The 57,671-nt window shown below is 62.1% G+C and carries 50 protein-coding genes (2 of these 50 running past the window's edge); 7 read left to right on the top strand and 43 right to left on the bottom strand.

All coding sequences use genetic code 11. The features are described 5' to 3' along the window. From ACE103_RS07670 to ACE103_RS07575, 20 genes are all read right to left on the bottom strand, one after another. Positions 1–147, bottom strand: the beginning of a protein-coding gene (locus tag ACE103_RS07670; RefSeq protein ID WP_375778935.1) for an MFS transporter. The gene continues 1,041 nt to the left of window position 1, outside the view; only the first 147 of its 1,188 coding nucleotides appear in the window; it begins with the start codon at positions 145–147; the stop codon falls past the left edge of the window. Positions 148–1,027: 880 nt separating this feature from the next. Continuing rightward, the gene (locus ACE103_RS07665; protein ID WP_375778934.1) at positions 1,028–1,270 is read right to left on the bottom strand and encodes a DUF2274 domain-containing protein; all 243 of its coding nucleotides are present in this window, start codon (positions 1,268–1,270) and stop codon (positions 1,028–1,030) included. Between the two features lie 4 nt (positions 1,271–1,274). After that, positions 1,275–2,480: a TrbI/VirB10 family protein gene (locus ACE103_RS07660; RefSeq protein WP_375778933.1), complete on the bottom strand. Its 1,206-nt coding sequence runs from the start codon at positions 2,478–2,480 to the stop codon at positions 1,275–1,277. Further along, on the bottom strand, positions 2,477–3,451 hold the full coding sequence (gene trbG, locus ACE103_RS07655) for a P-type conjugative transfer protein TrbG (RefSeq protein WP_375778932.1): 975 nt from the start codon (positions 3,449–3,451) through the stop codon (positions 2,477–2,479). The genes ACE103_RS07660 and trbG overlap by 4 nt, the downstream gene beginning before the upstream one ends. 2 nt (positions 3,452–3,453) lie before the next feature. Then, positions 3,454–4,134 (bottom strand): conjugal transfer protein TrbF, encoded by a 681-nt coding sequence (trbF, locus tag ACE103_RS07650; protein WP_375778931.1) that lies wholly within the window; start codon positions 4,132–4,134, stop codon positions 3,454–3,456. Positions 4,135–4,182: 48 nt separating this feature from the next. After that, complete coding sequence (trbL, locus tag ACE103_RS07645; RefSeq protein ID WP_375778930.1) at positions 4,183–5,418, bottom strand: P-type conjugative transfer protein TrbL; 1,236 nt, start codon at positions 5,416–5,418, stop codon at positions 4,183–4,185. Positions 5,419–5,421: 3 nt separating this feature from the next. Beyond that, positions 5,422–5,793 carry a putative entry exclusion protein TrbK-alt gene (trbK-alt, locus tag ACE103_RS07640; protein WP_375778929.1) on the bottom strand — a complete coding sequence of 124 codons (372 nt, stop codon included), beginning with the start codon at positions 5,791–5,793 and terminating at the stop codon, positions 5,422–5,424. After that, positions 5,793–6,524, bottom strand: coding sequence for a P-type conjugative transfer protein TrbJ (trbJ, locus tag ACE103_RS07635; RefSeq protein ID WP_375781037.1), 732 nt, complete (start codon positions 6,522–6,524; stop codon positions 5,793–5,795). The genes trbK-alt and trbJ overlap by 1 nt, the downstream gene beginning before the upstream one ends. After that, complete coding sequence (gene trbE / locus ACE103_RS07630; RefSeq protein WP_375778928.1) at positions 6,521–8,962, bottom strand: conjugal transfer protein TrbE; 2,442 nt, start codon at positions 8,960–8,962, stop codon at positions 6,521–6,523. The genes trbJ and trbE overlap by 4 nt, the downstream gene beginning before the upstream one ends. 9 nt (positions 8,963–8,971) lie before the next feature. After that, positions 8,972–9,235: a VirB3 family type IV secretion system protein gene (locus tag ACE103_RS07625; protein WP_342724129.1), complete on the bottom strand. Its 264-nt coding sequence runs from the start codon at positions 9,233–9,235 to the stop codon at positions 8,972–8,974. Next, positions 9,235–9,558, bottom strand: a complete 324-nt coding sequence (locus tag ACE103_RS07620) for a TrbC/VirB2 family protein (RefSeq protein ID WP_375781036.1) — start codon at positions 9,556–9,558, stop codon at positions 9,235–9,237. Before ACE103_RS07620 ends, ACE103_RS07625 begins: the two co-directional genes overlap by 1 nt. Beyond that, positions 9,558–10,526 carry a P-type conjugative transfer ATPase TrbB gene (trbB, locus tag ACE103_RS07615; protein WP_375778927.1) on the bottom strand — a complete coding sequence of 323 codons (969 nt, stop codon included), beginning with the start codon at positions 10,524–10,526 and terminating at the stop codon, positions 9,558–9,560. The genes ACE103_RS07620 and trbB overlap by 1 nt, the downstream gene beginning before the upstream one ends. Before the next feature lie 200 nt (positions 10,527–10,726). Beyond that, on the bottom strand, positions 10,727–12,043 hold the full coding sequence (locus tag ACE103_RS07610; protein ID WP_375778926.1) for a nitrate/nitrite transporter: 1,317 nt from the start codon (positions 12,041–12,043) through the stop codon (positions 10,727–10,729). 82 nt (positions 12,044–12,125) lie between these two features. After that, positions 12,126–12,662 (bottom strand): hypothetical protein, encoded by a 537-nt coding sequence (locus tag ACE103_RS07605; protein ID WP_375778925.1) that lies wholly within the window; start codon positions 12,660–12,662, stop codon positions 12,126–12,128. A 472-nt stretch (positions 12,663–13,134) separates the two neighbouring features. Then, a complete protein-coding gene (locus tag ACE103_RS07600) occupies positions 13,135–13,557 on the bottom strand; it encodes a CopG family transcriptional regulator (RefSeq protein WP_375778924.1) in 423 nt (140 codons plus the stop codon). Positions 13,558–13,566: 9 nt separating this feature from the next. Next, on the bottom strand, positions 13,567–15,543 hold the full coding sequence (locus ACE103_RS07595; RefSeq protein WP_375778923.1) for a conjugal transfer protein TraG: 1,977 nt from the start codon (positions 15,541–15,543) through the stop codon (positions 13,567–13,569). A gap of 1,553 nt (positions 15,544–17,096) precedes the next feature. After that, positions 17,097–18,824 (bottom strand): relaxase/mobilization nuclease domain-containing protein, encoded by a 1,728-nt coding sequence (locus tag ACE103_RS07590; protein ID WP_375778922.1) that lies wholly within the window; start codon positions 18,822–18,824, stop codon positions 17,097–17,099. Positions 18,825–19,066: 242 nt separating this feature from the next. Then, the gene (locus ACE103_RS07585; RefSeq protein WP_375778921.1) at positions 19,067–19,963 is read right to left on the bottom strand and encodes a lytic transglycosylase domain-containing protein; all 897 of its coding nucleotides are present in this window, start codon (positions 19,961–19,963) and stop codon (positions 19,067–19,069) included. 2 nt (positions 19,964–19,965) lie between these two features. Beyond that, positions 19,966–20,472: a S26 family signal peptidase gene (locus tag ACE103_RS07580; protein ID WP_375778920.1), complete on the bottom strand. Its 507-nt coding sequence runs from the start codon at positions 20,470–20,472 to the stop codon at positions 19,966–19,968. Continuing rightward, positions 20,472–20,936, bottom strand: a complete 465-nt coding sequence (locus ACE103_RS07575) for a DUF2840 domain-containing protein (RefSeq protein ID WP_375778919.1) — start codon at positions 20,934–20,936, stop codon at positions 20,472–20,474. Before ACE103_RS07575 ends, ACE103_RS07580 begins: the two co-directional genes overlap by 1 nt. Before the next feature lie 319 nt (positions 20,937–21,255). Between ACE103_RS07575 and ACE103_RS07570 the strand changes: the two genes are divergently transcribed. Then, positions 21,256–22,305, top strand: coding sequence for an IS110 family transposase (locus ACE103_RS07570; RefSeq protein WP_375778918.1), 1,050 nt, complete (start codon positions 21,256–21,258; stop codon positions 22,303–22,305). Positions 22,306–22,892: 587 nt separating this feature from the next. On the opposite strand, the gene ACE103_RS07565 is transcribed toward ACE103_RS07570, so the two are convergent. From ACE103_RS07565 to ACE103_RS07550, 4 genes are all read right to left on the bottom strand, one after another. Continuing rightward, the gene (locus ACE103_RS07565; RefSeq protein ID WP_375778917.1) at positions 22,893–23,795 is read right to left on the bottom strand and encodes a replication initiator protein A; all 903 of its coding nucleotides are present in this window, start codon (positions 23,793–23,795) and stop codon (positions 22,893–22,895) included. A 2-nt stretch (positions 23,796–23,797) separates the two neighbouring features. Then, positions 23,798–24,076: a helix-turn-helix transcriptional regulator gene (locus ACE103_RS07560; RefSeq protein ID WP_375778916.1), complete on the bottom strand. Its 279-nt coding sequence runs from the start codon at positions 24,074–24,076 to the stop codon at positions 23,798–23,800. 356 nt (positions 24,077–24,432) lie between these two features. Beyond that, positions 24,433–24,717 (bottom strand): hypothetical protein, encoded by a 285-nt coding sequence (locus ACE103_RS07555; RefSeq protein WP_375778915.1) that lies wholly within the window; start codon positions 24,715–24,717, stop codon positions 24,433–24,435. Continuing rightward, positions 24,714–24,848 carry a hypothetical protein gene (locus ACE103_RS07550; RefSeq protein ID WP_375778914.1) on the bottom strand — a complete coding sequence of 45 codons (135 nt, stop codon included), beginning with the start codon at positions 24,846–24,848 and terminating at the stop codon, positions 24,714–24,716. Before ACE103_RS07550 ends, ACE103_RS07555 begins: the two co-directional genes overlap by 4 nt. Positions 24,849–25,127: 279 nt before the next feature. Here ACE103_RS07550 and ACE103_RS07545 point away from each other — a divergent pair, with 279 nt between their 5' ends. Together ACE103_RS07545 and ACE103_RS07540 are read left to right on the top strand one after the other, a co-directional pair. Then, positions 25,128–25,454, top strand: a complete 327-nt coding sequence (locus ACE103_RS07545; protein WP_375778913.1) for a helix-turn-helix domain-containing protein — start codon at positions 25,128–25,130, stop codon at positions 25,452–25,454. Between the two features lies 1 nt (position 25,455). Continuing rightward, entirely contained in the window at positions 25,456–26,703 is a 1,248-nt protein-coding gene (locus tag ACE103_RS07540; RefSeq protein ID WP_375778912.1) for a type II toxin-antitoxin system HipA family toxin, read from the top strand. A 511-nt stretch (positions 26,704–27,214) separates the two neighbouring features. Here ACE103_RS07540 and ACE103_RS07535 read toward each other — a convergent pair. The 16 genes from ACE103_RS07535 to ACE103_RS07460 form a co-directional block, all read right to left on the bottom strand. Then, a complete protein-coding gene (locus tag ACE103_RS07535; RefSeq protein WP_342709596.1) occupies positions 27,215–27,535 on the bottom strand; it encodes a DUF736 domain-containing protein in 321 nt (106 codons plus the stop codon). A 515-nt stretch (positions 27,536–28,050) separates the two neighbouring features. After that, on the bottom strand, positions 28,051–28,569 hold the full coding sequence (locus ACE103_RS07530; RefSeq protein ID WP_375778911.1) for a hypothetical protein: 519 nt from the start codon (positions 28,567–28,569) through the stop codon (positions 28,051–28,053). A gap of 139 nt (positions 28,570–28,708) precedes the next feature. After that, entirely contained in the window at positions 28,709–29,632 is a 924-nt protein-coding gene (locus ACE103_RS07525; protein WP_375778910.1) for a DUF2493 domain-containing protein, read from the bottom strand. Between the two features lie 324 nt (positions 29,633–29,956). Next, on the bottom strand, positions 29,957–31,018 hold the full coding sequence (locus ACE103_RS07520) for a toprim domain-containing protein (protein WP_375778909.1): 1,062 nt from the start codon (positions 31,016–31,018) through the stop codon (positions 29,957–29,959). Next, the gene (locus ACE103_RS07515) at positions 31,018–35,340 is read right to left on the bottom strand and encodes a strawberry notch-like NTP hydrolase domain-containing protein (RefSeq protein ID WP_375778908.1); all 4,323 of its coding nucleotides are present in this window, start codon (positions 35,338–35,340) and stop codon (positions 31,018–31,020) included. The genes ACE103_RS07520 and ACE103_RS07515 overlap by 1 nt, the downstream gene beginning before the upstream one ends. 184 nt (positions 35,341–35,524) lie before the next feature. Continuing rightward, on the bottom strand, positions 35,525–37,636 hold the full coding sequence (locus tag ACE103_RS07510; protein ID WP_375778907.1) for a ParB/RepB/Spo0J family partition protein: 2,112 nt from the start codon (positions 37,634–37,636) through the stop codon (positions 35,525–35,527). A 107-nt stretch (positions 37,637–37,743) separates the two neighbouring features. Then, positions 37,744–38,700, bottom strand: a complete 957-nt coding sequence (locus ACE103_RS07505; protein ID WP_375778906.1) for an ArdC family protein — start codon at positions 38,698–38,700, stop codon at positions 37,744–37,746. A gap of 506 nt (positions 38,701–39,206) precedes the next feature. Continuing rightward, positions 39,207–39,389: a hypothetical protein gene (locus tag ACE103_RS07500; protein WP_375778905.1), complete on the bottom strand. Its 183-nt coding sequence runs from the start codon at positions 39,387–39,389 to the stop codon at positions 39,207–39,209. 355 nt (positions 39,390–39,744) lie between these two features. Beyond that, positions 39,745–40,938: an acyl-CoA dehydrogenase family protein gene (locus ACE103_RS07495; RefSeq protein ID WP_375778904.1), complete on the bottom strand. Its 1,194-nt coding sequence runs from the start codon at positions 40,936–40,938 to the stop codon at positions 39,745–39,747. A 22-nt stretch (positions 40,939–40,960) separates the two neighbouring features. After that, the gene (locus ACE103_RS07490) at positions 40,961–41,749 is read right to left on the bottom strand and encodes an ABC transporter ATP-binding protein (protein ID WP_375778903.1); all 789 of its coding nucleotides are present in this window, start codon (positions 41,747–41,749) and stop codon (positions 40,961–40,963) included. Between the two features lie 60 nt (positions 41,750–41,809). Then, positions 41,810–43,141, bottom strand: coding sequence for an ABC transporter substrate-binding protein (locus ACE103_RS07485; protein ID WP_375778902.1), 1,332 nt, complete (start codon positions 43,139–43,141; stop codon positions 41,810–41,812). A 25-nt stretch (positions 43,142–43,166) separates the two neighbouring features. After that, complete coding sequence (locus tag ACE103_RS07480) at positions 43,167–44,207, bottom strand: branched-chain amino acid ABC transporter permease (protein WP_375778901.1); 1,041 nt, start codon at positions 44,205–44,207, stop codon at positions 43,167–43,169. A gap of 3 nt (positions 44,208–44,210) precedes the next feature. Next, the gene (locus tag ACE103_RS07475; protein WP_375778900.1) at positions 44,211–45,101 is read right to left on the bottom strand and encodes a branched-chain amino acid ABC transporter permease; all 891 of its coding nucleotides are present in this window, start codon (positions 45,099–45,101) and stop codon (positions 44,211–44,213) included. Continuing rightward, positions 45,101–46,018, bottom strand: a complete 918-nt coding sequence (locus ACE103_RS07470; RefSeq protein ID WP_375778899.1) for an ABC transporter ATP-binding protein — start codon at positions 46,016–46,018, stop codon at positions 45,101–45,103. The genes ACE103_RS07475 and ACE103_RS07470 overlap by 1 nt, the downstream gene beginning before the upstream one ends. Positions 46,019–46,034: 16 nt before the next feature. Further along, entirely contained in the window at positions 46,035–47,135 is a 1,101-nt protein-coding gene (gene sfnG, locus ACE103_RS07465; RefSeq protein ID WP_375778898.1) for a dimethylsulfone monooxygenase SfnG, read from the bottom strand. A 239-nt stretch (positions 47,136–47,374) separates the two neighbouring features. Next, entirely contained in the window at positions 47,375–47,659 is a 285-nt protein-coding gene (locus ACE103_RS07460; protein WP_375778897.1) for a hypothetical protein, read from the bottom strand. A 1,534-nt stretch (positions 47,660–49,193) separates the two neighbouring features. Here ACE103_RS07460 and ACE103_RS07455 point away from each other — a divergent pair. From ACE103_RS07455 to ACE103_RS07440, 4 genes are all read left to right on the top strand, one after another. After that, positions 49,194–49,520, top strand: coding sequence for a hypothetical protein (locus ACE103_RS07455; protein ID WP_375778896.1), 327 nt, complete (start codon positions 49,194–49,196; stop codon positions 49,518–49,520). 309 nt (positions 49,521–49,829) lie between these two features. Continuing rightward, complete coding sequence (locus ACE103_RS07450) at positions 49,830–51,113, top strand: AAA family ATPase (protein WP_375778895.1); 1,284 nt, start codon at positions 49,830–49,832, stop codon at positions 51,111–51,113. A 29-nt stretch (positions 51,114–51,142) separates the two neighbouring features. Further along, the gene (locus ACE103_RS07445) at positions 51,143–51,292 is read left to right on the top strand and encodes a hypothetical protein (protein ID WP_375778894.1); all 150 of its coding nucleotides are present in this window, start codon (positions 51,143–51,145) and stop codon (positions 51,290–51,292) included. Between the two features lie 398 nt (positions 51,293–51,690). Continuing rightward, on the top strand, positions 51,691–52,527 hold the full coding sequence (locus ACE103_RS07440; protein ID WP_375778893.1) for a hypothetical protein: 837 nt from the start codon (positions 51,691–51,693) through the stop codon (positions 52,525–52,527). Positions 52,528–54,557: 2,030 nt separating this feature from the next. Here the strand turns inward: ACE103_RS07440 and ACE103_RS07435 are convergent. The 3 genes from ACE103_RS07435 to ACE103_RS07425 form a co-directional block, all read right to left on the bottom strand. Next, a complete protein-coding gene (locus ACE103_RS07435) occupies positions 54,558–55,004 on the bottom strand; it encodes a hypothetical protein (RefSeq protein WP_375778892.1) in 447 nt (148 codons plus the stop codon). 14 nt (positions 55,005–55,018) lie between these two features. After that, on the bottom strand, positions 55,019–56,104 hold the full coding sequence (locus ACE103_RS07430) for a hypothetical protein (protein ID WP_375778891.1): 1,086 nt from the start codon (positions 56,102–56,104) through the stop codon (positions 55,019–55,021). A gap of 311 nt (positions 56,105–56,415) precedes the next feature. Next, positions 56,416–57,671, bottom strand: the 3' portion of a protein-coding gene (locus ACE103_RS07425) for a hypothetical protein (RefSeq protein ID WP_375778890.1). It continues 151 nt past the right edge of the window; the window shows 1,256 of its 1,407 coding nt (coding positions 152–1,407); its start codon lies off the right edge, out of view; it ends in the stop codon at positions 56,416–56,418.

The following is a 57,671-nucleotide window of genomic DNA, read 5'->3' as shown; positions in this document are numbered from 1 at the left end:
GAGCGGCACCAGCGGCGCCCAGGCCGCGAGGCCGAATCCGGCGACAAAAAATGCGATCCGAGTCGCGAGCAAGCTAGCTGACCCGTCAGAAGATGGTATCACAGGGTACTCCTGAGAGAACGAGCTCGTGAGTGGGGCACCCGTCATCTGGGTGCGCTCGCCTACACCCGGTGCGCAGCTCCCCGATAAGGTTCTCGAGCTGATATTCGTTCGTTGCAAGTGCGATGCCATTGCCAAAGGTCGCGCAATCCTACGGGCGCACGTCACGATAGGAGCGAGCGGCGAACGCCTTTCCCTTACGTGTTCCGGCTGCTTCTTTCGGATGAGCTAGCCCTACGGCGGCCGTTACCTTGGAAATTGGCGCATAGAGACCGGAGGCACATCCGATCAAGACAGCTTTGTCGCAAACCGGACAAAGCCGACCGTGCAGCTCCTGCAGGTACGTCGAGGAGACCTAGCAGAGTACGTTATTCGAAGCTCCTCCATGACGTCCAGCTACAGGTGACGACGATGCAAAAGCATCTTTCGTAAGGCGAGGTGGATGGAATTTACTCTGGATTCAATCCTGACGTCCTTGCTGTGACCGGTCGACGCCACTCAATCATATCGACGAAGCCAGCCGTTCAATCCCCTAACCGCGCCAACGTCAACGTAAGCTCTGCGCTGGTAAGCCGAGCGCGTTCTGGTCGCCTTGCCGCGTGATCATGCCCTCACTGCGCGTGACTTTCTTCTCCGGACTGACCTGCCGGGTGAGACAGTGCTATTGAACCACTAATGCCGGAAAAGAGGTCGGAGATCTTCTATTTTCCAAGCTAATTTCGCCTGAGAATCGAAAAACAATCGAGCATCACGGCGTCAGCCGCGGAGAGCCTGATAAGCGTGAACGCTGGAATCGTTTGCAAGCCTCGTTTACCGTCGCGAACTGCGCGATTGGCATCGACGCCAGCCGGTTCGACCTTTCGGCAATAGTGGCGAGCGGACAACGAAAACCCCACGCTGGCCGCGTTCTGAACTTGCTCTCTGAGCGCTACTCCTTGGCTCCGCTCGGACGTTGACGCGCCCGTCGGGCCTTCCGAAAGCTCCTATCCGCCGCCATGAACCGCGCAAGCATGGGTGCGATCAGCTTGGCTGGATCCTGTACGGGTTGTCCCGTTTCCTGGGCCAGGATTTCGGCGTAGGCAGCGAGGTCCCGGTGAACGTTTGCCGGCAGTTCGTGCGTCACTTTGATCGGCTTGTCATCTTCGATCGCTCCAAGCTTGAGCTTTGCCATCGTCTTATCCCCTGTAGGGTTCGAGCACGAGGTCGCGGTTGACGATCACTCTCACCGGGAAGCCCTGGCGGATCGTCAACGTTGGCTGGATGTTGAGATTGCGGCGAACCAGCTGCTGGCCTGTCTGATTTGCGGAATCCCCCGCCCCGCGCCGGAGCGCCGCAACGAGGTCGCTGTTGGTGCTGCCTGTGTCCGCGCCCGAATTGACCTCCGTGCCGACGGCAAGCAGCGTCGAAAGCGCAGCTGCGCCCAAGAGCTCCTTCCAGTGATTGTCGACCTGGTCCTCGAGGCCGGAGTATCCAGCCGCATCTGCGCCAGGTTGCCGTTCCAGGACGATCGAACGCCCGTTCGGCATTATCAACCGAGTCCAGACCAGCAGCACGCGCGACTGGCCAAAAGCGACCTGGCTGTCGTACGTGCCGATCAGCCTTGCCCCCTGCGGAATAAGGCGGGCTCGCCCGGTTGGACTGTCATAGACAGCTTCCGTCACTTGCGCGGTGATTTGTCCCGGCAGATCGGACCGAATGCCCGTGATGAGAGCAGCCGGAATGACTGTGCCGGCCTGCACCACAAACGGCGACGCTGGCCTCACGAGGCGATCAGGACTGGTCGTCCGGCGATCGACGGATGCGCCAACGAAGCTAAGCTTCCGGTCCTGGCCATTCTGGGCGAACGCTTCATCAGATGATGTCGTGGCATTCGATGGTGCTTCGCTGGCCGACGTCACGGCGGCCGAGGGACGGATATTCGTGCTGGCAAACACCTTGCTGGTGCGCGCCGCCTCGCTCTCCTGGGTGACGCGCTGCTGTTCGGCATCCACCCCGAGCGGACTTGAGGTCGTCGAGCCTTGGGCGGCGACGATCGGCCGGCCGAGATCGCCTGGCAAGGGCGGCCCGAGACGAGGCACACCTTTCGGAACCTCGGTGTAATCTTTCGGCAGGGTTGTAAGCTGATCGGCAACATTGTGATGGTCGGTCGCGTAAAGCTCCTCCACGGCCGGCGTGCCTGAGCGCTTCTCCTGCAGAGCCCAGAACACCGCACCAGAGATGAGCACGAGCACAAGGGCGCTGCCGCCGGCAAGGACTTTGCGAGACAGGCGTACCACTTGCGGCCGCCCTGGCCTGAGCCGCAATGTTTCGGCAATCTCTTCCGGTGGCTTAATCCGGCGCGCATCGTTGGGCGTATCGTTTGACTGGCCTGTATCGGTCACAGCGACCTCCCGTCAGTTCGTACGATCCTGACCTTCTGCTGGTGCTCCTCCCCTAACCGGAGTTCCGCGGCCGCAAACAAGCGGTCCACGATCAGGACGTTGCCGTAGGCGCGGTAGTTGACAAGCTCGGTGTTCCCGTCAGGCCCGATCACGAACAATGGTGGCATCTCACCCTGGCCAATGCCGGGCGAGAACTCGATATAGACCTTGCGACCGTCGTCATAGGCATTGACCGGACGCCAAGGCGGGCTGTCGCCCTCGATAGCGTAACGGTAGCGGCGCGCGGGAATATCCGGAAGGAAGGGTGTCGGCGGCAGCGCCCGATAACGTGCGCCCTTATCTTCCGGATAGAACCAGGCAACCGAAGGCATGTAGGGCTTGTCGCGGGAGCGCAGTTCGACCAGGTAGGTGCGCCGGTCGGTGTTGACGATAAGATTGGTCTCGATCGAGGGCCGCGTCGGCTTAACCATGATGTGGACACGGCGCGTGTCGCCGCTACCGCTTTCGGTGTCGCCGACCACCCAGCGCACGGTATCGCCGGCGGCAACGGGTCCCGATCCGATCAGCTGCTCACCAGGCTCGAGTGCAATGTCGGTAATCTGCCCTGGTGCGGCGTAAATCTGATAGAGGGCGCCTGGACTGTAGGAAAACACCTGCACGGCATTGTAGTAGCCGGCTTTGCGCGGCTCGACGCGTGCGGCGTCATTTGCGGTCTCAATGCGCTCCGCCGGTTCCTTGGCTTCCGCGCTCTTGCCGCCGCGGGCCGCCTTCCAGGCCGGCGGCACATGCAGCGGCTTCGGGCGATCGTCGGAAAGCGCTGACAAATCCGGTGTAGGTGGAATGTCGTTGTCATAGCTGATTTGCGGCGGCTTGAACGTGGTGCAGCCGCCAAGGGTGGAAACACAAACCAGAAGAGCCAAAGGCAATCGCGGCCGCACTTTACGCGACGCATGAACAAGATGTAACGGCATGGTTAGCCCAGCTCCTTCGACCAGTTGATTGCGTTGACATAGATGCCCAGTGGATTCTTCCGCAGCCGATCCAGATCACGTGGCATCTCCACGATGACGGTGATGATCGCGCTCCATCGCTCGGTCGCGGCAAGCTGGCCGTTGTCGTAACGGCGCTCGATCCAGGCCAGACGAAAGCTCTCTGGCGACGCCCGAATGACGCTCGAGACCTCGATTGCAATTTGCGTCTTGCCAAGTTTGGCGAAGGGGTCGTTGTTGCGGGCGTAGTCATTGAGTGTGGCCGCGCCCCGGTCCGTCGTGAAGTCGTAGGCGCGCAGCCAGTTTTCACGCAGCACGATGGCGTCCATCGGCAGGCCCCGCACGTGCTCGATGAAGCGCGCCAGGTGAAACGCGATCTGAGGGTCGGTCGGCTGATAGCCGGCATTCGCAGGCGCGAGGGCCTTTGATTCGCCCAATTGATCGACCTCGACCACCCAGGGCGTGATCGTGCCGTGCGCTGACTGCCAGACCAGGGCGCCGGCAAATCCTGCGGAGAGAAACAGGCAACCAAAAGCCATCAGGCGCCAGTTCTTGGCCTGGACGCGTGCCGCGCCGATGCGGTCATCCCAGACCTGGGCTGCGCGTTGATAAGGAGTGACTGCTTCCGGTGTGCGGCCATAGTGAACGGCTGATCGTTTGAACATCGTTTGCCCCCGAGGTATGACTGAGAACAGGATTAAGGGAGAGAAACGTCAGCGATCGTCTTCCGAGAGGTCGACTGACCCGCCGGCGCCGCCGTGATCTCCCGATCGGATCGCGTGCGTTGCAGCTGATGCCCCATGCTGGATGGTCTGCGCCCGCTTCATCCGATGAACCCATGCGGGCGCGCTGCCGGAAGCAATCGTAGAACTCCCTTCCCGCTCACCGACATCGCTCGCTCTTGCACCGAGACCAGCTGCGATCGAGCGCAAGGGGCTTGCAGTAGCCGAACCGCTCGGCTCGGAGCCGGCCTGGCTCGCCGACCGAAACACGCTCGCCGTGCCACTCGCAATGACGGTTCCTCCCCGCGCCGCGCCCGCGATGGCGCCGCTGGCAAGACCGGCGGCGCCGGCTGCAAGGCCAGCGCCGGCCACAACCACTCCGCCGGCGGCGAGGCCTGTGCCCACGGCACTACCCGCGCCAAGCTGCGGGCCGCCAGAAACGATGCCATTGGCGATGCCGGGTCCGAAAATGCCAAGGCCGAGCAAAGAGAGAGCACCGAGCACCAGCGCCATGGCGTTCTCGATCGTGGGCTGGTTGCCACCGAAGCCTGACGTGAATTGCGAGAACAAAGTCGATCCAATACCGACAATGACGGCGAGAACCAAAACCTTCACACCTGACGAGATCACATTGCCGAGGACCCGTTCGGCCGCAAAAGCGGTCTTCCCAAAGAGGCCGAAGGGGATCAGGACGAAGCCGGCTAGCGTCGTCAGTTTGAACTCGATTAGCGTGACGAAGAGCTGGATCGCGAGAATGAAGAAGGCCAGCAGCACCGTCATCCAGGCGAACAGGAGGACAGCGATCTGGACGAAATTCTCGAAGAAGCTGACATAGCCCATCAGCCCGGAAACAGAGTCAAGGATCGGACGGCCAGCATCGAGCCCGACTTGCGCAATTCGGCCCGGCCGCAGGAAATCTGCCGATGAGAGGCCGGTCCCTGAGGCTTTCAGTCCAAGACCGGCAAAGCTCTCGAAGACAATCCGGGCAAGGCTATTCCAATTGCCGATCAGGTAGGCAAACACGCCGACAAACAGAGTCTTCTTGATGAGCCGGGCAATGATCTCCTCGTCGCTCCCAAAGGACCAGAACAGGCCGCCGAGCGTGAGGTCGATCGCAGCCAATGTGGTCGCGAGATAACCGACTTCGCCCCCGACGAGGCCAAATCCGGAATCGATGTAGCGAGTGAAGGTTTCCAGGAATTGGTCGATGACGCCTGTGCCGCCCATGGCTCACTCGCTTTGGCTTGGAACGGGGGGATAACCGGGCGAGAGACGGCTTTCGTCCTTACGCGGCACAGGAGATGGCGAAGGTCCGACGCCCGCCCGGCTATCCGAACCGTTCGAAGATCGCCTTCCCCCCAAAAACCGGCTGCGCTGGTCGGCCCAAATGTTCTGGCATTCGAGGAGAGCGTCCTTCTGCTCGTAGGTAACGGTGCGGCATTGGTTGAGCTTTGCGGCGGCCGCATCACCCTTGGGAGCGAGCGTGGAAGATTCGGGTGGACTCTCGTCGCTCCGCAGGCGAATGGCGCAAGCCGCGATGGCGAGAACCATAAGCGCCGCTGCCATCGCCATGGGCAACCGTTCAAATGTGATCTTCATCATCAGTGGAACATCTGCACGGTTGCTGGTTGATAGCCCTGGCCTTGGGCGAGGAAGCGCCGCAGCTGCTCTCTGCCCTGATCCTGAGCTGCTGCGCGCTGCGCAGCGTCAAGCGTTTGCGCCCTGCCTTGCGCGACCACGCTTGCCGTAAGATCCGATAGCTGCTGCGCTTGGAGCGCAAGCAGCTGATTGCCTGCCTGGCTTGCCTGAAGGGCGCCCGACGCGCCCTGGCTCGCTGTAACCAGACCCGACATTTGGGTCCGGTTGGTATCGAGATTCCCGACGACGGTTGCTTGCACCCGCATCGCGTCCTGCAGGCTGGCGACCGAGTTCTGCCAACGTGCTTGCGCGTTGGCGACCATGCCCCCATCAGACATGCTCGATGATGCCGGCGCGTAGGTCGTGGAGAAGGCGCGATCGATCTGCTGCACGTCGTAGGCGATGCGTTGAGCTTGGCCAAGCAGTTGCTGGGTACGCTGGATCGATTGCTCGAGCTGCTGCAACGACGAATATGGCAGGCTCGCCAGGTTCCTCGCCTGGTTGATCAGCATCTGTGCTTGGTTCTGCAACGATGTGATCTGGTTGTTGATCTGCTGCAGCTCGCGCGCAGCCGTGAGCACGTTCTGCACGTAATTGTTCGGATCGAACACGATCAACGCCTCGCCGTCCCGGGGGACATGAACGAGGGCGATAGCGATCAAGCTCGCTGCCGACAGCCGACGGAGACGATTCATGGCAAATTTCCTTCCTTCGCAAGCTGCGGAATGAGATTGCAGGCCCAACCGAGATCACGTGTCTTCAGCCAGGCCTCGACAAAATCGTCCTGGCTGTGCTCCTTAAGGACCTGCTCGATGAGAGCCTGGTCGGCCTTGGAAGACGCGGCCGCGAAGGCAAGCGCGATTTCGCCGAGGCCGAGCTCGAACAGTCGGTTGCCCCGGCGCGACTGGCAGTAGTAGTCCCGCTTCGGCGTCGCTCGCGCCAAGATCTCGATTTGCCGATCGTTCAACCCAAAGCGGCGGTAGGTCGCCATGATTTGCGGCTCGATGGCGCGGTCATTCGGCAGCAGGATCCGGGTCGGGCAACTCTCGATGATTGCGGGCGCAATTGCGGATCCGTCAATATCGGCAAGAGATTGGGTGGCAAACACGACGGAAGCGTTCTTCTTGCGCAGCGTCTTTAGCCATTCGCGGAGCTTGCCGGCGAAATCGGCATCGTCCAGTGCAAGCCACCCCTCGTCGATGATGAGCAGCGTGGGACGGCCATCAAACCGGTCTTCGATCCGGTGAAACAGATAGGACAGAACCGCCGGGGCGATACCGGTGCCGATCAATCCGTCGGTCTCGAACACCTGAACGGAGGCCTCTCCCAGCCGCTCACCTTCCGCATCCAAGAGCCGCTCAAAGGGACCACCGAGGCAGTAGGGCTGCAGCGCTCGCTTCAAGGCATTGGATTGGAGAAGGACGGAGAGCCCGGTCAACGTGCGCTCCCCAACTGGCGCCGAGGCGAGCGAGGTCAAAGCCGACCAGATATGTTCCTTCGTCTCGGGGGTGACCTCGATGCGCTCGCGGCTCAAGATGGATGTTATCCAATCGGCCGCCCAGCCGCGTTCCCCAACGTCCTCGATTCGCGCAAGCGGCTGGAGCGCCACAAACTCGGAGGATCCTCCACTGACCGCACCGCCAAGATCGTGCCAGTCGCCCCCCATGGCGATCGCAGCTGCGCGGATCGAACCGCCGAAGTCGAAGGCAAAGATCTGGCCCAACGGATATCGCCGGAACTGCAGAGCCATCAGCGCGAGCAGCACCGACTTGCCAGCGCCGGTCGGTCCGATCACCAGGGTATGTCCGACATCGCCGACATGAAGAGAAAACCGGAATGGCGTCGATCCTTCGGTCTTGCCGAAGAACAGTGGAGGGGCCTTGAAATGATGGTCCCTCGCCTCTCCCGCCCAGATGGCAGACAGCGGAATCATGTGGGCCAGATTCAAGGTCGAGACCGGCGGCTGGCGGACGTTGGCGTAAGTTTGGCCCGGCAGGCTGCCGAGCCAGGCTTCGATCGCGTTCACCGTCTCGGTCATGCAGGTGAAGTCGCGGCCCTGGATCACCTTTTCGACGAGGCGGAGCTTTTCGTCGGCCGCGCGGGGATCCCTGTCCCAGACCGTGACGGTTGCAGTCACAAAGGCCTCTCCGATCCGATCGGAACCCAGCTCCTGGAGCGCGCTGTCGGCATCCATCGCCTTGTTGTGGGCATCGGTATCAAGAAGCGTGGAGGCCTCGTTCGTCATCACCTCTTTGAGGATCGCGGCGATCGACTTCCGCTTGGCAAACCACTGCCTCCGGATCTTGGTCAGGAGCTTTGTGGCATCTGTTTTGTCGAGCATGATGGCACGGGTCGACCAGCGATACGGGAACGCCAGGCGGTTGAGATCATCGAGAATTCCGGGTGTGGTCGCGCTCGGAAATCCCACGACCGTAAGGATGCGCAGATGTGCGTCGCCCAGCATCGGTTCCAGCCCGCTGGTCAACGGCTGGTCGGCGAGCAGCGCGTCGAGATACATCGGGACTTCCGGCACGCGCACCCGGTGCCGCTTGGTCGATACTGTCGAGTGAAGGTAGGTCAGCGTTTGCTCGTCATCGAGCCAGCCGCAATCCGGCATGAAGCCCTCAACGAGCTGCAGCACGCGGTTGGTCCGATCGACGAAGCCCCTGAGCAGCTCGCGCGCGTCCGCTCCTGCGCTGCGATGGCTGCCCTCATAGAGGAGACGCTCCGCAGCCGCTGCACTCTCTGCCGGGGGCAGATAGAGCAATGTGAGATAGTAGCTCGATTCATAGTGTCTGCCGGCTTCCTCGAATTGTGCTTTCCGCTCCGCATCCACGAGGGCCGATGCGACATCCGGGAACATGTCCGGCGGGTAGCGTCCCGCCGAATGCCGCTGCGCTTCAACAAAGACAGCCCACCCGGAGCCGAGACGACGGAGCGCGTTGTTCAGTCGGCCGGCCACCGCAACGAGCTCGGCCGGCACGGCACTGTCGAGGTCAGGCCCTCTGAACCGTGCCGACCGCTGAAACGAGCCATCCTTGTTCAAGACAATTCCCTCATCGACTAGGGCGGCCCAGGGCAGGAAGTCGGCAAGGCGCGTATTCGAACGGCGATATTCGGCAAGATTCATCATGGGACAACTTCATGCGCTGAGATGACCGGGGACGCGAACGTGGCGGCGCACAACCTCCACGAACTCTGGATCGCGCTTGGCAGCCCAGACCGAAGCCATGTGGCCGATGAACGCCAGAAGAAGGCCGGCCAGCCACAAGCGCAGGCCAAGGCCGAGTGCGGCAGCCAATGTTCCGTTGAGGATCGCGACTGCACGCGGCGCACCACCCATCAGGATCGGTTCGGTGAGCGCGCGATGGACGGGGGCGACAAAGCCTGCGACTGGCTCATCCATCAGATCACCACCCCGCCGCCGAAGGAAAAGAACGACAGGAAGAAGCTGGAAGCGGCAAATGCGATCGACAGACCGAACACGATTTGGATCAGCCGCCGGAAACCGCCTGAGGTGTCGCCGAAGGCAAGCGAAAGCCCTGTCACGATGATGATGATGACTGCGATGATCTTGGCGACCGGACCTTCGACCGATTGCAGGATCTGGTTGAGCGGTTGCTCCCAGGGCATGTTCGAGCCGGCAGCAAAGGCCGGCGCGCTCGCCAGGTACAGGCAAGCGAACGCTGTAGCCGAAAGGAAGGCCCGCCCGAGATGTGATCGCGTCATCATGACTGTTCTCCAATTTTCGAAAGGCTGTAGTCGCCCGATGGTCCAAGGTCGGTGACAGAAGCGAGCTCGCTGAGTCGCCGTTGGGCACCACGGCCGGAAAGCACGGCGATAACGTTGATGGTCTCCGCTATCAGCGCACGCGGAACAGTGACCACGGCCTCCTGGATGAGCTGCTCAAGCCGCCGCAGCGCCCCCAACGCCGTGCCGGCGTGGATCGTGCCGATGCCGCCGGGATGGCCCGTTCCCCAGGCTTTGAGCAGATCGAGCGCCTCGGCTCCGCGGACCTCCCCGATCGGAATACGATCGGGGCGCAAGCGAAGCGAAGAGCGAACCAGGTCAGAGAGGGAGATCACGCCGTCCTTGGTCCGCAACGCTACCAGGTTGGGCGCCCTGCACTGAAGCTCGCGCGTATCTTCGATGAGGACAACGCGATCCGATCCCTTGGCGACCTCGGCGAGAAGCGCATTCGTCAGCGTCGTTTTGCCGGTCGACGTGCCGCCCGCGACCAGGATGTTCTTGCGCGCAGCAACGGCATGACGAAGCACGTTCGCCTGCTCCGCGTTCATGATGCCGGCAGCGATATAGTCGTCCAGGCCGAACACGGCGATCGCGGGTTTACGGATCGCGAACGCCGGTGCGGCGACGACCGGCGGCAACAGGCCTTCGAAACGTTCGCCGGTTTCCGGCAGCTCAGCCGAAATGCGGGGCGAGCCGGGGTGAACCTCGGCACCCACATAATGTGCCACCAGCCGGACAATTCGTTCGCCGTCTGCTGCGGACAGGCTCTCGCCCGTATCGGCAAGCCCGCTCGATAGCCGGTCGATCCACAGTCGTCCATCGGGGTTAAGCATCACCTCGACCACGGACGGATCTTCCAAAAAGCCCGCGATCGCAGGTCCAAGCGCGGTGCGGAGCATGCGTGCGCCACGCAATTCGGCTTCCGAATGGAACGAATGGATTGCCACAACTGCCCCCAAGGCTCATCGAGGCAGCCAAGGATCAGCGGCCTCTCATGGGGACAACTAGAAAAGGCAGAACCAGCGGCATCGCAACAATGGGAGAATGCGGATCGCAGCCTGGCGTAGAAGAAGAAAGATCCGGAAAGAATGCTTCCGACGCGCCACAGAGTGAAGGTCCAGGAGATCAGCCCGTCAACAGGCAGGCCTCACCACTCAGCATGTTCATCACCCTCCAGCAGGACGAGATCGGCCGCTGGAACAACGACCTCAACCGAGCTCCGGCCGCCCGCTGCCAGGCTTATGGCAGGAGCCTCGGCCTTCCGTTTCCGGCCACCAAGCGGCGGGACGGAAAACCAGACGAGCGCTGCAAGCTGCAGCAACATGTTCACTCCGAACGCGACCTGGTAGGCAATCAAGGGATAATGCCCAGCCTCAAGAGGCCAATGCTCCAGAATCAGTCCCGTCCCGTACTGCACAACGAATGCCCAGCCAAATTGCAGAACGTTCAGGGCGCCATTCGCGCGTGCAACGAGGCGGGTCGGGAAATAATCTCCTATGATGGCGTAGGTCAGAGCCGTAGCCGATCCAGCGACCGACACCACGAACCATGGCAGCAGCGACGGCCAGGGTGGATGCAGGATCAGCACAAGCTCGGCTCCAATCAACATCACTGCCACGGCAGCAAGGACGGCTTCCGTCTTCTTACCGCGATGGCGCACCCAGTTTGCAAGCACGCCCAGGCCTAATGCACTGAAGCTCAGAGCGACCGCCATCAGGAACAATTTATTAACGAGACTCACTCGATTCAGCCGTTCCACATCGCAAAGCCAGGGTGCCGCCCACAAGGACTGCAGTGCCCAGGCCGATCCGATGCAAGTCGCCGATAACGGCGCAATTCGCCAGAACCGGGCATCCGAATAGACGGTTCTCAGGCTGACGGGCTTGCTGCTGGGCTGTGGCCTTGTGGGTCGTTCAGGAACCACGACATGAATTAAAACTGCGGCAAGCGCAGTCACGGCTGCGAGCGCTCCGAACAGCCCCCTCCAGCCGACCCGGTCCAGAACCACCTCGGCAGGAGCTGTCGCTGTGACCGCCCCGAACGATCCCAGCATGATCATAAAGCCATTGATCACGGCCATCCGTTCTTTTGGAAACCAGAGGACGATGATTTTGAGGCCAGACATCAGGGACGCGGCGCTCCCAAGTCCGATCATCGCGCGAGCGATGAGAAGCGATAAGAATCCCGTCGATAGTGCAAAGAGCGCGGCCCCCGCTGCGGCGACGGCCAAGAGCGCGCCCTGCACCCGTCGCGGTCCGAAGCGGTCGAGACACATACCGATCGGAATCTGCGCTGCCATAACCACCAGGAAATAGACTGACGTGAGCAAGCCCATCTCGGCAGCGCCAAGCCCAAGATCGAAAGCGAGGCGGCCAGCAATCAGCGTGTTGATCGTTCGGAACAGGTACGCAAGGTAGTATCCGGCCGCAAAAGGAAGAAAAGCACACGCTATGAGCCTCCACATTGGAAGCGGCCCAAATATGTTTTCGGGCAATACCGGCGTCGGACTGTGCCCCAGCGCGCGGGTGACAGCCGGCCCAGCTGGCTCAGCAAAACGAGTTGGGCAGGTTCCGAAAGCTCGCCGTGCTGCCGCCCTCCCCGGCGGCAGCATTTGGCTCGGATATCTCCCCAGCGGCGGTCGTGGACAGACCTTTCGAATCCGGTTGTTCTTGCGCCCCAATCTTTGACGTGCCGCTGGGAGCCTCATGGGCAGCTCGACCGGCCCTGCCGAGCCGATCGATCGTCTCCTGTATCAATGGTTGTCGGAGCCGTACCCGCCGCTCGACCTGCTCGACCAGAATCTTGAAGCGCCGCTCGCCAAGCAGGCAAGCCTCGCCCTGATGGGATTGCAGCATGGGCGGCGTCACGGTGAGCTGATAGCGCGCGTGCAGGGCGACAGTTTCGGCAATGATTGCGATCGCGTGTTCAAGCCTGGTCATCTGACCAATCATCCGGTCCAGCGCCTCCTCGACCAGCCTTTCGGCGGGTGGCGCAGGATTAACGAAGCGCTCCAGCGCTGTCTCGACGACCATGCTTTTACCGAGCCCCGGGCGGTTGGTCGCAGCGTCCAGTCGCTCGAACATGCTCTCTGAGAGCTGAACGGTTATCTTTCTAGTCCGCGGCGCTTCGCTCAGATTCGGCAGAGCATCTGACCCATCACCGTTCAGGCCCGAGCTGGTCTGCGTTTCGAGGTCTCCATTGCCTTGCATATTCCGCTTTCTTGCATTGCAGCCGTACCAGGCCACGCCACGGCGCTTCGGCCGCGACGTAGATCCGATCGAAGCCGCTGAATCGCTCCCAGCGACGGCTGGAGGAAGAAGAAGCAGGTCGGACGTCACTTCAACGGGACTGAACCGCCTTTCGTGGCCTGGCGTAGCGAAGGAAAGAAATGGCGCCCTGATTGAAGGGGGGTGCGAGAGCGGTCTATTAGTCGGCCGAGATCATGACGCTTGGGCGAGCTGCCGAGTTTGCACAGCCCGTCGTTCCCTTGCGCGATTGCAGGTCAGTCATTTCAATGAGCGGCGCCGCAACATCGCCCGTCCGTCGGGACACGCTCTACTCGGCTTTCTCAGAGGCGTGCAAATCGACGCTCACCTCTTTCAGGAGGGTCGAGCCGCTTGAAAGACGCCTTCCCAGGGCCTCAACGAAACGATCATAGCGCTCGGCCCCTTTGGCGCGTGCGGCCGGGCCCGAATGCTCTGGAAGCGCCGGCGTCGAGGTCAGCCAGAATCGGATGAAGAGCGCAACCGTCTCAAGCGTGATGCCATCATTGCGTTCCAGTCGCTCAAGGACCCGCGTGACCCGGTCCAGGCGTTTTGCGATCACCGCCTCTCGCCGGTCAGAATCATCAGGACCAAGGAACGAAGCGATGGCGGCTTCCGCAACCAGCGACTTGGGCTGCCCACGATGCTTTGCGAACGCATCGAGAGTTTTGAACGTCTCTGGGTCGAGGTAGATGCTGAGCTGGATCTTTTTCATTTGGTGCGCTCAGAGGTCAATCCCATCATCCGGGTCGAGACTGGCGGTCCTTGCCACGCGCTGCATCGGCTCGGTCATGGCGCGGGCATGGACGTCATCAGCAACGGCCTCGTCGAGGTCGGCATCGAACTCGTGGTCGGCGACAGGTGCCTTGACCTCGATCTCCTCATGCTGAGGCGGTTCCGGTTCGCGGCGAAGACCTCCATTCGGGTCGTCGCCCCCGTGCTTGCGCCTCGACAGGAGATGGGTTGAAGGCGCAATTGGGCTGCGGGCTGACCAATCATCCGCCCGTGCAGGAATGCTACTCAGTTGAGCTCGCGGCGGCTGCAACAGGCGCCGCTGAAACTGCGGATCCTCATAGTAACGGACCTTGGTGGCGCGTACAGGATGCAAGCCGGAGACCATCACAATCGCTTCTTTAGGTGACAGCTGCATGACCTCGCCCGGCGTCAGCAACTGGCGAGAGGTCTCCTGACGGCTCACCATCAGATGTCCAAGCCACGGACTCAATCTGTGCCCCGCATAGTTTTTCATCGCCCTGAGCTCGGTCGCCGTCCCGAGCGCATCCGACACGCGTTTGGCGGTGCGCTCATCATTGGTCGAGAAGGCGATCCTAACGTGGCAATTGTCGAGGATCGCGTGATTTTGACCATAGGCGCGTTCCAGCTGATTGAGGCTCTGGGTGATGAGGAAGCCACGGATGCCATACCCGGCCATGAAGGCCAGCTGGCTCTCAAAGAAGTCGAGCCGGCCGAGCGCGGCGAACTCATCCAACATCAGCAGAAGCTTTTGTCCGCGTCGCTCGCCATCCAGGCTCTCGGTCAATCTTCGGCCGATTTGATTGAGGATGAGCCGCATCAACGGTTTGGTCCGAACAATGTCGGAGGGGGGCACGACGAGGTAGAGTGAGATGGGCTGCACACCGTCCACCAGATCGCGGATTCGCCAGTCACTACGCGCGGTGATTTTCGCGACCACGGGATCTCGGTAGAGGCCGAGGAAACTCATGGCGGTTGAGAGTACGCCCGAGCGCTCGTTCTCGCTCTTATTGAGAAGCTCGCGCGCGGCTGAGGCAACGACGGGATGAACGCTGGTTTTAAGATGCGGTGTCGCCAGCATTGCGTTGAGAGTGACGTCGATCGAACGGGATGGATCCGAAAGGAAATTGGCGACACCGGCGAGGGTCTTGTCGGCCTCCGCGTAGAGGACATGCAGGATCGCACCGACAAGGAGAGAGTGGCTGGTCTTTTCCCAATGATTCCGGCGTTCGAGTGCCCCTTCCGGATCGACAAGAATATCCGCGATATTCTGAGCGTCTCGCACTTCGCAGTCGCCACGGCGAATTTCGAGAAGGGGGTTGTATGCGGCACTGGCTGGATCGGTCGGATCGAATAACAGCACCGGCCCGATGCGCGAGCGCCAGCCAGAGGTCAACTGGTAGTTTTCACCCTTGATGTCGTGGACAATTGTGGAGGCGGGCCATGTTAAAAGTGTCGGTATGACAAGGCCAACGCCCTTGCCGGAGCGTGTGGGGGCAAAGCAGAGCACGTGCTCGGGCCCGTCATGCCGCAGATAATTGTCCTCGAAGCGGCCGAGTACCACGCCATCAGGGCCCAAAAGTCCGGCCCGCCTCACCTCGCGTGCATCCGCCCAGCATGCCGAGCCGTACGTGGTGACGTTTCTCGCCTCGTGCGCGCGCAGAACGGAGAGCATCATCGCGAGTGCGATTGCCGCAAGGCCACCACTGGCGGCGATGGCGCCGCCCTCAAGGAATATTATTGGCGCGTAAGCATCGAATTTGAACCACCAAGGGAAGAAGGCGGTCGGCTGGTAGATCGGCCAATGCCCAAGGTTGAACCAGGCAGGTCCAAGCTGTGGCTGAAAGGCAAGTCGCCACGCTGTCCATTCGGTTGCCGCCCAGAGGAACGCGAGCACGACGAGACAGACCAGGATGACTTGATGCCAAATGATCTTGGTTGCGGACATGGAGCGGAGATGTGGATAGCATCCTTGGCCTGCGCACAACTAAGCCCGCCCGCGCATCGCACTCGCGCGCGTCCTGGCGCGTGAATCGGCGGGTCCGCGCACGTATCGCCTGCGGTTCCCGAGGCTCGCCATGCGGTGGGACGATGATGCGTTGTAGAGCGCGATCGAATTGATCCCAAGCCTCGATGATCTCGCGTCGTGTTGCGCCGGCACGATACTCAAGCGCGCACGGCAGCTCTAAATGGCGCAAGCACCCATCACGCCGAAGCTAAAGCGCTAGGTCATTTTGCAGATCTGTGCGTGGCCGGCATTGATCGCTGGAAGGCAGAACTGATAGATTGCAAATCCAGTTGGGGCGGCTAAAACCAGCCGCCATGCCTTCTTCTCATCTCGTCCATTCGGTCGGATATTGGTTTCGGGTTATCTCGGGCCAACCCGATGTCCTTTCGTATCCGATAGGACGCAGGAGCTCTCTCTATTGCTCGAGCCCGGCTCACAGTTGAGCGGCGTATCCAAGCAACGACCCGGTCGATGAGCTGCCAGCGGTTTCTATTGGCCTCTTGAACCTCCGCCTTTTTTGTATTCACTATGACGTCGCCTACGCTTCAATCCGATTGCGTCTCAAGCAGTGCCTCAAGATCTGTATCTCCTAACGAATATTTCCTCCGGATTGATGATTTGACGGCACGTTGATGCTTAAATCCTGCGTTCAGCTGCCACTTTCGCGCGATCCTGGCGGGCCGGGTTAAGACCCGGCGTGTGGCAGCAATTGCCCTAGGTCTCGGCCGGTCGCGTCTTCAACCTGGCCCCGACGCTGCGAGAGCTTCCTTCGTGCCGAGATGTCCGTCGACCCTGACGTGAGCGGTCGGATACGACAACGAGACCCACATGGCCGGTCAACGTCGCTAAAGGGCGATCCTCACCCCGATGCCAGTGGCATCCCAGACTTGGGGCAACTGGTCGCGACCCTGCACGCTCCATCCAAACCGCCTTACTGCCAAGGAGCGCGCCGTCAGAAAAGGCTCGGTCTTGCTTAAACGCAGTGTCGGCATGCGGCGGGCAGGCAGAGGTCTTCCTCGTGACGCCGGAACAGCGCGCTTGCGCGAGCTTGGTGGTCGCTTTGACGCTGTTAGGCGCTTTTGGGCGGCAACATACTGAGCACCGACTGGCGCTGTCCGATTGCACCAGCGATCGTGCCAGTACAGCTTGGCTTGTGGCATATGCTTCATCGTCCGCAGATTGAACGCGTGGACGTCGAGCCGAAGATCGGAACAATAAAACCGGCGGAGTGAGCAGGCCCGGCTTGTTGTGCGGGCCGCCCCGTCATCGATGCACGTCTTCTCTCTCAAAAGCTGTGTCGGCTGTAGTGGCTCAAGGAGAGGCCGCCATGGTCTGCCTTTGGTCGTTGCCCTGGCAGCTCGAACGCCGGCCCAACTTGCGCAACGGAGCACTCGCGGCTCCTCATTGCATAATTCGCTTGTGCATAGAGTATCTTCGGATGCGGGCACAACCGGACGCACATCCGAGATCGCAGTCTGAGGGAGATCGATGGATCAAAGCGAGAGCCCGCGTTTCCGACCGAAGCTCCAATCTACGCCGGCAGGACCGGCGATGCCGTTCACCTGGCGCCCCAGTTCGCGCTCTAGCGTCGGTATCCAGGGCACGAGCTGAAAGCCGAGGCCGTTGTCGATCATGGCAAATCGGCCTGAGGCAAGCGACAGCCTGCGACGATAGATCCCCGAAACGGATTCGCCTGCATCGGCAGGCAAATGCGCCAGTCCGGTTTCGGAGGCTAAGCGCCGACCTACCGCTTCGAGTTCGCGGTCGCGAAGCGTCTCGATCAAGTTGCGGCCGAGCGTCACCTTGTCTCCCGACCGGCGTGCGAGCCCCTGCCCTGCTAGTATGTCGATGCGCCGATCAAGCGCCTGTCGCACCTCGGCACCAAAGCCGGCGCGCGAAAGCCGGGCAGAGTCGCGCGCCACGAGCTGCCGGTCGAGCCAGGTCGAGCCTTCCGCCGCGACCTGCTGGTCAACAGTGAGCTCGCAGCGCAGCGCAAGCGCAATCCGTGCTCGGCCATGCCCGTCTTCGAAGCGCCGGAGTTCCACAATGCCGCCGATCGGCCCATCGCCGGTCGCTTCGATGCTCGAAAGTTTCAGGTGATGCACGCGTCCGTCAATACCGTCGACGACGGCAAACGCTGAGCCCCTAAGCTCGTCGTCGTGTCCCCGAGCGATGAGACGACCGATGACGGTCTCGCCGTGGCGCTCGCCTTCGAGCGCCCAGGATGATGGTGGGCGTGCCGCGCCATCCTTCGCGAGGCTCTTGTGTAGCCGCTTGATGATGTCGCCGCGCTCGCCGAGCGCGCGCAATCGAGGCTCGGCGTCGGGAGCGAGCACCCAGCGACCGGGCCCGGCAGGCTCGGCCAGGCCCAGCCGTTCCAGCGTCCGCATCCGGCCGATCCGAAACTCCTGCAGTGGGTCGCGGCCGGCATCCCGGTTCGGCCTCAAATCGATGACCCCGTCGGCAGCCCCCGCTTCCCGGGCGAGTCCGCGATCGAGCCTGGTGAGACGTTCGGCGGTCAAATCCGCTTCGAGCTGGCGGCGGATCTCGAGCTCCGAGCGCAGACCAAGCTCGCGGGTAACGAGCTCGCCAGCGCGCGCCCGTAATCCCGTTGAGACATACTCACGGCTAATGACGAGGTCCCTTCCGTCATCCGCCCGCCCCCGCACCAGAATGTGGATATGCGGGTGCTCGGTGTTCCAGTGATCGATCGCAACCCAGTCCAGCCGAGTGCCAAGGTCCTGCGAGGCCTGGTCCATGAGCTCGCGGGTAAAGTCGCGCAGATTGGCGAGTTTACCGGCATCGTCGGGCGAGACGATGAACCGGAAATGATGCCGATCACCTTCACATCGGTCGGCGAAAGTACGACCGTCAGCATCATCTCCCGCCGCGTCAAAAAGTTTGCCGCGTGCCCCGTCCCGGGTAACCCCGTCGCGCTGAAGATAGCCAATATGAGCTCGCAGCGCGCCCGGTGAGCGCATCCGGCGGACCACACGCGCCTTTACCATAACCCCGCGGGCCCTGCTGTTGAGCAGACGGTTGGCGGCAAGGCTCGCTGCACGGCCGCGCCCAAACTTGCCGCCACGGCTGCTGGCACCTCGCGAAATACCGCCGGCCTTCTGAGCAGCCTTGAGCGCCTGCGCCAGAAACGGTCTTGTCCGCGGCGCACGCGTGGAGCGGATGCGGCCCGGACGGATGCGGAAATCGTCGTTACCAGTCATGTAGTGCTCCTCAGGGTGTCGAAAGCTGAGCGAGACCAGCGCGTTATTCAAACAGGAAAACTGCGCGCGATATTCGCAATGTTCGCAGCAGCACTGGAATTTGCTGGTGTTCCACGCCCCGACCGACCGGCCGCACCTTGCGGCTTTTATCCTGCCCTCCCGGTCGCCTGGTCCTTCCCTTGTGGCCACCGCGCTCAAAGCTGCGAGTACTTTCGACAGCATGCGAGGACATGCGATTACCGTCATCGCGACTGTCGCTCGCCTGAACGACGCACAAACAGATCCGCTGCGCGAAGTAGAAATGCGGTTGCGTGTGCGCGAGCCGTATCTTTGGGCAAGCTCAGTGATTGCTCAACCGATGTGGATGAGCCGTTCGCGAACGAACTGTCGGATCGACGAACAAACACGGTCGCCTGTCGCCAGTCGACTATTCGTGTGATAACCGCGCTGCCACGCTCCAGTTGATCTATGCCAAGCAACGGTGCAAGACGCTGGACGTAGGCTTGTGTTTCATCCGGAAGCGGTCGCCCCCATGCCAGGTGCTCTTCATACCGCTTCGGTCCTGCGTTGTAGGCCGCAAGAAAACCTGCTGATCCGAATCGATTGAGCATCTCGCGAAGGTATGCCGTACCGGCAAGAATGTTGTCGTGCGGATCAAACGGATCCAGGCCGAGACCATATCGAACGCTCAGCTCGACCCAAGTCTGCGGCATGATCTGCATCAATCCGAGGGCTCCGCGCGCCGATACGGCATTCGGTTTGCCGCCGCTCTCGATCTCGATAACTTCCTCGATCCAATGCTGCGGGATTCCACATCGATGCGAGGCTTCGACTATCGAGGATGTGTAGGGTGTGATGGAAGCCGGATTCGACAGGCGCCTCGCTTGTGGACGCGAAGCGGGCTCCGCGCCGCCGGCCGAGGGCAGTCCGCCCCTCAGAAGGGCGCCGAGACAGCAAACAATAATTAAAGACGGCAACCGACGCTTTGTTTTCGGGCTGAAAGCGACTTTGGCTCGATCCTGCGGCATGCGAGAGTACCGGTCGGGCCTGTCGATCGTTGTCGATATGGCCGGAACGAAGGATGAGTATTGGCACGAGCAAAACGGCTTGATGACAGACCAATCGCGGAAGTTGGACATGATCACTCCTCACCGGTCCACACCGGAAGCGCCTGCCCAATCACTGCGGATCGCGCGATTGGCCCGAAGTAGCGGCCATCGAGCGAGGCTGTGGACTGCCAGTTCATGAGAAACACTTCGTCTTGGGCGATGACGCGGCAGCCCTGCCAGGCCGGCAGTGGTCGTCCGCGGCCATCACGCTCGCGTGCGCGACCCACCTCGATATTGTCGACGGCAATGGTGAGCCCAGTTCTGCAGACTGTTTGCCCCGGCAGCGCCAACACGCGCTTCAGCATCGGAACCCCGCTCGGCAAATAGCCGTTGAAATCAAGAAAGCTGGCCAAAGGCTCCGGCGGACGAGCAGCCACAAGCTCGGTGATCCGCAGCGAGCGGAGTTCTTGCAAACGATAGAGCCCGATCGGAACGCTTTCGGACACGTTCCAGATGTAGACTGGCGTGGTCTGTTGACCCGCCGACATGACGAGAGCCACAGCCCCGATCGCTGCCAAAATTGTAGCGGGCCGCCGCATCAGAGTGCTATCCTGCGCCGATTAAGCCAAGCTTGGTGCCGCGAGCGGGTGTATGTCCGCGGGTTTTCGTTGACAGACAGGCGGTTGTGCACGTGATGCCAATATTCGGGAGCCGCGTCGGCTGGATTAATGCCGAGCGCTTCCACGGCCTCGATCAAGTGCAGCACGTGCTCGACCTTGGGCCAGCCAGATAGCCTTAGAAGGCTGTCGCCGCCGGGGTTGATGCAAGGAACTGTCGAGTATCGCTGTCCCGGTGCGACCGCGCGCAAAATGTCGATCCGAGACAGCACCGCCCCAAAGTCATTCGACGTCCAACGCACGAATGCGAAGATGCTGCCGGGCGCAAACGAAAGGACGCGCCGATGACCGTCAATGATCTTCTCCGAAGCGGCACGGCCAAACCGGACCCGGTTCTCAATGCGCTTCTCGAGCCACAACAGCTCAACAGTGGTGTGGTTGCTCACTTGGCGGCCTCCGCTTGGTCGAGAGAGGTATGAAAGAAAGAAGTCGATGCTCAGCCGCCGGCGCATCGCAGGTGCCGTTATGCGAACGGCAGAGCGATCGTGGTGAAGAATGCGGGCATCGGCGCTGTGGAACGCCCGGATCAGGTCTCACGGTTAGAGCCGATGGGCACGGATCCGTTAGAAGGAATCCGAAGGATTCCTGGTTAGCCGGGGTACTGACCGGTGCCCCCTTGCCGGCCGTGCCGCTGCGAAAATGCCTCACAACGATTCGCGAACGGGACGCGCGGTGCGTCCCGGCGATCGGCAGCGGAGGCACATGATGGACTTCTTTGCAGGGCTCGACGTGTCGCTGGAGACGACGAACATTTGCGTGGTGGATGGCGACGGCCAGGTCGTCCGGGAGGCGAAACTCGAGACCGATCCCGACGCGATCGAGCTGCTTTTGGCGGAATGGGGAATCCACCTCAAGCGCGTTGGCCTGGAGGCGTTCTCCTACAGCGCCTGGTTGTTCACGGCGCTCGCCGAAAAGGGCCTCCCGGTGATCTGCATCGAGACCCGGCATGCCAAGGCGGCGCTGAACGCCATGCTGAACAAGACCGACCGCAACGACGCCAAGGGCATCGCGCAGATGATGCGGACCAGCTGGTTCCGCGCCGTCCATGTCAAGTCGGAAGCCGCGCAAACGCTGCGCGCGCTGCTGGTCGGGCGCAAGGCGCAGCTTGGCAAGGTGCTGGACATGGAGAACATGATCCGCGGCCTGTTGCGGCCGTTCGGCCTCAAGGTCGGCGAGATCTCGGTCGGCCGTTTTGACGCGCGGGTGCGCGAGATCATGGCCGGGAAGAAGGATCTGGAGCCCATCGTCACGCCGTTGCTGGACGCCCGCAATGCGATGCGGCTGCAGCTGGCAAAACTGCAGCGCCTGGCGCTGGCGGCGGCGCGCAGCGACAATGCGGTGCGGCGGATGATGACCGTGCCCGGTGTCGGCGCGCTGGTGGCGCTGACATTCCGCGCCACCGTCGACGATCCGGCGCGATTCAGGAAGTCGACCAATGTCGGCGCGCATTTCGGCCTGACGCCGCGGCGCTACCAATCCGGGCAAACCGACCGGATCGGCAGCATCTCCAAATGCGGCGACGAGCTGACGCGGGCGATGCTGTACGAGGCAGCGATCGCGATTCTGACGCGGATCCCGAAAAACTTTAAGCTGCGGCTGTGGGGCCTGCGGCTGGCCAGGAAGAAGGGTCTGAAGCGCGCGGCGACGGCGGTGGCGCGCGCGCTCGCCGTGCTGCTGCACAAGATCTGGATCGATGGCACGACGTTCCGGTTTGGCGCCGGCGGCAAGCGCGGCCGGGTCGCTGCGGCGGTTTAAGGGCCTCCGCGACCCGGCCGCTTCCACGCGCGCCTTTTCCTTCCGCCACGGCGGAGCGGCGTCTCCCGGGGAGACCGGGATTTGGGTGAGATCGCAACTTTTCTTGCCGGCGGCTTCATGCACATCTTTGAAGCCATCAAGCACGGCGCTGGTTAGCCTGACCGCCCATTCTCCAGATTCCGGCATGTGGTGGCCGTCGTGCCAACCACGGACGTTAGCGAGTTCTCCTCGACGAGCGAGCTGCCGCAAGGGAAAGCAACGAGTGTGATGCGGTGATGGCGATGCCGGTGATCGCGCAGATTTGCGCGCGATCGCGTCCGCGCGCGTGCATTGGCGACAACAATCGCATTGCAGGAAGGATCTGCGCGTGAGAGAGTAGATGCATGAGGCATCCTCGTTGCACGCACGGCCGACTTGTTCACAACGCACTGATTCACAACAAGAAGTTAGTGTCAGTACGTTAGCAAAGTTACGGCGGCGCGAAGTATCCGCGTGGCAATGGTTTAGCCGCGCTTTTAGTCCCCAATAGCACGAGGGTCCGGTCCCCGATGGCACGAGGGTTCTGGTCCCTGATAGCACGAGGAGATTCACAGCCTATGCACCGCTCTGGAGAGGGCGCGGCGCTTGTGCAATCGTCGGGTGAGCGGCTCCCCGGAAGCTAGAGCGAAGTTCAGTCGCTCTCCGCCATTCGGGTCGTTGGTGATGAGAAGCTGATACCCCGGCAAGGTTTGGCGACGAACGATCTGACGCAGATCGTAAGCGAAGTGCTTGAGCGGCGAAAGAGTACCCGACTTGGCGTGCAGGTGCGCGAGATCAAAGCTCCAGCCGCCACTTTGACGGCCGCCGTGCTTGCGCACGAGACGGTAGAGCCATCGTTCCAATCCCCCAGTCAAATCGAAATATGCGCGGTCGATGGTCAGGACGAGCGCGTCATTAAGAACGCCGGTATAGAACCAGTCCGGCAGTATCAGCTCCAGTCCGCGGGGCTGGCCGTGCACATCGGCTGTCTCTTTCCATTCATTGATCCACGAAAAACGATGCGCTCGTCGTTCCGTTGGCTGACGGATTGAGGTCAATACGGTGGTCGATTGTAGCCGATCGAGTGCAGCTTTGAGGCGGTCGTAGTCGCGCCCGCTGGTGCCGCGACCGACGAATGTCAGGATCTCATATGGCGTAGCGGCCATCAGCCGCGATGTCTTCAGACCGGCGTCGCGGGCTTCGACCACCTGTGACGCAGCCCAGATCAGAACGTCCGCGTCCCAGATGGTCGCCATGCCATGTTCAGGCACTGCCTCGACGCGGATCGCGATGGTTCCTGCGTGGAAGGCGATCGGCACAACGCGTTTTGACTTTGCCAACGAGAAGAACGGGTAAGCCATCAAATCTTGCGCATCGCGGGGCGCCAGGTCGCCGGGAATGGTACGGAACAGATCGAGTTGGTCGCGCTCCGAGTAGCGCTTTCTGTGAGGAGACAAGTTGCCGTCCGACATGGTCAACGTCGCTCCTTGCCTGCATACGGAATGGGTGTGTGGCGTTTGGCCGGCAACACCGATCCTGCGCCTGGATCGCTCGTCGACGTCCTGGCTCCGCGGTCAACCCACGCTTTGAGATCCTCAAACGCATAGACAACGCGGCCGCCGAGCTTGCGGTAGGTCGGGCCCGTGCCGTAGGTGCGGTGTTTTTCAAGCGTCCGGCCGGACAGACCGAGAAAGCGCGCAGCTTCGGGAGTGCGTAGGTATCGTGGCGGCAAGCCGGCGTTCGGATCGGGCATTTTCGAGCCTCAGTGATCGTCTGGAGCGCAAGCGAATGGACTTGCGCAGCGGCGGTCACGATGGCGGAGCAGAAGCCCTTGGGGGGATGCCGAACATGCGGGGACGCTTTTCGGTACCCCTGCCCTATCCCTTGCGAGATATTGGCCGAAACAATGCGCGATAGCCGCCGGGCACCGGCGCACGGCCAGCCTGCCCCAGCTGTCAAACGCCACGCGAAGGCGCGGCAACACCACCTCTTCTGACGCGCCTCACCGAGAATGACGAACCGCGCGAAAGAAAGTTCGGACTACGTGCGAACGGCTTCCCGCACGAACTTGGCGGCGTCTTCGTCATTCTCGGGTAGCCGAATGCCCTATTACGCGCACGGTTCGGTCGGCGGGCTCCGGCCGAAAGTACCGGCCCGGGCCGGATCAACGCGGGCGAGGATGCTCGCCGAGCGGCTCGAGATGAAAGCCTGCTCCCGCTTGGCAACGGTCAGCTGCTCGATTTGGCACACGATGCGCGACAGATAGAAGAGTGCGAGACTGTTCTCGGGCTCTTCGACCGCGATGAGGGTCGGGGCCGGCAACGGGATGATACCGGCCTGGAATGCAGCGCTGGCGGAGCCGTCGGCGATCCGGCCATCGATGTCGAGGGTCACGGGGTCATCGCGAGATGGAACAACGAACGTTGGCCGTCGCTCAGATCCTCCAGCCCGCGGTCGCGCCCTTCCTCGTCGGGATGAAACACGACCTCAACCTTGCGGATGACCTCCTTGGAAACGGAGGTCAACAGGCCGGAACACCGGCTTTGTGTCTTTGTCAGCGGTGTGCACCTGCCGCCAGCGCCGATGCAGAGCCTTGGACACGAGATCGACGGCCGCCTCGGCGCCAAAGGTGCATTGAGGCGTCCGCCCGCGTCCAAGAGCCGTCGATTTTTTCCCGGTTTCCCGCCACCGATCAAGGACAGAGGGTCAGATGGGCTAGAATTACGATTCTGTTAACCTTAGACCCTAGGAAATTTGTAGTCTTCGTGCTACATAATCGTCAAATCCGTAGCGCGAAGGTTACAATGCCAACCCCACACAATCCCCCTGCCGCCGTTCGGCGAGCCATGCGCAAGCTCGGCGCGGACATCCACGATGCTCGTCGACGTCGGCGGCTTCCGATGGCAGTGGTGGCCGAGCGCGCCTTCACGTCCCGCTCGACCCTGCAAAGAGTCGAGGCTGGGGACACCAACGTGAGCATTGGCATCTATGCGGGCGTCCTTCAGGCGCTTGGTCTGCTCGATGGTCTGAAGAAGATCGCCGACATCAGCAACGACAGCATCGGACAGGCGCTGGCCACCGCCGAACTGCCCAAGCGTGTCCATCTCAAACGCAGGACCGGAGCCTCATGAGATGGCTGACTTCGAGGTGCATATCGATCTTGGCGGCCACACGCGTCCTATCGGACTGGCGAGGAGCAATCGCGTTCGCGGCGCGGAGACCATTCTTTTCGAGTATGACGGCTCATGGCTCGAGGACGCTGACCGGTTCTCGCTGGAGCCAGCCCTCGCCCTGACGCGCGGCACCTTCGCTCCCGCTGCCGGCCTCGCGACTTTCGGCTCCATCGGCGACTCCGCGCCAGATACCTGGGGACGCCGTCTCATGCAGCGAGCCGAACGCCGCCTCGCCGACCGCGAAGGTCGTGCCGTCCGCACGCTTGCTGAAAGCGATTACCTGCTCGGCGTCGCCGACGAGACGCGGCTCGGCGCACTCCGATTCCGCTGGGTCGGCGAAGACGCCTTTCAGGCGCCGATCCACGGTAGCGTACCAGCCCTAATCGAACTCGCCCGGCTTCTCCAGATCACCGAGCGCATTCTCCGGGACGAGGAAACGGACGAAGACCTTCAGGTCATCTTCGCGCCCGGCTCCTCCCTTGGCGGCGCGCGGCCGAAGGCATCGGTCATCGACCAGCACGGCAACCTCTCCATCGCCAAGTTTCCAAAGGAGACCGACGACTACAGCATGGAGACCTGGGAGGAGATCGCGCTGCGATTGGCCGGCAAGGCCGGCATCGCCACCCCGCAACACGAACTCATCGAAGTGGCCGGCAAGGCGGTCATGCTATCGCGACGCTTCGATCGCGACGGTACGACCCGCATCCCCTTCCTGTCAGCGATGGCAATGATGGGCGCCAAGGACGGCGAGCGTGGCAGCTATCCGGAGATTGTCGACGCTCTCGCACAGCATGGCGCGCAGGGAAAGACCGACGCCCATGCCCTCTATCGGCGCGTCGTCTTCAACGTGCTGATCTCCAATGTCGACGACCACCTTCGCAACCACGGCTTCCTCTGGCTGGGAAAGGCCGGGTGGTCACTGTCTCCGGCTTATGATCTCAATCCCGTGCCAACCGATGTGAAGGCGCGCGTGCTGACCACAAACATCGATCTGGACGAAGGCACCTGCTCGCTCGACCTGCTTGAGGTCGCGTCAACGTACTTCGGGCTGACACTGGCGCAGGCCCGCACGATCATAAGGGAGGTCGCAACGATCACCGCCACATGGCGCAACACCGCCAAGGCAGTCGGCGCCCGGTCGGCCGAGATCAACCGCATGGCAAGCGCGTTTGAGCACGACGATCTACGGCGAGCGCTGGCGCTATGACCAGAACGTTCCTTCACAGCTTTGATCTACCAGCGGCAAGTCCTGTCGCTTACGACACCGGCGAGCCCCTACGAGCTATTGTCGATCTCAGAATCGAAAGCGTCACCGACATTGCGCCGCAGTTTGCCCGAGATCATGCACATCAGAGTTCGACTGGCGCTCACTGGAGTCGCATGCGCAAGTTGGTAGGCCGAGAATTTCACCTGGCTACGGAAGCAGAAGCGCGTCACGCAGGACAATTAGAGGCCTCCGGCTTTACTCAGCAGTATATCGGCGGTTTGGAGCGTGACGACGCAATCCGGCAGTGGTGACCTTGTCCGAACTCGCCAGCGCGTTAGACGCTAGCCATGTCGACCTTATCTCGCCTGGTGTAAATTTTGCAGCCGGCCCAAAGCCTAAAGTGAAAACCATAGCCGTCGTGGGCTTCAGATTGATCTTCCGGCGCGCCGCCTTGCTGTCGGCTGAAGAAGGAGCCCCGCCCGAGTTGCTCGGGCGGGGCTTTGATGGTGTGTCACTCGCCGCTCTTGCGCGGCCGCGACCAGAGCAGGTTGTAGCCCTCGCCACCTTCATCATCGAACAGGTTGGCGTAGATCGGTGCGTTGAACGAGGGATCGTCGAGCTTGAGCGAGAGGTAGTCGCGTCCCTCTTCGGAGCGCTTCGCCCAGGCGGCCCCGATTTCCGCGCGGCCCACATAGATGCGGTGACTGGGAGCGTTGTCGTTGGAGCGGTTGGTCTCGGCGACGATGCGGACGCCCTTGGCCTGCAGGCTCAGGGTGATGATCTCGCCCTGGAAATCGTTGCCGACCTTCTTGAAAGAACCGATGTTAGCCATGTCACTTCTCCTGTTGTGTTTCGAGCCCGCGACCACCGCGGCCTCGATGGCGATCTAGAGGCCAAGGACGATCGGCGACGCACCCGCTGTTTGCGGGCCGGAGCGCAGCGGAGGACACCGTTGTGGCGACTTTCTTGTCTCGCGAGGAATGGGCGCAGCCCAGGGGAAGAAAGTCGCATCAACGGCGTTGCGGCTCAGACGATCGAGGCGAAGCCGGTCTTTGGCCAGATCCAGCCATCAACGAGGCCACGTGCGTCCGCGTGCTCAACCGCAATCTCGGGAGAACGTGGCGTAGCTCGGTTGTGCTGAGCAAGAGGCCCGAACGAAATCCGGCAGAAAAAGAAACAATCTGCAGCAAAGGGCGGTATTGTCTCCGAGGAATCATCAAGACACGCCGCTCCGCCGCGGCTGAGTGGGCTAGCTAGCCGAAATGCTTTGGGGTTGGTGGAAGCGCTTCGAAGAAGACTGCCCCACCCCGCTCAGGTCCCGATCGTCCCTCGTCTCAATGCGCCGATTTATGCCAACCTGTTCGACGATGAAGGCGGCGAGCGATCGTGCCCGCACCTAGCGCCCGTAAGAATTGGTTGTGAGGGCCCGCCCACCAGCCCGGCCTGCTCGAACACGCCGGACTCCGTAAATGCGGTCAAGCGCACCCACGACGCGCCGCCGATGTAAAGCGCCCCCAGGCAAGCAAACACCTCCCGCCAGGCCGGCGAAGGCACCCCGATCTGGGACAGGGCCGACACAACATGGTAGCCGGCAACAGCGGCCGGAACTGCGAATGCGCTCGCGATAGCGAAACGCAAGGTCAAGGATCGAGTGCTGGCGGCGGCGGCCTGACCGAAGACAAGCGCCATCGCGCCGCCGGCCGTACCGATAAGCAATGCGCCGGCCACGCCGGCGCCGCCTTGTAATGCCGTCGTCCCGATACTCAGCGCAACAAAGAACGGCAGGGCATGCACCGCCAGCGCGAAGATCGCCCAGCAGAACAAACCGATTCCGAGTGTGTTGAGAACAAGCCCAAAGGCGAGCATGGTGGTGGCTCCATGTGCATGGATTTACCCGTCGCGCCTTCCACCACCACCATGGCGCAAATCCGCGCTTAGAGCCGAAACGAGGCCGAGTTGCGGCGCCTGCAACTCCGCTTTGATGCCAAGGGCGAGCAGGCGGCGCTCACGCGCCGCCGAACCTCCAGACAGGGATGCCGAGCCGCTTGGCCTTGTCGGCGAGGTTGTCCTGGATTCCCGTGCCCGGAAAATGCATGACGCCAATCGGCAGGAGTTCGAGCATCGCGTCGTTGCGCTTGAAGGGTGCGGCCTTGGCATGTTTCGTCCAGTCGGGCTTGAAGGCGATTTGAGGCACTTTGCGATTGTTCGCCCATTTGGAGGCGATCAGTTCGGCGCCTTTCGGGGAGCCGCCATGAAGCAGAACCATGTCGGGGTGTTTGGCGTGGACCTTGTCGAGGCGATCCCAGATCAGGTTGTGATCGGTGAAATCGAGCCCCCCGGTGAGTGCAATCTTCGGTCCTGGAGGTAACATGACCTCGGTCTCGGCGCGACGCCTGGCGGCGATGAAGTCACGGGAATCGATCATCGCTGCGGTCATCGTGCGGTGGTTCACCAGCGATCCCGATCGGGGACGCCAGGACGAGCCCGTGTGAGTTTCAAAGCGTTCCAAGGCCTGGTCGCGGAACAGTTCCAGGCAGTTGCGACGCTCGATGAGCGTGAGACCTTCGGCCGTCAGTCGCTCGAGTCCGACCGATTGCACCTCGGAGCCGTTTTGCTCAAGCTGGCTCTTCCGCTGCGCCTGTTCGTTGTCGTCGAGCTGGCGACCGATGCGGTCGACAGCGCGATGGAACAGGTTGACCGTCGACCAGAGCAGATCGTCAAGGTCCGGCTCAAGCCGAGTATCGCTCAACGTGGCAACCAGGGCATCGAAGATGTCCGCGACGGCGACGGCGATGATCCGGCCCTCGGGAAGGGGCCGTGGATCTGGTTGGTCGTCGAAGGGGCGATAGCCGTAGAGTTGTAGCTCGGCGAGAACGTGATCGGTTGGAGATGCGGCATGCGGCGGTTCGATGTCGTCACGGTCGGTCATGGTGGGGAGTCCTTTGCCGGAAGCGGCCGCGCCCATCGCGGCCTTCGTGGCGATCACTCAGACGGCGGGCGGAACGGGCCAGAACCCGAAAGGGCCGAAGCGGCAGCGGAGGATGGCGCAGCCCGGCTATTTTGCTTCGCGATGCAAAGCGCGCGGGCCAGATAGAATGATGTGTCTTCTCATCGCCGGCGCGCGGCGGAAAATAGCCGGGCGCAGCCATTGCCGGCCCGCACCCGCCTGCCGTCCGATCGCCCTCTAGAAGGCCGAGGTCGTGTCCTCTTCCGGCATTGGTCCTCCGCGACCGACGACGTCGAAATGCCGCAGCTATTCCGCGACCACTATCGACGAATGCAGGAAGCGGACGACGTCCTCTGGTACGAGTTGAAGCCACAACGCCGCTCGGAGGCCCTCAAGACCGCAGATGTGCAGATCTTCGTTGAAGTCCCCCAGCCGGGGCGACAGTACGACCGCTTCGATGCCGGCGTCTTCCGCACGCCGGGTGAGGGTTGCCTGCACGGTGTCTCCGGCGGCGTCGGCATCGCGGGCGATGTAGAGCCGACGAAGGCCCGACGGCAGCAACATGGCTGAAAGGTGATTGGCCGACAGCGCTGCAGCCACGGGCAAGGCCGGCAGTGCGTAACGCAGCGATAGCATCGTTTCGATACCCTCGCCGGCCGCGAGCACGTCGTCCGCCGCGCCGAAGCGAACGGCGTTGCCAAGCAGGTCGCCCATGGCGCGTCGTGGCGTGTCGATCGGAGCCTTGCCGAGCCGCACGCGATCAAACCCGCCCGGGTCAAGCCAGGTACGGTGCACGCCGGTGATCCGTCCATCGAGGTCTGTGACGCAGGCGATCATCGCCGGCCAGGTTTCGGCCGGCAGATGCTCGTCCGGCCGATAGTAGCAACGAGGGTGGAAGCGCAGACTTCCGCCATGGCGGATGCGGGCTATTCCGCGACGCTGCAAATACGTTTCCACCACCGTCCCCTCGATCGGGCGCGACATCGCAAAGAGCCGACGGGCGGCTTGCTGCGATCCAGCCGACGCACGCGAACGCATGGCTTTCGGGGCCGATTTCCGCTCGCAACGAGGCAGTCTCAGAAACCGCCGCGCTTCCTCGGCGACCTCGCGGAAATCGCGGAAACCCCGGCATTCGCGGATGATGTCGAGGAGATCGCCATGCTCCCCGGTTGCGGCATCGGTCCACTTGCCGGCGGCGCCCTTTGGCGATTGCAGGAGCCGCACATACAGTGAGCGGCCCGGGGTGTTGTGGACGTCGCCGACCACCCAGTACCGCCCCGACCGCTTGCCGTTGGAGAGATAGTGTCGACACACCGCCTCGGCGTCGCGCGCAAGCCGGCGTGCCAGTTCGGAAGCATCGCGAGACATCACGCGGCCTCCCGATCACTGATGCGCGCAACAGGATAGGTGCCGAGCACGTTCGAAAGGATCTCGACGCCCTTCCCGTCCGCGGGCACGAACATCCGCAGCTTCCAGGAAATGATCTCCCCAAAGAGGCCGTAAGCCCGGAGGCGATCGCGCATCGTGTCGTTGAATCCCGACAGCTCGATGCGGTACGCGCCCATGACCCGGACGCGGCGAAGCTTAAGTCCCTCCGCGAGATCAATGACGGTCCGTCCCTCCATCAGCGCGGCAAAGGCAGCATTCGGCGTCAGCGCGGGCGCCTCCGCAGCAAGGACATTTGCGACCCAGCTAGCCGAAACCTTGCGACCGATGATGCGTTCGCCGGCATCAGTCTGAAGCCGATAGACGCGGGTCGATCCGTTCGGCAGCCGCTTCCAGATCGGTAACAGCAGGCCCGCCACGACATGGACCGTGCTTTCCGTGAACTCGGGAATCTCGGCAAGCTCTGCTCGCCAGGCCGCGGCAAAGCATTGATGGTCCGCCGGGGCCCAGTGGCTTTCCGCCATCATGCCCAGGGGGACCGTGTGCTGCTCCATCGGCCGGATCAGGCGAACGCGCTGTTCGATGTCACCGTCGTCGAGCATCACGCTGGCCGCCGGGACCTGCACGGCGGCACGCCCCGACCGCTCATTGACCAGCAGGACTGCACGGCGATCGGAGAGACGATCGAGAGCGTCATCCAGCCCGATAGGATGGTTCCGCTGACGCTGGATGATCGTGAGCAGCCGGGCCTCGGCGCAGGTAGCCGGATGGATATAGATCGTCCGCCGGTCGGTAACGACAAAGCTCTCGGCGCGGAGCGTTTCCAGCCCGACATCATAGGCGCCGGACGCAACCGCACCCTCGATCCGAGCGGTCAGGAGCTGCTCGAAAACGGTGAACAGGATATTCTGAAGCTCAATGGTAAGCGCGAGCAATCTGTTCAGGAAGGTCGTGATCGGCGGCAGATCATCCCTGAGCCCATTGGCATCGGTCAGCTTCAGGCCGGTGGCATCCTCAAACCTTTCGAGCGAACATCCCTGGACCTTGCCCCGCACCAGCAGGGTGTAGAGTTGGCGCAACGCATCGCGCCCGTACTGGCTTTCGAGATTGTCCTCCGGCCGGAACAGGCCCTGCCCCCCGGTCTGGCGCTGACCGCGGGTGATGGCACCTAGCGTATCGAGCCGGCGGGCAATGGTGCTGAGAAAGCGCTTTTCGGCCTTCACGTCGGTTGCGATGGGACGAAACAGCGGCGGCTGCGCCTGGTTGGTCCGGTTGGTCCGGCCAAGCCCCTGGATCGCGGCGTCGGCCTTCCAGCCGGGCTCGAGCAGATAATGGACGCGCAGGCGACGGTTTCGGGCCGACAGTTCGGCGTGATAGCTCCTTCCCGTGCCGCCGGCGTCGGAGAACACGAGAATGCGCTTCACATCATCCATGAAGGCGGAGGTCTCGGCGAGGTTGGCCGAACCGGCGCGGTTTTCGACCACGAGCCGGTCGCCCTTGCGAACGACGCGTCGCGAGCGGCCGGTCACTTCGGCGACCATGTCGGCGCCGAACCGCTGCACAACCTGGTCGAGCGCGCCGGGTACCGGCGGCAGCGAGGCGAGCTTCTCGATTAGACGGTCACGGCGGGCGACAGCTTCTCGGCTCTCGACCGGCTGGCCGTCACGGTAGACAGGCCGGGAACTGAGGTTGCCCTCCGAGTCGGTGAAAGGCTCGTAGAGCTGAACCGGGAAGGAATGGGCGAGATAGTCGAGTACATACTCGCGAGGGGTAATGTCGACCTGGACGTCGCCCCAGTCTTCGGTCGGGATCTCGGCGAGCCGGCGCTCCATCAGCGCCTCGCCCGTTGAGACGATCTGGATGACGGCGGCATGGCCAGCTGCGAGATCGCGCTCGATCGAGCGGATCAGCGAGGGCGTCTTCATCGAAGTCAGGAGATGACCGAAGAAGCGCTGCTTGGCGCTTTCGAAAGCGGATCGCGCCGCCGATTTCGCCTGCCCGTTGAGCGTTCCGGTTTCGCCGGTGATGTTGGCGGCCCGCATCGCCGCGTCGAGGTTGTTGTGGATGATGCTGAACGCATCGGCATAGGCGTCGTAGATGCGAACCTGCTCCGGCGTCAGCTGGTGCTCGACGAGATCGTACACGACGCCCTCGTAAGAGAGCGAGCGGGCCGCGTAGAGCCCAAGCGCCTTGAGATCGCGCGCCAGCACCTCCATGGCCGCGACACCACCTTCCTCGATCGCCTCGACGAACTCGGCCCGCGTGGCGAACGGAAAATCGGTGCCGCCCCAGAGGCCGAAGCGTTGAGCATAAGCGAGGTTGTGGACCGAGGTGGCGCCCGTGGCCGATACATAAACAACGCGCGCGTTCGGCAAAGCGTGCTGGAGCCTCAGGCCTGCGCGCCCCTGCTGAGAGGCCGCCTGGTCACCGCGTTCGCCCTTGCCGCCGACCGCATTCTGCATGGCATGGCTCTCGTCGAAGACGACCACTCCGTCGAAGTCGGAGCCCAACCATTCAGCGATCTGCCTGACACGCGAAAGCCTGTCGCCACGCTCGTCGGTTCGCAGCGTAGCGTAGGTGGCAAAAAGGATACCTTCCGAAAGCCGAATCGGGGTGCCCTGGCGAAACCGCGACAAGTTCGTAACAAGCAGGCGTTCCATGCCGAGTGCCGACCAGTCGCGCTGCGCATCTTCGATCAGCTTGTCGGATTTGCTGATCCAGACCGCGCGGCGGCGGCCCTTGAGCCAATTGTCGAGCAGGATACCGGCGACCTGCCGCCCCTTGCCCGCGCCGGTGCCATCGCCGAGAAACCAGCCGCGGCGAAAGCGGACGGCATTCTCGGCGTCGTCGCGCGCGGCCGCTACAACGTCAAACGTCGGGTCGACTGTCCAGGAGCCCGTGAGAAACTCGGAATGCGCTTCGCCAGCATAGATGATGCTCTCGAGCTGGGCGTCCGACAGAACTCCATCTGCCAGCAGCCCCGGAGACAGGTGCGGACGATAGGACGGTTTCGGCGGCGCAACGGAGGCCATCGCCGCGGACTGCACGAGCTTGGTCGGATGGATGCACGATCCGGGAATACGAATCGACTGCAACGCATATTCCTCGTAAAGCGCATCGGTCAGGCGGGCGCCTTCCGGCGGCGACCATTCGATCGTTTCGTACGCAAGTTCTACGCGTTCTGGCGCTCTGCCTCCGGAGATGGACGATGAGCGTGATGCAACGGCACCAATCGATCGCGACATCGCAGGGCGCTTAATGACGTCAACCAGAACCGGCGTGGAGACAGGCTCCCGTGGAGGCACATGCTGGGTCACCCAATCAAGCAAGGTGGCGACATCGCCTGCCTTGACTTTCGAGGCGGGAAAGACCTTCGGATCTGCGGCAGGCAGCTTGTCGATCACCAGCAGCCTTGTGTCCGTCTGAGTTCCGTGCCTGGCGTAGACGGCGCCGTCGATCGCGGCAGAAAACACCACCCGCCCACGTTCCTGAATCCGAACAAAGGCGTCTCGCCATGCCGGATTGTCCGGCGCGAAGGTTGCGCCGGTGATGGCGACGAGACGTCCGCCGTCGCAAAGGCGAGCCAAGGCTGACCCGATGTGCCGGAGAGCCGCGTCCGCCATCCGTTGGTCGACATTTGGCATCGCCGAGAACGGCGGATTCATCAGGACGACGCTCGGTACGACACTCGCATCGAGATGATCATCGATCTGGGCCGCGTCGAACCGGGTGACTTTACCGTTGGCGAAGAGATGATCGAGCAGCCCCGCACGGGATTCGGCCAACTCGTTCAACGTCAGAGCGCCGCCCGCGAGTTCGGCAAAGATGGCGAGCAAGCCCGTCCCCGCAGAGGGCTCCAGAACGCGGTCGCCGGACGTAATGCCGGCTGCGGTGCATGCGGCCAGCCCGAGCGGGATCGGCGTTGAGAATTGCTGAAACGCCTGACTATCTTCGGAACGGCGGGTATGTGTCGGCAGGCAGCTCACGATTTTTGTGAGCATTGGCAGCATCGCGGCCGTCGAGCCAGCCTTGGCGCGCATGGCCGGGCCAAACTTGCGAAGGAATAGAACGGTTGCCGCCTCGCAGACGTCATAGGCGGTCTTCCAATTCCAGGCGCCGGCCGCGTCTGAGGCGCCGAAGGCAGCCTCCATTGCGCGGCGCAGGACGCCGGCATCGATGCGCCGGCCGCGTTCCAGGTCAGTCAGGAGCTGTCGGGCGGTCCTGATGGCCGCGGAGGTGATGCTTGCAGCGGCACGCATCGAGAGCGGTGCGGCGAAGGCGCCGCCGGCGAGAGATTCGGTCATGGCAGGATTTCTTTCGGAGAGCAGGAATGGGTCGAACCATCAGGCGCTCTCCTTGGACCCCGACGGCTCAAACCCTTCCCGGCCCGACTCTGCCTCTCGGCCCTCGCCCATAAGAATGGGGACCGGGCTGCACACCGGTCCCCAAGCAACTGCGAGCAGGCCGGAGCCATCCCGCTCTCTTATGTCACTCGGCCGCGTCGAGCTGTTCCGGCTCGTCGTCGCCGGCATCCTCCCGATTTTCGGCGTCGCCAAGGAATTCGGGCAGCGGGTCCGTTTCACCCTCCTCTTCCGCTAGCGATGCGGTAGCGTCGGTGAGACGCAGCGGCTCCGGCAACCAGCCCGAACCATCGAGAAGACGCTCGGCCTCCTTGGCCATGTCGGCCTTCTTCAGGTGCTCGATCAACTGCGCAGAAGATTCGTCCCTTGCTTCCCGCACCGCCTCCAGAATGCGAGGCTTGGTGACCCGACCGAGATAGTTGTCGACGGTCGGTCTCCAGCCAGCTCGGACCATGTCGAAGTCGACGGCGCGCGCCAGCACATCGGCCTGATCGAGACGGGTCCGAACGCCATGGGCGGAGATGCGGCCCTGATTGGTGCGGTTGGCCGGTTCATGGACGGCATTGACCGCAAATGACGCACAATGAGCGAACAGCGACGCTTGTGCATCACCGTCGAGGGCTGTGAGCGCATCCCAGAGATCGTTCTCGCCCTGTGGCAATCGTGCCTTCCAGGACTCGTGCCGTGCCTCGACGGCCTTCGCAGACGCGCTTTCCCTCAGGCCCGGGGCTTGAGCGGGGAAGGTCGGCGTACGAAGTCCGATCTCGAGGCAGCTTCCGGATGACGCGAACCGGTAAAAGGCCGTCAGCACGAAGTTGTGCAATACCGCCTGGAACGCGATCGCTGGATTTTCTGCCAGAGCATCCCGCAACGCCAGTGTACGATGCGCCGTCAGCTCGGTGATCAATCGATCGGGCAATGGCCTTGTCGCATCCTCATCGTCCCCATCGGATTCGACCGGCGCACCTGCAACCGAGACCACGGTGCGCGGACCGGAAGCACCGACCTCGCGTGCCTCGGTTGTATCGGCGCTCCGGCCGACGTCAGGATCGGTTGCCGGAAGGTCGTCCTCTGTCCGGACGTAACCGCGGTCTACTGAGAGGCGTCCTTCGGAATCGATACTGACGAAGACGCCAGCGCGGACAATCTCCGCCGGATCGTAGAGCACCGACCTATCTTCGAACGCCATCAGTGCCGCCTCGATTTCGCCGAGACGCCGATCGACCTCGTCGGGCAACTCATCGGCATGCTGGTAATCGGATTCAAGCTTGGCCTGCTCGGCGTTGAGGGCGTCGATGGTGGCATGTTCCTCAGGTGAGAGATCGACAGGCTTGCCCTCGATTTCTCGCAGACCATCAGTGTGACCGTAGGGGAAATCGAGCGCCACTGAGATCCACTTCCAGCCTTCCGCGGCAACCGTCTCGGCTTCGGCCTTGAGTTTTTCTGTCACGAGGCGGTCGAGCAAGGCGACGTCCTGGAGCCAGCCGCCATCATCGTGCTCGAACAGGTCCCGCAAAACGCCGCCGCCAGCCTGCTCATAAGCATCCAGCCCGATGAACTGCGCGCGGCGATCGGACGCGCGCACGGTATTTTCGGTCAGCATTCGCCGGATCTGATAGGGCTCGTCATAGCCAGATCGGCTGACATTCTCCCAGACCTGCTCCTGTCTGGCGTGGTCGGCTGTAACAGAGAAGGCCATGAGCTGCTCCAGGGTCATGCCGTCGTCGGCATAGACGTCGTGCAGCTTCGGCGACACGGACGCCAGCCGGAGGCGTTGCTTCACGACGGCCGGCGTCACGAAGTGCCGAGCAGCGATATCCTCCTCGGACAAGCCGGCGCCGCTCAAGGTCTGGAAGGCTCGGAACTGATCGAGCGGATGAAGCCCTATCCGCTGGTCGTTCTCTGCAAGCGAGTCGTCTTCAGCGATGCCCCCCTCACGCACGACACAAGGAACAGTCTGCGTCTTTGCCATGCGCTTCTGCTTCACAAGAAGTTCCAGCGCGCGATAGCGCCGGCCGCCGGCCGGCACCTCGAACATGCCGGTTTCATTGCCTTCCGTGTCCACAACCGCTCGCACGCTGAGACTTTGCAGGAGCGTACGCTGCGCGATACTTTCGGCGAGTTGCTCGATCGAAACCCCTGCCTTGACGCTCCGAACGTTCGACTGGCTGAGCACCAGCTTGTTGAACGGAATGTCGCGGGAGGGCGACAGGGTGATCTTCTGGACAGACTTCGTCATGTCGATTCTCCACGACGGGCGGCCGGGAGCCTCTCTCGGCCTCCAACCCGTCGCGAAAAACCGCGGCTCCCCTCTCACTCTCTTTTTCGAGACGACCGGCGAGAACTTCACGCCGCCTCCTGCTCCGCCGCCTCCGTCGTCGTGTCGACAACGCCTTCCGGCAGGAATCCAAGAAGGTAATCCGCAGCCTTGCTGGCCTGTGAAGCAGCACGCACAATCGCCCGATTGTCCTCTCGCAGCACGTCAAGCCAGCAGCCGATATAGTCCGCGTGCCGCACCGTCGGCGCAATACCAAGCGAAGCGCAACTGAACGCCGACGATATCTCTGCGACGAGCTCCTCGAAGGCGTACTTCCTGGTGCCGTAGCTGCCCGACAAGTCACGGTTGAGACGTGACGGGTGGCCGCTGGCATGCGCCAACTCGTGCAAGGCCGTCCGATGCCAGTTGATCGGCTCGTAATAGGCTTGCGGCGGCGGCACCTGCACATAGTCTTCTGCCGGTACATAGAAAGCGCGGTTGCCGCCGATCCGGAAGTTGATACCGGTTGCCTTGATGAGCTTATCGACCCGCGGCTCGATCAAGCCTGGCGGCGGGGGCGGCGCCGTCGTCGCGACCTCCGAAGGCAGATTGTCGCACTGATCGGTATTAAAGACCGTGAAGCGCTTGAGGAATGGAATGGCCTGCGCTTCGTCGCCTGTTTCGCTCGCGCGCCGCTTTTCCTCGACCGGCACAAAGCGGTCGGCATAGACGACGGTGGTCCCGCGCTCGCCCTTGCGGACGTGACCACCGAGCGACAGCGCCTGGCGGAAGGTAAGCCAGCTCTGGCCTGTAAATCCGCGTTCGGTGGTCGCGGACCAAAGAATTAGTACGTTGATGCCGCTATATTGGCGGCGAGTTGCGGCGCTCTTCGGCATAGCCAGCGCCGCGTTCGCCGCCGGGGTACCCCAAGGCTGAACCCACGGCACTCGGCCGGCCTCAAGTTCGCGGATGATCTTGCTGGTGATCTCATCATAAAGGCTCGTCCGGTCTTCACCGGTGCGCCGCTGAAGATAGCGTCTCGACATCGCGGGTCTCCGCGACGGGCGCCGCAAGCCTCTCTCGCAGTCCATAACCCGTCACGTCAAAACCCGCGCGGCACTCTTACTCTCAGCCTCCAAGGGAGAGAATGCGAAATCCGCGCCGCAGCCCGCCCACCGTCCGATTGTTCATGGATTTGGCCTTGATAGATGCCGAGGGCCGCAGGCCCGGACCGGGCGTGCGCCAACGGCGCATCGCCTCAAGGATATGGCACCCGCAGGAGCGTGAGCATAGCGACGCCGAAGGCGGCACGCGGGAGCGAGTGCAGCGACGAGACCGGTTAAAAGGGTACCCGGGAACGGGGCAGTGATAGCGACGCCGTCATACTTCATGACGGCGGGACCCTTTCACGATTGCCCCCGGCGAGGAGCTCCGCAGCCTTGCGCGAGGGATCGAAGCCGGACGGCCCAGACGCGAAGCGGCTGGGTTGACGAGAGCCCGATGCGGCGGCAGCCGCACGCGCACAAGCCGAAGAATCCTCCCGTCAAAGAACCTAAACTTCCTCGCGCACGTTCGTCTGCGCGTCATAGATCCTGATCTGAAGCCTGGGAAAACGTCTCTTGAGTTCTTCTCCACCTGCCCTGGCGCCGTCTCTGGTCGCAAATTCGGCTTTGAGTCGGCCGTCAACTTCAAGCGCGTAACCAAAGGTCGGCAGTTTACTGGTAGCTGCAACCATGTCATTCCCATTGTTAAGTGAGGCGGCTGGAAATGATGGGTAGCGTGAGTCGCCCAACCCACGCCAGAGCCGCCGGCGAAACTGTGGTGATCGGCCATCGGACGTTTGTGGATTGAGACCCGACAGTCGACTCCGTCAAGGATCGGCATTTGCAGGTCCAAACAGGCGGACGGGTTTCCGCTTGCCCGGATGCATGCACGATAGCGCCAGGGCTCGACGTAGCTACCCTCCCAGGGTCCCTGGCCGGCCCGCTCAGCTTCGCGCTGAGCTTCGTGATATCTGCCTTTTTGAGTACCACAAGGCATCGCCACAATCTTGAGTGCGGCCGATGCCGGCAATGGTCCGCAATTTCGACTTACTCTCCGCCCTCGTAGAACAGTTCCAGCGGCAGGCCGACCAGCGACTTGCCAATCCAGTCACGAGCAATGATATTCGAAGGCCCCATTGCGATTGCGGCGCGCGCGTCGCGGTAGCCGCGCTCGATCGGGCCGCGATGGTAGCCATAGCCGCCGGTCACCGTCAGCGCCGTGGCTGCGACCTTGTTGGCGACCTCCGCGGCGTGCACCTTGAACTCGGTCAGCGGGATCAGGATCTCGCTCTGCGGCTTGCCGGCGCGCCAGAGCGCGTCGAGCTTGCCTGCGAGCTCGTTGCGCCACGGCCGCAGCGTCTCGACCAGCACCTTGGCCGCCCCGAGTTCCTGGCGGATCGCCTGATAGTCGGAAAGGCTCTTGTTCCTGTCCTTGTGAACGAAGCTCGTGGTGTGCGCGACCGCAGCGTTCAGCGCGCCGCGCGCGACGCCTTCCCAGACCGCGCCGAGCCCGATCAGATAGACCGGCGAAACGCCGTCATAGATGATTTCCTTGCCCTGCCCTTCGGCGCCAAGCCGGTCGCGTTGCGGCACAAGCACATTGCTGTAGCGGATCGGTCCGGAATGGTTGGCGCGCACGCCGAGCGCATCCCAAGGACGGGACTCGATGCCCTCGGCCTTGCCGTCGACGATGAAGAAGATGATGTCGGCCTGGTCCTTGGCATCAGGCGTGCGGGTCTGCACCACATAATAATCCGCCTGGCCCGAGCTCGTCGTGAACGATTTCTCCGCATTGACGCGATAGTCGTCGCCGTCGCGCGACGCTTCCGACAGATTGTACCACCAGTGACCGCCGGTGGCACGCTCGCTGGTCGAGTAGGTGCCGAGCAGGCTGCCGTTACCGGCCTTCAGCCAGCGCTCCTTCTGATCGGTGTTGCCAAACAGGTTGATGGTCTGCGCCGCGCCGACATGCATGACATAGACGAGGCCGGTGGATGCATCGGCCTGCCCGATCCGGTAGGCGGCCTCGGCGAAATCCGAATGGCCGAGACCGAGCCCGCCGAACTGGCTCTCGTTCAGCACACCTGTCCAGCCGGCTTCGGCAAGCGCACGCAGATTCTCGCGCGGAAAGCGGCTCTCGCGGTCGTTGCGGTCGGCATTCACTTTCACCGTCGCGTCGATGGCGGCATCGAGCCTGGCATATACGTCGTCGATCTTGTGTGCGGGATTGTCTTTGGCCATGGTCATTTTCTCCGGGTTGCAGTCATGCGACAGCCTCTGTCGGCTGCGTCCGGCTCTGATCGCCCTGCGACGATCCGCCGAGATAGTGCGTCTTGATGTCGGCGCGCTGGCGCAGCTCGGCTGCCGCGCCGGCCAGCACGCTGCGGCCGTTCTCGAGCACCACCGCGTAATCGGAAAAGCGCAGCGCCACCGTCGAGTTCTGCTCGGCGACCAGGATCGACAGCCCCTGCTCGCTGTTGAGCTGCTTGAGCGCGCGAAAAATTCCCTCGACGACCAGCGGCGCAAGCCCCATCGACGGTTCATCCAGCACCAGAAGCCGCGGACGCGACATCAAGGCCCGGCCGATCGCCGTCATCTGCTGTTCGCCGCCCGAGGTCAGACCGGCGAGCGAGCGGCGATGCAGCTTCAGGCGCGGAAACAGCGCATAGACGCGGTCAAGGTCTGCTGATATCTCCACCCGCCGCGCATCGCGACCCATCGCGCCGGTGATGAGATTTTCTTCCACCGTCAGCGAGGCGAAGCAATGCCGCCCCTCGAGCGCCGGCACGAGGCCGGCGCGCACCAGCGTCGCCGCCGATGTGCCCGCAGCGTCGCGGCCGTCGAAGACAATGCGACCCGCGGTGATCTGGCCGCGCCGGGCGGCGAGCAGCGCCGAGACCGCCTGCAGCGTGGTCGATTTGCCGGCACCGTTGGCGCCGAGCACGGCCACGATCTCGCCGCGCCGCACGGCGAGTGAGACATCGCTGACCGCCGCGATCGCGTGGTTATAGGTGGCAGCCAATCCCTCGACCGCGAGCAAAGTTTCACTCATCTGTTGATCCCTGACGTTGCAGGACGCGGGAGCCGCAGAGCTCCCGCGCCTGTCGCGGCATCAGTTGCTGACCGGATCGTCGCTGGAGGTCCGCACCTTGATGCCATGCTCCTTGGCATAGGCGGCCGCCGACTTCTCGATGATCGGGCGCAGGAAAGCCCAGTCCGGCGCGATCCAGCCCGAGACCACCTTCCATTTGCCGCCGTCCCACTGCTGGAACGTGACGCGGCCGTCGCCTTCGTGATTGTCCCAGCTGACGTTGATCGAATGGAACAGATCCTTTGCGCCGAGCGCTTCGACGCGCGCCGGATCGAGCTGCAAATGCTCGAAGCCCCAGCGCACCTCGTCACCGGTCAATGTGCGCTTGCCGAACTTTGCCTGCGCGATCCTGATCGCCTCGACATTGAGGATGCCGTTCACAATTCCCAGATTGTGGTAGACGCTGCCGATCCGCTTCTTGTCGTCGAGATTGCCCTTGCCGGCGCCGTAGACCGTCTTGATCACCTCCTGCAGCACCGGATATTGCTCGCCGGAGGCCTGCGTGGTGATCGCGATATAGCCCTTGGCAGCGTCGCCGGCCGGGATCACGTCTTCCTCGGAATTGGACCAGACGTTGCCGATGATATGGTCGGCAGGAAATCCGACCTTCTGCGCGGTCTTCAGCGCCACCGGGTTCATTACGCCCCAGCCGCGCAACACCACGTAGTCGGGCTTCGCGCGCCGGATCGACAGCCATTGCGACTGCTGCTCGTTGCCGGGATGCGGCACCTCGATCTGCTCCAGGCTGAACTGATACTTGTCGGCGAGCAGCTTGTAGATCGGGATCGTCTCCTTGCCGTAGGGCGAGCCGTGATAGAGCACGACGAGCTTCTTGCCCTTCAGCTTGTCGATGCCGCCCTCGCGGCTCGCAATGTAGTTCACGATTCCCGAGGTCTCGCTGTAGGGATTGAGCAGCAGCGGGAAGACGTAGGGAAACACGCGGCCGTCGGTCGAGTCAGTTCGGCCGTGGTTGATGGTGATCAGCGGCACCTTGTCCTTGGTGATGCGATCGATCATGGCGTAGGCGATGCCGACCGATAGCGGATTCCAGGCGGCAACGCCGGCCCGTCCCTTCAGCCGTTCATAGACCTCGACGCCGCGCTCGACCTCGTACTGGGTCTCGCCCTCGTCCCAGGTCAGCTTGACGCCGTTGACGCCGCCATCGCGGATGTTGATCAAATTGAGATAGTCGATGAACCCGCCGAAGAAGCCGGTGCCGCCGGCCGCATAGGGGCCGACCCGGTAGCTTTGCAGGGGAAAGAACTGTTCGTCGGCACGGGCCGCAGGTAGCCCGGCCAGCACCGAGGCAACCGCCGCGGCGAAAGCAAATTTCAGAACTCTCGATTTAATCATCGTCAACTTCTCCAGTGGTGAATTGTCATGTGGTGCGAGCAGCGACTTGCCGCGTGAGAAACGCCCAGAGCCGGTCCCACAGCGCGATCAGGCCGCGCGGTTCGGCAATCAGGAATGCGATGATCAGCGCGCCGACGACGATGCGCTGGCTCATCTCCAGCACGCCCGAGTCGAACACGCCGCCGAGCAGGGCCGCACCGGCGCGTGACAGGATCAGCGGAAACACCACAATGAAAGCGGCGCCGAGAAACGCGCCGCGCAGCGAAGCCAGGCCGCCGATGATGATGATGAACAGGATCTGGAACGAGCGATCTAGATTGAAGCCGGCCGGCTCGACCGTGCGCAGATAGGCGAAGGCCCACAACACCCCGGCAATGCCGATCAGGAACGAGGAGACGCCGAACGCCAGCAGCTTGGTGCGCAACAGCGGCACCCCGATCACCCTGGCGGCGAGCTCATGATCGCGCACCGCGACGAAGTTGCGGCCGCTCTGTGAGCGCAGCAACCGCCAGGTCAGGAAGGTCGCTGCTGTCACGACACTCAGCGAGAACACATAGCGTCCGGCCGGGCTGGTGAACGACAGACCAGCCACGCTCAGGACCGGTGCATCGATCACGCCGGACGGATTGTCGTTGGAGAACCAGCCGAACTTGGTCAGCGCCCATTGCACGAAGAATTGCGCAGCCAGGGTCGAGACGGCGAGATAGAACCCGCGCAAGCGCAAGCTCGGCAACCCGAACACGATGCCGATCGCGGCCGCGATCAGGCCGGCGAGCACCAGATCGACGAGCAGCGGCAGCTCCGGCAGCCGGAGGTGAAGATTGTAGGTGGCATAGGCGCCGACCGCGAGGAACGCCGCCGAGCCCAGCGACACCTGGCCGGCATAGCCGGTCAGAACGTTGAGCCCGACCGCGGCGAGCGCCAGCGCGAGAAACGGCGTCAACACCGCATCCAGCAGGTAGTCGGAGCCCAAGAACGGGATCACGCCAAAGGCGATCACGGCTGCGACGGCAATTGCGATGGTCTCTACGCCGGCGTGCTGTGCTGTCGAGGTCGCTGCACTCATCGCCTAGACCCTCTCGACCAGCTTCTGCCCGAACAGCCCTGACGGCCGCACCAGCAGCAGCACCAGCGCCACGACGTAGGCGGCCCAGGCCTCGATGCCGCCGCCGAACAGCGGCCCGACATAGACTTCGGCGAGCTTCTCGACGGCGCCGATCAGAAGGCCGCCGATGATCGCGCCGGCAATCGAATCGAAGCCGCCCAGCACCAGCACCGGCAGCGCCTTCAACACCACGAGCGACAGCGAGAACTGCACGCCGAGACGGGCGCCCCACAACAGCCCGGCGACCAGCGCGACGATGCCGGAGGCCGTCCACACACTGGCCCAGACCCGCGGCAGCCGCAGGCCGACGGCGAGCGCAGCGAACGGATCGTCGGCGACGGCGCGGAACGAGAGCCCGGTTCGCGTGTAGCGGAAGAACAGCGCGAACAGCGCCACCAGGCTTCCCGCGACGGCCGCGGCAAACAGGTCGAACCGGCTGATGAAGACACCGGCAATATCCAGCGGCACGTCGCTGATCCCGATGTCGAGGCCGTGAACCTGGGTGCCCCACAGAAGCTGCGCGGCGCCCTCGATCACGTAGGACAGCCCGAGGGTTGCCATGAACAGAGTGATCGGCGGCTGGTTGACCAGCGGCCGCAGCACCGTGCGCTCCACGGTCACGCCGAGCGCCACCATGATCGCCAGGGTGATCAGGAACGCGAGGGGAAACGAGAGACCACGCTCGACCAGGCTGACGAAGGTCAGCGCGGCGAACAACAACATGGCGCCCTGCGCGAAGTTGAGCACGCCCGAGGTCTTGTAGATCAGCACGAAGCCGATCGCGACCAGCGAGTACATCACCCCCGACAGCAGGCCGCCGACCAGCACCTCGATCAGAAACTGATAATCAAACATCAGACCGCGAGCTCCGTGACGTCCTGATGCGCGACGCCGAGATAGGCGTCGATCACCGCCTGGTCGGACCTCACCTCGTCGGGCGTGCCGTCGGCGATCTTGCGGCCGTTGTCGAGCACCGCGATGCGGTCCGACAATCCCATCACCACTCCGATGTCGTGCTCGATCAGTACGATGGTGGCGCCATAGCTGTCGCGCGCATTGCGCACGTGCCCGGACAGTTCGCGCTTCTCGCTCAAGGTGACGCCCGCGAACGGCTCGTCCAGCAGCAACAAGGTCGGCCGCGCGACCAGCGCCCGCGCCAGCTCGACTCGCTTCTGCAAGCCATAGGGCAAGCTTCCGGCGGCGCGCTCACGGACATCGCCAAGGTGCAGGAAGCCAATGACATCCTCGGCGGCGGCGCGATTCTCCGCCTCGATCCGGCGCGCCAGCGGCGAGCCGATGATCTGGCGCAGGAAGCCGGCGCGGACGCGGTGCGCGAGGCCCATCAGGACATTGTCGAACACCGACAGCCCGTTGAAGATCGCAAGATTCTGGAACGTGCGCGCGACACCATGCGCGGCGAGATCCGCCGTCGGCACCTGGACAAACGCGCGCTCGCCGAGCCAAACCCGGCCGCGATCGGGTCGGTAGAGCCCGCTGATGACGTTGAGCAGCGAGCTCTTGCCGGCGCCATTGGGGCCGATAACGGCGCGGATTTCGCCCGGTGCAACCTCCAGATCGACGTCGCGCATCGCCGCGACGCCGCCGAATGTGAGCGAGATTTCGCTCAGCGCCAGCACCGGCCGTGCCGCGCGATCGCCGGCCTGCGCGAGCACCCGTGTGGGGGCATCGGCAATCGCCGTCGCACGCGCCTTCCCGTCCGCTGGAGCAGCTTCCAGCGCAAGGACACCGGCATTCGTCGCTATCGCGGTCACGCCGCCAGGCTCCCCGTCACTCGGCAGCCTGGGCGTGCACGGCGGTCTTTGCCTCCAGCGCACGAACCAGCGGAATGACGCGGCGGCCGAAATACTCGACCTCTTCCTGGAAATGCAGGAAGCCGAGCAGCACGAGGTCGACGCCGACCTCCTTCAGCGCGACGATGCGCTCGGCGATCTGCTCCGGCGTGCCGATCAGATTGGTCTTGAAGCCGTCATTGTACTGGACGAGGTCCTCGAAGCTCGATTTCGCCCAGTTGCCCTGGCCTTCCGGCGAGGCCTTGCCGGCATTCTTCACTTCATGACCGAAGGCGTTGACCGCCTCCGGATCGGCCTTGACGATGATCTCGTCCAGCACCGCGCGCGCCTCGGCCTCGCTCTCGCGCGCGATCGCAAAGGCGTTGACGCCGATCTTGACCGAATGATTGTTGGCGCGCGCCTTGGCCCTGATATCGTCGACCTGCTTCTTGATCTCCGCGACCGAATTGCCGTTGGTGAAATACCAGTCCGACACCCGCGCGGCCATGTCGCGCGCCGCGCGCGAGCTGCCGCCCTGAAAAATCTCGGGCAAGGGATGGGCCGGCTTCGGCTTCAGCGTGTAGTCCGAGAAGCGGTAGAAATCGCCGCGGAAGCTGAAATTGTCCTGCGTCCAGATCCCGCGCAGCGCACGGATGAATTCTTCGGAGCGGCGGTAGCGCTCGTCGTGATCAAGCCATGGCTCTCCGATCGCGGTGAACTCGCCGCGGAACCAGCCGCTGACGATGTTGACGGCGACGCGGCCCTCGGTGAGCTGGCTAATGGTTGCGATCTGCTTGGCGGCCACCGCCGGATTCCAGGGCCCGGGCAACAGCGCCGCGATCACCTTCAATTTCGTGGTCGCTGCGAGCAACGCGTGGCTGAAGGCGACCGGCTCATGCTGGAATTCGGCGCCGTAGCCGGCGGTGAAGCGGATCTGGCTCAGTGCATAGTCGAAGCCGCTCTCTTCCGCGATCTGCGCCAGGCGGCGGTTGTAGTCGATGTCCCATCCGGTTCGCTGCTCGATCTTGCTGATGACCAATCCGCCGGAGACGTTGGGCACCCAGTAGGCGAACTTGATCTGATCATGGCTGGCGGTCATTGGATTTACCTCAAATGTTGGACGTGGAGCACGTGACGCAGGCAGCACGAAGCGTTCGCGCGGCGCCGGGCCAGCGGGTTACGACGCGGCTCATGCGGGCCGCCGGCGGATTTTGAATTACAGCAAGGTTGGCGCGATCAGCGTCCCTGATCCGCGCCGGCACGCGCTCGGAGCGTCAACAATACGCCGTGTGGCACGACGTCGGCGGCGCGACGCGGGTTCGAGATCGGTCAAACAGGTCAGTGCAAGTCATCCGCATTCCCCTCGCAAGCACCATCCGGCGAGCAATCAATATTTTCAGAGAAAGCAGAGACGAGCGAGTCCAAGGCAAACTCTTTTTCGGCGGTTCCGGGAAAGCGGTATTCTTTTGTTGACGCAAAACGCATCGTTTGATGCTGAGCGGCCGAATTTCTATCCGTCCGGCGCGCCGATGCGGCGAGATCATGCGGCTTGCAGTAACATGCCGGCTCGCCTGAGATGAAGGAGAGGATAATTCTGATGTTCGAAGCGATTCTGTCCTGCACGCTGGACCGCGTAGATGTAAAATCACACGGCAACGCGTGTCATCATAGAGATTTATCTCTTGTGACGGCTCGACTGCGCTTAGCCAGGAACATTGCGGAAACCAACCGGACCGGACTCGCGTTCAATGACGTGGAGATGGCCTGCCAAGCTTGAGCCCTGGCGTCGCTCGACGTGACCTGATGACCAAGAGATCGCAAGCGTGTCTATCAAAGTAAGCGCTTTTGAAGCGGAGGGCGAAAAAAGGCGCCAAGACAAGCTGCCCTTTCAACGATCGTGATTTTCTCCGATAAGCTTGAGAAACACCGCCTGCCAGACTTCCGACGACGCCCCGATCGTGGATTTGCGTCAACCCGAATGGTCCTTCTTGGATATCTTATCGCTCGAGGAATTCTCCTTGACCTCTTTGCCCGGGATAGGCCGCTTGAACTGCGACGCTCGTCGACATTCGTCCCAAACGATCGGCTGACTTTTTCTTGGAGGCCGGCTCGTTTCGAGTTTCGAGAGATTTAGAGCCAGCAAATTCGGTAAAGCTTCTTCATTTGAAAATGTCGGGCGACCGATCATGGGGAGCGGCGACAGCGCTATCGAGGCTCCTGTGCGCGTTGATTGAGGACGCCCTGGCCAACTTTCACGTCGGCGGCTTTGGGAGCAGTTCACCCCGTTCAGCTGGAGGCCGCCGTATCCGCGATCGCGTATATGGCGGATTTATACGCGATTGCGCGTAAGTGCAGTTGCAAAAATCAGCGACTAAGCTCTTGCGGAATTCCGCAGAGACATACTCCGCATTTCTATCGGCAAGCATGGAGTTGTAGAAATTGAGAAGAACCCCGATCTACGAAGACAACTTCGAACGATCCTTAGCGTCTAGATTGGAAATGTCATCCGCCTGCGCCGAAACAAGGGCGCTAGCGTTGTCGGCAAGAAACTTCAGAATATCGCGAGATTCCTTGTAAACACCCTGCTCGGTCGTGAAGACTAGCGTGCGGTTCGCCTCCCGAATTTGGTAACCGGTAAAGAAAAGGGACCAGCAACGGTCAGACCGACACCAGCGATCTAAAGATACGCTTCCATGCCCATAGGCATCGGAAATTTATCCTGGCGAACTTCGTACGCGCCGCCGGCTCATTGACTCAACGCATGTTCCAGGATCGCCCTCAGCCGCGCCGCTCCTTTGAGCAACTAGCTGTCCAAATCCGCCTTTGGCCGAGATGGGATAATCGTTATTGATGGTCACGGGGTGGTCTTTGTCATTTTGCACCGGCGTTCCTGGGGTAGCCACTGATATGCCTTAATGCCGATCGCATGCGTATTGTTTGGCCCAGACGGCGAACTTTGCCTCGTCGTATGGAGGGGCTTCGACGGTTGGCAGCGGTGTGGCGTCCAGGGCGTCGGCGTAACACCACCACTGTTGCCGGATTCAAGACGATCGGGGCGGGCTTGGTTCCGACATCGCGGCCTTCCCAACAGGGCGATTTTTCTCGGATGCCCGCCCAAGCGGACTGGACTTTTGTTCTCTTTATGTTCTAATTCGGAATGACCGATCGACCCGCGAGCTGGCGCATGCCGACCCCAAAGCGGCCGGGTCCCTCCGCTGCGGCTCCGGATGCGCCGCTCCCGGCCGAATACTGGGAAGCGGTACTCAAAGACCCGCGCGCCGAGGCGACCGGGGCCGAGATGCGGCAGCGACGTCTTTCGGAAATGCAGCGCCACGTACTGCGCGTTTCCTGCCGCCGCTGCGAGCGGACCGTGGAAATCCAGACCGCCGATGCAGTCCGATTGTATGGCGGCAACGCGGTCTGGAAGGACGTCGCGCAGCGGCTGCTCGACAACACCTGCCAGCAGCGCACCGGCAGGCATTAAGAAGACGGGTGCTGGCCAGTGTTCGAGACGCCGTAGCCCGCTCCAGATCGCCGATCCGATCTCTTTGCGCCTGGATGTCCGGATGGCCCCGAAGTATCACCCGCCGTCTCACTTGCCGCCGCGTGTCGTCGGGATGAACGGAAGGATTGTCACCACCGCTAGCCCCCGGTCGCACCGTCTGGCTGGGGAAATGTAACGAGGAAAGGTCGGAGAACGCGCGGGAAACGCTGGAAGAAATAGAACTTTGAGGAACACTTGCTATCAGGTTGCACCGTATCTCGGTACAATCAGACCCGAATCGAGGCACCCATGGCAATTCGAGGCGTAACCGATGAAGATTTGAAGCGGGTTCTCTCTGAGAACCTGACGCCATCGGATTCGATCAAGACGCCGGAGCGTCTGTTCGGTCGGGAAAAAACCCTCACAACGATCGACCGTGCTTTCAGCTCTCCCGGGCGCCAGATCTTCATCTACGGAGATCGCGGCGTAGGAAAAACCTCGCTGGCGTTGACAACGGCCTACCTGCACACAGGCGTCGAAAATCTACCAATCTATGCGATGTGTGGGAAGACCAATAACTTCGCTCAGACTATCCAGGCAATTGGCAACGCGCTGGTGCCGGTGGAAGAGCGGATGGAGAAAGCAGCTTCGGGAGGCAGCTTTAATTTCAGCTTGCCCGGAGGGCTGGGCGGAGTTGGACTATCCGGGGGCACAAAAGGGAGCACCAATATTCCCGCGCCGCAGTCGCTAACGGAAGCGCTCGACATCGTCCGATACGTGGCATCCAAGCGGAAGAGCACGACCATCATCATTGTCGATGAATTGGAGCGCATCGATAGCACCGCGGAGCGCGAGAAGTTCGCGGAGTTCATGCGGAATATCCCCGAGCTGAACGCTGACGTTCGATTCATTTTCTGCGGCATCATGCATGACGTGACGGAGCTGTTGCAGTCGCACGCGCCGGCTGGGCGCATACTCGAAACGATCGAGCTGACGCGGCTTAACTACACCGATCTTTGGAAAATCTTGACCGTGGTTGCGAAGAAGTTGAATATCGAGATTCAGGAAGAAGCGCTGATCCGTATTGGGCAAGTTAGCGATGGGTTCCCCCACTACGTTCACCTCATCGGCGAATGCCTGTTTTGGGCGATGTTCGACGACGTAGCGGAGGTGACCAAGTCGGGGCCGGAGCATTTCAAGACGGCGATCACGGGAGCACTACAACGGACAGAAGCAGCGCTGCGAGCAGCATATGAGAAGGCCACCCATAAGATCCGCAACACGGCGGATTACGAGGAGGCCCTGTGGGCACTCGCCGATAGCACGTCGGACAAGCGGCAGATCGCGGAGATTTATGACTCCTCTTCCAAGTGGATCATGCTGAAGCGGACCGGCCGCAACATGCTGACCCGAGAGCAGTTGAATCAGCGCTATTTGGCTATGCGAAAGGATTCTCACGCGCGGATCATTGCCGGCTTTGGCTCCGGGTGGTTTGCGTTCCGTGAGAACATCATGCGCGGTTACGTGAGGCTTCGGGCCGAGTCACGAGGCATCGACCTTGGACGGCACAACAACACGGCGGGAATGCGCTGAGCGAGCGCGGGATCGCGTTGTGAGCGCGCATGTCAGAGTATCGGCACAATCACTACGTCCCGATCTGGTATCAGGAGCGTTTCATGCTTCCGGGCCAGCATCGATATTTTCGTCTCGATCTGAGCCCGGAGGTCGTGACCAACGGGAAGGTAAAATACACGCGCAACGACACCCATTAGTGGAGTCCTGACAGGATTTTCTCTCAGGACGATCTGTATACGACGCTTTGGGGCGGTGTTCCCAATGTCGAGATAGAGCGCTTCTTCTTCGGACAGCTCGATAATGACGCGCCGACTGCCCTTGATGTCTGTTCATCGAATGACCTGGGCCGACATCGTCGGGGACCCTCCCTCGACCTAGCACATCGATCACGTCGGGCGCCCCTGCGGGGCTTCAAGATGACCGTGGCTTGCTTCATCAAGGAAAGTCGTTTGAGGCTTCGACCTGAAACAGGGTTTTGCAAATCAGGAACGGCGGGTTTCCCTTGGACATACCAGATTGATGTTCTACACCCTTAAGTCGCAAGAACGTTTACAGCATTGAACGAAAATACGCATTCTAAGTGCCGGGGGACCATATGACTCAATTCAATATTGCCATCACCAACTGCAACAGCGTGGACCGTGCCGAAGTAGTTCTCACGAAGGGCACGCTCAATATTAAATATGGCCCGAATGGCTTGGGCAAAAGCACATTGGCTAAGGCAATCGTCAGCAAGATCAGAGGGGATGGTGGCCTTCAAGACCTCGTACCATTCAAACACCGTGGCAATGCGGAGGCGGCACCTCCAGAAGTTGAAGGCATCGACGACTTGGCGTCGGCCTTGGTCTTTGATGACGACTACGTTCAGCAGTTCGTATTCCAAAAAGACGAAGTGCTCAAAAATAGCTTCGACATCTTCATAAAGACCCTGGAATACTTCGCCGCGATGGGTGCTATCGCCGCCCTGCAGGACCCAATTCTCGCAGCCATTTATTTGCGGCGAGATTACGAGCTGCGGGATGATGTCGGGCTGGAATACAATCTTCTAGCTAGCCTGTTCAAGGGGCGAGCCGTGCCGACGCTGCAATCAAAAACCGAGAACCGGGATATGACGCCCGAGGAAAAGGGGGCAGCAGAAGCCAGCATCCGAGAAGAGCACCTTCCCGGGTTTTCCTACGACGCACTTGTCGCGGAGGTGAACGATGTAAACTGCATCCGTGCGAAATTTTTGGCCACAGACGTCGGTTATGAGAAAATCCAACTATTCCGGGTTTTCAACATTGATCACGACGACGACGTGATCCGGAAATTTATCAACGAGTCTTATCACATCGAGAATGAGTATGTGATGCAGCTCAATCCGCATAAGTTCGAGAGCATTCCTGAGTACGTCATCGAAGAGTGCGTACGACTGTTGCCTATGTCTAGTTAGTGATCCCGTCGATTTCGTTGCAGTGGCACAACGTCAGAGTGGCTGGTGGTAAGGACAGAGGAGCCGGGTAGATTGACGTATGGGTCGCAGCACCGGTTTTGCGAGACCATCCACTCGGCGCCGCTGCCAACCGTAAATCCGCTCTCAAGAAGCGTTTCGGGCTCCTCAGTAACCTGCAGGAACTAGGTCTGTCTTCCCAAAATTCGAGTCCCTCAGACTTCCGTAAAGGCGTCGCAGTACTTTGCCAGATAGTTTCGGCAAACATACCGAACAGTGTGTCGGATCCTAACGTGGAACCGACGGCCAGGATCGAGGCAGCCGGCAAGTGTCTCTTGCGCGGCACTGTTCCAGCACGCATGAATCACGCGCAATCCAGGAAGATCCAACCAGACCGGCAAACTCTTGAACCAGGCGAGTGCCTGCTGATGAGCAGCAGACCCCTCCCCAATCTGCCCGAGAAATTCTTGATGCTGATGGGCGTTCTTTTCGGTGTGCGGCCGAAGAAATGGGCCGCGTTCCGCGCAATTGGTCTCTGGAGGTTGGTTTGCCGAACTCGAGCAGACGCCGAATAGGCCGTCCGGCGTGCCCGCTACATGCCATTGGAAACCGTCGCTCCATTGAGCGATCATCCGACCGTCAGCCTTCAGGCTATTGCCAGCTGACCAGCCCGGCTCACGCCGGGCGCGGTGACCCGCCGGCAGCTACACCACGATCTTCTTCCTAAGCGGTTCTCCCGCCTCGAATAGGAAAGTTTGGGAATACGTCGGCTAAACTGACGCGTGAGGGCGATAGCCCCAATCGCATACTGACAGGGTGTCAACAAATCCTCGCAACCAAATTGGATGCCGTAGCGGACTGCTGCAATCACAAGCTTGCGCCGGCCGCCCACGCTCATAAATTTGTGCTGAAAGGCTCGCTAAGGGGAGAAGGCATCGTCAAGGAGTAGCAACTGCCAGACAGGATTGAACTAATGCGGCAATCCCGTAGACTATTGACTCTATTTCGTTTTTCGGTCCAGCGATCTTGTTTTGTGTGGCACTCTTGGGTGGCGCTATCCTCGCTAAAACGTATCGCATAAGGACCGAAATTGCATCCGTTTATTGCCGCCGCTTCGCGACGGTCCGGAGCGCCGGTCCGCCGCTTGAGTAGCGGCGTCATCCGAACGGTAGCCGCTTCCACGGGTCGCCGAGGTGTTCCCACGACAACAGTCCTGTCATCGGGCCGGACTGCGGCAGGAGGTCGTAAGGTGCGATCAAGACGCCGCGCGGCGTCGGCCGCCACTTTAATTCCGAATCATGACGTGCGGCCGCTTCACGTCCACTCCGCGGCGTCGTGTAACAAGTATGTGACAACAAACGGCTGTGGCGTGCCGACCACGTCGAGCATACCCTTCCAGCAAATCGATCCAGCGCACGTCGCAGCGGCGTTCGAACCCGCGGCGAAGCGGAGCGCACCCTTGCCGAGGGCCACGATCTGCAGATCGTCGAAACCGGCGTGCCAGAAGCGGCCATCGAAGCCTCGCGGCGACGCGCCGGCGAGCCCTCTGGACTACAAAATGAAAGAGCAGGCCGATTCACTTGCGGAAAAAGGTCGAAGATCTGCGCAGGCTTCTTGCCGAGGCCGGCGCAGCGCAGCGGTCGAAACCGGAGCTTCCGACCATGCAGTCCGCGATTGGCACGGTTGCTGCGCTTGGGCCAAGCTCAATAGGTCGCCCCGGGGAAAGAACGGCGCCTCGGACGAGTATCATTCAGCAGCTTCGAACGGCTTCCTCCCAGGTCCTATTCCAGGCGCACGCCCGAACGACGGCATCGATCGTCGGAGGAAACGGGGGCTGGAGCGCTCTCCATCGCGGGAATCGAAATAGAGGTGCAAGTGAATTGGGCGACGGATTCGAGTCGAATATCGCCGGCGCCGGGAACGCATCTGCGGAGTTTGCGTAGCAGCGGAGGCGTCAAGCGGGTGCTCAGCGAGCATGGTCCGGCGTGATGGGGGCACCTCAACCGGCACATCGCGCGCCTGGCGCCTGAACGCTAGAAGTCCCACGGGTCATCACCTGGGAGCGGCTTGACGCCTCCCCACCCGCCGGGTGCGGCGTTGCTCCCGAAGTCTGGGGGCGGCTTGACTTCCCTTTTCGCCAGCCCGGCCGAGGCCGGTGAGGGGAGTTCGGCCAAGACGGGTGCGGGCCGGCGCAGCTTGTTCACGGATTTTTTTACCCGTTCGAAAGCGGCGCTGTCCATCGTCAAGGTCAACTTTTCTGTTTCTGCGGATTGCATGAATGCGTCTATCAGACCCAGATTGTGCAGGGTTCTGATACTTCGTACGAAGTTCTCCGCCGATACCGCTTTGCGCAGGCTGGCGGATGCGGACCGAGCCTTCGCGCTGTTCGCCCGCTTGGTCGCCGGCGATTTTCTGCCTTTGCGAGCCGGCGATTTCTTGGGTTTGGAAGCGGCGACGTGTCGCGATGTTTTTCGGGCCATGAGATTCTCCTTTTTCAAGGCTGGACCTGCAGCCTAAATTCCTTGCTCTTCTGTTGATCGATCGCGATGACAGCGAGAACCTCGGACGGGGTGCCGCCACCCGTCACGCGTTGCCCGGCGTACAGCATGCCGACCGGTTGTCGTCCTGTGGCACGCCGCCCTGCGATCACGGCGCCACTGCCACGGCCTGCCGAGAACAGGAAGCCGCGCAGCGAGTCAACGCCGGCCACGTCCACGGCAAGGCCGATCGTGACCTGATGCTTGTCGCTGCGCCCCACGCTGAGATCGAGCGACGCGTCGGCGACGCGCAAGAGCGTGCCGACCGGCGCGAAGACCACCTTCGGGGTGCCCTCCAGGGTGACCGTCGTCGTGAAGATCAGGTCATCGGTCATGGTCGGCGCAGCGCCGGCTTTGCCGTCCTTGCCGGCCAGGTTTCCGAACAGCAGCAGCCTGCTGAAATCCTTGACGGTGCGGTCCACGCCGACACGGCCTGTGATAGGATAGACGTAGTTCGGTCCGACGATCTGCCCGTCGCAATAGCGGATGCCGCGCGGCGCCGCCGCGTCCAGATTGGCGAGAAGATAGCCGAAGGTGTCGGTCACCGTGAATGTGCGCTCGTTCGACCGCCTGCGGTTGGCGCTGCCGTTGATGCCGGCCGTGAAGTTCGGGTTTATGTCACGGAGCAGGTTCACGGAAGCGCCGATGTTGTTGTCCTCGTAAATGTTGAAGTCGAACGTGTAGGCGGCCCCCGCTTTCAGAAGCAGGTCGATGGCCTCACGCTCATGCACATATTTGGGCCCTGGGAACAGGCTGGAGTTAAACCCATCCAACAATTCCGGCTGTTGCTCGTAGAGCGCTACCAGACGGTCGGCGACGGGGTCGCGAACCCCTTCAGGGAGTCTGGCGAACAAGCCGCTCCCAATGAAGGCCAGGAAATCCATCAATGTCGATTTGACCGCCTCGCGCGTCTCGCACCGGATCTGTCGCACGATATGCGGAGTGTCGACGCCGGCGACCTGTTCCGGCAGCGGGTGGATAGCGCAGCCGCCGAGACCGGCGGAAACAACGGTGGCAGTCAGTATACGACGGATCAGGCTCATGGCGGCCCCCTGCCGGATAACGCATTCTATGATTAATGGCACGTCCAGTTTGCAATCAGAGATTTTGGGCAGCTTACAAAGCGAAAGTCTGTAGTATTCTCGCAACAGTTGTAATTTGTTTCCTCATGCGCCGGTTCGGCAGGGCGCGCTTACTCGCGCCGTTTCGCAGTAGCGCGAACGCGGCGGCGTGCAGCGCCATGGATTGTTTGCTTCCTCAAGGAAATCATACGGACCGGGGACGCGTTCGTGGAGACGTCAGTCGGCGGATCCTTCGGGTGAGTCCGGATTGGCGATCTCTCGCGCGGCGCCGCTCAGCGCAGCAGCGGCATTGCCACGGTGGGGTCACCGAGGATCACAGTGGTCTGGCGATCCATCGCCGCAAGCTTGCGATAAAGAGCCCAGTCACGCATTCCGGCAACATTGTCGTTGATCTGTTTCACGGCGGCCTGCCATCCGCCGTAGAACGCGCCGGCTTCCTTGAAGACGTCCTTCAGCGCGTAGCCGATGGGCGTGCGCATGTCTTGCTGATAGAGATTTTTGTACAGCGCGGCCTTGAGCGCGTGTGTGACGACCTGCTTGTTTTTGGGGTCCCGCAGCGTCCAGTCGAAGGTCGGCTCGACATGACCAACGAAGGCGCGCAGCGGGCTTGTCGCGCCGAGCAACGCCTTGGGCAGCGGCGCCACCGTCGCCCCGGCGGCACGTGCGACGCCGTTGAGCATTTGCTCGATCTCCCCTCCCGCAGGCAGCAGGTCCTTGTAGCGGGACTCGCTATCCGTTCCGGCGGAACAGCAGGCGTGCGCATACCAAATTGCGCCCGACGGCTGCCAGTCGGCGAATCTCGCCGGCCCGAGCGGTGTTTGCTCGACATCGACGAGGAAGCCGAGCTGCGACCGCAATACGGCCTTGTTGTCAAGGGGAGCAGTCATTCCATGGCTGGTCGTTACCACGAGGGAGGGTGTTCTTTCCTGCAGCGCGGTGCTGAGCGCGGCCCCAGTGGCCTCGCGTCCGTTGAAGCGAACTCGCCGCTTCAGGTCCTCATCGGCCAGGAATTCCTGCCAGAGCTTGCCGGCGATCGCTTCGGCCATCAGCCAAGTGATGTCCGAAAGGCCATAATCGACGCTCCACACCACTGGCGCTCGCGGGTCGGAGGTCTCTCCAGCCCAATCGCTGATGAGCGCATCAACGTACCGGCGCAGACCTTCGTCAGGAAGGTCGAGGCGGCCGACGAAAGTCGACATGTTGAGCGCGTATTGAACCGCCCAGGGAATCTGCTGCGGGGATCCGACGATCAGCAGATATTGCGGTATCCTGCCCCTGCCGATTCCGGGATTGGGCGCCTGCACCGAAAGGTCCTGCGGCGGCATGTCCGGATAGTAGCGCCGCAAATATCCCTGCTGCAGCTCGGCGCGATAGCGCAGGACAGGCGCATTTTTGCGCGCCTTGAGCAGGTCGCGGATCGGCGCGGGTGCATCGTCGCCCCTCGCGTTCTCGGCGGCGCTGATCTGATCATTGTCGGAAAGAACGACACCCCAGCCGACGTCCGGGTGACTCCAGTCGCGCTGGTCGG

The organism is Bradyrhizobium sp. ma5 (assembly GCF_042258955.1).
In the GTDB taxonomy this organism is placed as follows: Bacteria; Pseudomonadota; Alphaproteobacteria; order Rhizobiales; family Xanthobacteraceae; genus Bradyrhizobium.
This window is presented reverse-complemented; position numbering and strand designations above follow the sequence as displayed.

Bases quoted from the DNA above. Each gene is read 5' to 3' on its own strand.
- ACE103_RS07665 (WP_375778934.1), bottom strand. From the start codon at position 1,270: ATGGCAAAGCTCAAGCTTGGAGCGATCGAAGATGACAAGCCGATCAAA.
- trbG (WP_375778932.1), bottom strand. From the start codon at position 3,451: ATGCCGTTACATCTTGTTCATGCGTCGCGTAAAGTGCGGCCGCGATTG.
- trbF (WP_375778931.1), bottom strand. From the start codon at position 4,134: ATGTTCAAACGATCAGCCGTTCACTATGGCCGCACACCGGAAGCAGTC.
- trbL (WP_375778930.1), bottom strand. From the start codon at position 5,418: ATGGGCGGCACAGGCGTCATCGACCAATTCCTGGAAACCTTCACTCGC.
- trbK-alt (WP_375778929.1), bottom strand. From the start codon at position 5,793: ATGATGAAGATCACATTTGAACGGTTGCCCATGGCGATGGCAGCGGCG.
- trbJ (WP_375781037.1), bottom strand. From the start codon at position 6,524: ATGAATCGTCTCCGTCGGCTGTCGGCAGCGAGCTTGATCGCTATCGCC.
- trbE (WP_375778928.1), bottom strand. From the start codon at position 8,962: ATGATGAATCTTGCCGAATATCGCCGTTCGAATACGCGCCTTGCCGAC.
- ACE103_RS07625 (WP_342724129.1), bottom strand. From the start codon at position 9,235: ATGGATGAGCCAGTCGCAGGCTTTGTCGCCCCCGTCCATCGCGCGCTC.
- ACE103_RS07620 (WP_375781036.1), bottom strand. From the start codon at position 9,558: ATGACGCGATCACATCTCGGGCGGGCCTTCCTTTCGGCTACAGCGTTC.
- ACE103_RS07610 (WP_375778926.1), bottom strand. From the start codon at position 12,043: ATGTGGAGGCTCATAGCGTGTGCTTTTCTTCCTTTTGCGGCCGGATAC.
- ACE103_RS07605 (WP_375778925.1), bottom strand. From the start codon at position 12,662: ATGTTCGAGCGACTGGACGCTGCGACCAACCGCCCGGGGCTCGGTAAA.
- ACE103_RS07600 (WP_375778924.1), bottom strand. From the start codon at position 13,557: ATGAAAAAGATCCAGCTCAGCATCTACCTCGACCCAGAGACGTTCAAA.
- ACE103_RS07595 (WP_375778923.1), bottom strand. From the start codon at position 15,543: ATGTCCGCAACCAAGATCATTTGGCATCAAGTCATCCTGGTCTGTCTC.
- ACE103_RS07590 (WP_375778922.1), bottom strand. From the start codon at position 18,824: ATGACTGGTAACGACGATTTCCGCATCCGTCCGGGCCGCATCCGCTCC.
- ACE103_RS07585 (WP_375778921.1), bottom strand. From the start codon at position 19,963: ATGTCCAACTTCCGCGATTGGTCTGTCATCAAGCCGTTTTGCTCGTGC.
- ACE103_RS07580 (WP_375778920.1), bottom strand. From the start codon at position 20,472: ATGCGGCGGCCCGCTACAATTTTGGCAGCGATCGGGGCTGTGGCTCTC.
- ACE103_RS07570 (WP_375778918.1), top strand. From the start codon at position 21,256: ATGGACTTCTTTGCAGGGCTCGACGTGTCGCTGGAGACGACGAACATT.
- ACE103_RS07565 (WP_375778917.1), bottom strand. From the start codon at position 23,795: ATGTCGGACGGCAACTTGTCTCCTCACAGAAAGCGCTACTCGGAGCGC.
- ACE103_RS07560 (WP_375778916.1), bottom strand. From the start codon at position 24,076: ATGCCCGATCCGAACGCCGGCTTGCCGCCACGATACCTACGCACTCCC.
- ACE103_RS07545 (WP_375778913.1), top strand. From the start codon at position 25,128: ATGCCAACCCCACACAATCCCCCTGCCGCCGTTCGGCGAGCCATGCGC.
- ACE103_RS07540 (WP_375778912.1), top strand. From the start codon at position 25,456: ATGGCTGACTTCGAGGTGCATATCGATCTTGGCGGCCACACGCGTCCT.
- ACE103_RS07535 (WP_342709596.1), bottom strand. From the start codon at position 27,535: ATGGCTAACATCGGTTCTTTCAAGAAGGTCGGCAACGATTTCCAGGGC.
- ACE103_RS07530 (WP_375778911.1), bottom strand. From the start codon at position 28,569: ATGCTCGCCTTTGGGCTTGTTCTCAACACACTCGGAATCGGTTTGTTC.
- ACE103_RS07525 (WP_375778910.1), bottom strand. From the start codon at position 29,632: ATGACCGACCGTGACGACATCGAACCGCCGCATGCCGCATCTCCAACC.
- ACE103_RS07520 (WP_375778909.1), bottom strand. From the start codon at position 31,018: ATGTCTCGCGATGCTTCCGAACTGGCACGCCGGCTTGCGCGCGACGCC.
- ACE103_RS07515 (WP_375778908.1), bottom strand. From the start codon at position 35,340: ATGACCGAATCTCTCGCCGGCGGCGCCTTCGCCGCACCGCTCTCGATG.
- ACE103_RS07510 (WP_375778907.1), bottom strand. From the start codon at position 37,636: ATGACGAAGTCTGTCCAGAAGATCACCCTGTCGCCCTCCCGCGACATT.
- ACE103_RS07505 (WP_375778906.1), bottom strand. From the start codon at position 38,700: ATGTCGAGACGCTATCTTCAGCGGCGCACCGGTGAAGACCGGACGAGC.
- ACE103_RS07500 (WP_375778905.1), bottom strand. From the start codon at position 39,389: ATGGTTGCAGCTACCAGTAAACTGCCGACCTTTGGTTACGCGCTTGAA.
- ACE103_RS07495 (WP_375778904.1), bottom strand. From the start codon at position 40,938: ATGGCCAAAGACAATCCCGCACACAAGATCGACGACGTATATGCCAGG.
- ACE103_RS07490 (WP_375778903.1), bottom strand. From the start codon at position 41,749: ATGAGTGAAACTTTGCTCGCGGTCGAGGGATTGGCTGCCACCTATAAC.
- ACE103_RS07485 (WP_375778902.1), bottom strand. From the start codon at position 43,141: ATGATTAAATCGAGAGTTCTGAAATTTGCTTTCGCCGCGGCGGTTGCC.
- ACE103_RS07480 (WP_375778901.1), bottom strand. From the start codon at position 44,207: ATGAGTGCAGCGACCTCGACAGCACAGCACGCCGGCGTAGAGACCATC.
- ACE103_RS07475 (WP_375778900.1), bottom strand. From the start codon at position 45,101: ATGTTTGATTATCAGTTTCTGATCGAGGTGCTGGTCGGCGGCCTGCTG.
- sfnG (WP_375778898.1), bottom strand. From the start codon at position 47,135: ATGACCGCCAGCCATGATCAGATCAAGTTCGCCTACTGGGTGCCCAAC.
- ACE103_RS07455 (WP_375778896.1), top strand. From the start codon at position 49,194: ATGACCGATCGACCCGCGAGCTGGCGCATGCCGACCCCAAAGCGGCCG.
- ACE103_RS07450 (WP_375778895.1), top strand. From the start codon at position 49,830: ATGGCAATTCGAGGCGTAACCGATGAAGATTTGAAGCGGGTTCTCTCT.
- ACE103_RS07445 (WP_375778894.1), top strand. From the start codon at position 51,143: ATGTCAGAGTATCGGCACAATCACTACGTCCCGATCTGGTATCAGGAG.
- ACE103_RS07440 (WP_375778893.1), top strand. From the start codon at position 51,691: ATGACTCAATTCAATATTGCCATCACCAACTGCAACAGCGTGGACCGT.
- ACE103_RS07435 (WP_375778892.1), bottom strand. From the start codon at position 55,004: ATGGCCCGAAAAACATCGCGACACGTCGCCGCTTCCAAACCCAAGAAA.
- ACE103_RS07430 (WP_375778891.1), bottom strand. From the start codon at position 56,104: ATGAGCCTGATCCGTCGTATACTGACTGCCACCGTTGTTTCCGCCGGT.